49 protein-coding genes and 1 other annotated feature (2 of these 50 only partly in view) are annotated in these 57671 nt (G+C 44.5%); of the genes, 17 read left to right on the forward strand and 32 right to left on the reverse strand.

Annotation, left to right across the window (positions count from 1 at the left end; genetic code table 11):
- Nucleotides 1-1022 carry the 5' portion of a HAMP domain-containing sensor histidine kinase gene (locus ABMY42_RS08140; protein ID WP_009698434.1) on the reverse strand. 265 nt of this gene lie to the left of the window's left edge, so 1022 of the gene's 1287 nt are visible here — the first part of the coding sequence; the start codon lies at nucleotides 1020-1022; its stop codon lies beyond the left edge, outside the window.
- Nucleotides 1019-1696, reverse strand: a complete 678-nt coding sequence (locus ABMY42_RS08145) for a response regulator transcription factor (RefSeq protein ID WP_017817883.1) — start codon at nucleotides 1694-1696, stop codon at nucleotides 1019-1021. Before ABMY42_RS08145 ends, ABMY42_RS08140 begins: the two co-directional genes overlap by 4 nt.
- Before the next feature lie 152 nt (nucleotides 1697-1848).
- Between ABMY42_RS08145 and ABMY42_RS08150 the strand changes: the two genes are divergently transcribed.
- From ABMY42_RS08150 to ABMY42_RS08185, 8 genes are all read left to right on the forward strand, one after another.
- Complete coding sequence (locus tag ABMY42_RS08150) at nucleotides 1849-2889, forward strand: glycosyltransferase family 2 protein (RefSeq protein WP_005444975.1); 1041 nt, start codon at nucleotides 1849-1851, stop codon at nucleotides 2887-2889.
- 2 nt (nucleotides 2890-2891) lie between these two features.
- Entirely contained in the window at nucleotides 2892-4361 is a 1470-nt protein-coding gene (locus ABMY42_RS08155) for a glycosyltransferase family 39 protein (RefSeq protein WP_005444982.1), read from the forward strand.
- Between the two features lie 237 nt (nucleotides 4362-4598).
- Nucleotides 4599-4991 carry a GtrA family protein gene (locus ABMY42_RS08160; protein ID WP_349266183.1) on the forward strand — a complete coding sequence of 131 codons (393 nt, stop codon included), beginning with the start codon at nucleotides 4599-4601 and terminating at the stop codon, nucleotides 4989-4991.
- A 382-nt stretch (nucleotides 4992-5373) separates the two neighbouring features.
- Nucleotides 5374-7470 carry a methyl-accepting chemotaxis protein gene (locus tag ABMY42_RS08165; RefSeq protein WP_005444986.1) on the forward strand — a complete coding sequence of 699 codons (2097 nt, stop codon included), beginning with the start codon at nucleotides 5374-5376 and terminating at the stop codon, nucleotides 7468-7470.
- A 580-nt stretch (nucleotides 7471-8050) separates the two neighbouring features.
- Entirely contained in the window at nucleotides 8051-8716 is a 666-nt protein-coding gene (locus ABMY42_RS08170; protein WP_050907271.1) for a PAS domain-containing protein, read from the forward strand.
- Nucleotides 8717-8743: 27 nt separating this feature from the next.
- Nucleotides 8744-9127, forward strand: coding sequence for a RidA family protein (locus tag ABMY42_RS08175; RefSeq protein ID WP_005444990.1), 384 nt, complete (start codon nucleotides 8744-8746; stop codon nucleotides 9125-9127).
- Nucleotides 9128-9167: 40 nt separating this feature from the next.
- A complete protein-coding gene (locus tag ABMY42_RS08180) occupies nucleotides 9168-10574 on the forward strand; it encodes a cation:dicarboxylase symporter family transporter (RefSeq protein WP_005444993.1) in 1407 nt (468 codons plus the stop codon).
- A gap of 76 nt (nucleotides 10575-10650) precedes the next feature.
- Nucleotides 10651-11973, forward strand: a complete 1323-nt coding sequence (locus tag ABMY42_RS08185; protein WP_349266184.1) for a CoA-disulfide reductase — start codon at nucleotides 10651-10653, stop codon at nucleotides 11971-11973.
- Between the two features lie 74 nt (nucleotides 11974-12047).
- Here the strand turns inward: ABMY42_RS08185 and ABMY42_RS08190 are convergent, their stop codons facing one another.
- From ABMY42_RS08190 to ABMY42_RS08235, 10 genes are all read right to left on the reverse strand, one after another.
- Nucleotides 12048-13007 carry a hypothetical protein gene (locus tag ABMY42_RS08190; protein WP_349266185.1) on the reverse strand — a complete coding sequence of 320 codons (960 nt, stop codon included), beginning with the start codon at nucleotides 13005-13007 and terminating at the stop codon, nucleotides 12048-12050.
- Between the two features lie 3 nt (nucleotides 13008-13010).
- On the reverse strand, nucleotides 13011-13955 hold the full coding sequence (locus ABMY42_RS08195) for a hypothetical protein (RefSeq protein ID WP_349266186.1): 945 nt from the start codon (nucleotides 13953-13955) through the stop codon (nucleotides 13011-13013).
- Between the two features lie 3 nt (nucleotides 13956-13958).
- Nucleotides 13959-14858: a hypothetical protein gene (locus ABMY42_RS08200; protein ID WP_349266187.1), complete on the reverse strand. Its 900-nt coding sequence runs from the start codon at nucleotides 14856-14858 to the stop codon at nucleotides 13959-13961.
- Nucleotides 14859-14861: 3 nt separating this feature from the next.
- Nucleotides 14862-15809, reverse strand: coding sequence for a hypothetical protein (locus tag ABMY42_RS08205; RefSeq protein ID WP_349266188.1), 948 nt, complete (start codon nucleotides 15807-15809; stop codon nucleotides 14862-14864).
- Between the two features lie 3 nt (nucleotides 15810-15812).
- A complete protein-coding gene (locus ABMY42_RS08210) occupies nucleotides 15813-16763 on the reverse strand; it encodes a hypothetical protein (protein WP_349266189.1) in 951 nt (316 codons plus the stop codon).
- A gap of 3 nt (nucleotides 16764-16766) precedes the next feature.
- Entirely contained in the window at nucleotides 16767-17711 is a 945-nt protein-coding gene (locus ABMY42_RS08215; RefSeq protein WP_349266190.1) for a hypothetical protein, read from the reverse strand.
- A 3-nt stretch (nucleotides 17712-17714) separates the two neighbouring features.
- Nucleotides 17715-18659, reverse strand: coding sequence for a hypothetical protein (locus ABMY42_RS08220; RefSeq protein WP_349266191.1), 945 nt, complete (start codon nucleotides 18657-18659; stop codon nucleotides 17715-17717).
- Between the two features lie 3 nt (nucleotides 18660-18662).
- Entirely contained in the window at nucleotides 18663-19607 is a 945-nt protein-coding gene (locus ABMY42_RS08225) for a hypothetical protein (protein WP_017189421.1), read from the reverse strand.
- A gap of 3 nt (nucleotides 19608-19610) precedes the next feature.
- Nucleotides 19611-23120: a T6SS effector BTH_I2691 family protein gene (locus ABMY42_RS08230; protein WP_349266192.1), complete on the reverse strand. Its 3510-nt coding sequence runs from the start codon at nucleotides 23118-23120 to the stop codon at nucleotides 19611-19613.
- Nucleotides 23121-23396: 276 nt separating this feature from the next.
- Nucleotides 23397-25781 (reverse strand): YgiQ family radical SAM protein, encoded by a 2385-nt coding sequence (locus ABMY42_RS08235; RefSeq protein WP_349266193.1) that lies wholly within the window; start codon nucleotides 25779-25781, stop codon nucleotides 23397-23399.
- 408 nt (nucleotides 25782-26189) lie between these two features.
- Here ABMY42_RS08235 and ABMY42_RS08240 point away from each other — a divergent pair, with 408 nt between their 5' ends.
- The 3 genes from ABMY42_RS08240 (at nucleotide 26190) to ABMY42_RS08250 (ending at nucleotide 29829) form a co-directional block, all read left to right on the forward strand.
- A complete protein-coding gene (locus ABMY42_RS08240) occupies nucleotides 26190-28646 on the forward strand; it encodes an EAL domain-containing protein (protein ID WP_349266194.1) in 2457 nt (818 codons plus the stop codon).
- Between the two features lie 86 nt (nucleotides 28647-28732).
- Nucleotides 28733-29443, forward strand: a complete 711-nt coding sequence (locus ABMY42_RS08245) for a hypothetical protein (protein ID WP_017189428.1) — start codon at nucleotides 28733-28735, stop codon at nucleotides 29441-29443.
- A 185-nt stretch (nucleotides 29444-29628) separates the two neighbouring features.
- Entirely contained in the window at nucleotides 29629-29829 is a 201-nt protein-coding gene (locus ABMY42_RS08250; protein WP_005445023.1) for a DUF4250 domain-containing protein, read from the forward strand.
- A 22-nt stretch (nucleotides 29830-29851) separates the two neighbouring features.
- Here ABMY42_RS08250 and metR read toward each other — a convergent pair whose 3' ends face one another.
- Nucleotides 29852-30763, reverse strand: a complete 912-nt coding sequence (metR, locus tag ABMY42_RS08255; protein ID WP_005445024.1) for an HTH-type transcriptional regulator MetR — start codon at nucleotides 30761-30763, stop codon at nucleotides 29852-29854.
- 262 nt (nucleotides 30764-31025) lie between these two features.
- Between metR and metE the strand changes: the two genes are divergently transcribed.
- A complete protein-coding gene (metE, locus tag ABMY42_RS08260) occupies nucleotides 31026-33308 on the forward strand; it encodes a 5-methyltetrahydropteroyltriglutamate--homocysteine S-methyltransferase (protein ID WP_038898631.1) in 2283 nt (760 codons plus the stop codon).
- A gap of 89 nt (nucleotides 33309-33397) precedes the next feature.
- Here the strand turns inward: metE and ABMY42_RS08265 are convergent, their stop codons facing one another.
- The 15 genes from ABMY42_RS08265 to ABMY42_RS08335 form a co-directional block, all read right to left on the reverse strand.
- Entirely contained in the window at nucleotides 33398-33799 is a 402-nt protein-coding gene (locus ABMY42_RS08265) for a GspS/AspS pilotin family protein (RefSeq protein ID WP_005445026.1), read from the reverse strand.
- A gap of 3 nt (nucleotides 33800-33802) precedes the next feature.
- A complete protein-coding gene (locus ABMY42_RS08270; RefSeq protein WP_005445027.1) occupies nucleotides 33803-34099 on the reverse strand; it encodes a YciI family protein in 297 nt (98 codons plus the stop codon).
- A 120-nt stretch (nucleotides 34100-34219) separates the two neighbouring features.
- The gene (gene yciA / locus ABMY42_RS08275) at nucleotides 34220-34615 is read right to left on the reverse strand and encodes an acyl-CoA thioester hydrolase YciA (protein WP_005445028.1); all 396 of its coding nucleotides are present in this window, start codon (nucleotides 34613-34615) and stop codon (nucleotides 34220-34222) included.
- Nucleotides 34616-34725: 110 nt separating this feature from the next.
- Nucleotides 34726-35298: a septation protein A gene (locus ABMY42_RS08280; RefSeq protein WP_005445030.1), complete on the reverse strand. Its 573-nt coding sequence runs from the start codon at nucleotides 35296-35298 to the stop codon at nucleotides 34726-34728.
- 393 nt (nucleotides 35299-35691) lie between these two features.
- Nucleotides 35692-35934: a hypothetical protein gene (locus ABMY42_RS08285; protein ID WP_009698417.1), complete on the reverse strand. Its 243-nt coding sequence runs from the start codon at nucleotides 35932-35934 to the stop codon at nucleotides 35692-35694.
- Between the two features lie 94 nt (nucleotides 35935-36028).
- Nucleotides 36029-38578 (reverse strand): hybrid sensor histidine kinase/response regulator, encoded by a 2550-nt coding sequence (locus tag ABMY42_RS08290; protein ID WP_256892748.1) that lies wholly within the window; start codon nucleotides 38576-38578, stop codon nucleotides 36029-36031.
- On the reverse strand, nucleotides 38571-39770 hold the full coding sequence (locus tag ABMY42_RS08295) for an acyl-homoserine-lactone synthase (RefSeq protein WP_349266195.1): 1200 nt from the start codon (nucleotides 39768-39770) through the stop codon (nucleotides 38571-38573). The genes ABMY42_RS08290 and ABMY42_RS08295 overlap by 8 nt, the downstream gene beginning before the upstream one ends.
- Nucleotides 39771-39932: 162 nt before the next feature.
- The gene (locus ABMY42_RS08300) at nucleotides 39933-41192 is read right to left on the reverse strand and encodes a dicarboxylate/amino acid:cation symporter (RefSeq protein ID WP_005445037.1); all 1260 of its coding nucleotides are present in this window, start codon (nucleotides 41190-41192) and stop codon (nucleotides 39933-39935) included.
- Nucleotides 41193-41529: 337 nt separating this feature from the next.
- Entirely contained in the window at nucleotides 41530-42336 is an 807-nt protein-coding gene (trpA, locus tag ABMY42_RS08305; RefSeq protein WP_009698413.1) for a tryptophan synthase subunit alpha, read from the reverse strand.
- The gene (trpB, locus tag ABMY42_RS08310) at nucleotides 42336-43526 is read right to left on the reverse strand and encodes a tryptophan synthase subunit beta (RefSeq protein ID WP_005445041.1); all 1191 of its coding nucleotides are present in this window, start codon (nucleotides 43524-43526) and stop codon (nucleotides 42336-42338) included. Before trpB ends, trpA begins: the two co-directional genes overlap by 1 nt.
- A 64-nt stretch (nucleotides 43527-43590) precedes the next feature.
- Nucleotides 43591-45030 carry a bifunctional indole-3-glycerol-phosphate synthase TrpC/phosphoribosylanthranilate isomerase TrpF gene (gene trpCF, locus ABMY42_RS08315; RefSeq protein ID WP_005445043.1) on the reverse strand — a complete coding sequence of 480 codons (1440 nt, stop codon included), beginning with the start codon at nucleotides 45028-45030 and terminating at the stop codon, nucleotides 43591-43593.
- Nucleotides 45031-45043: 13 nt separating this feature from the next.
- Nucleotides 45044-46054, reverse strand: coding sequence for an anthranilate phosphoribosyltransferase (gene trpD / locus ABMY42_RS08320; protein WP_009700797.1), 1011 nt, complete (start codon nucleotides 46052-46054; stop codon nucleotides 45044-45046).
- Nucleotides 46055-46092: 38 nt separating this feature from the next.
- On the reverse strand, nucleotides 46093-46701 hold the full coding sequence (locus ABMY42_RS08325) for an aminodeoxychorismate/anthranilate synthase component II (RefSeq protein WP_009700798.1): 609 nt from the start codon (nucleotides 46699-46701) through the stop codon (nucleotides 46093-46095).
- A gap of 16 nt (nucleotides 46702-46717) precedes the next feature.
- On the reverse strand, nucleotides 46718-48283 hold the full coding sequence (locus ABMY42_RS08330) for an anthranilate synthase component 1 (RefSeq protein WP_050903281.1): 1566 nt from the start codon (nucleotides 48281-48283) through the stop codon (nucleotides 46718-46720).
- Nucleotides 48284-48409: 126 nt separating this feature from the next.
- Nucleotides 48410-48513, reverse strand: a sequence feature (Trp leader region).
- Nucleotides 48460-48585, reverse strand: coding sequence for a hypothetical protein (locus ABMY42_RS08335; protein WP_005445052.1), 126 nt, complete (start codon nucleotides 48583-48585; stop codon nucleotides 48460-48462). Its footprint overlaps the feature before it by 54 nt.
- 95 nt (nucleotides 48586-48680) lie before the next feature.
- Here ABMY42_RS08335 and ABMY42_RS08340 point away from each other — a divergent pair, with 95 nt between their 5' ends.
- Complete coding sequence (locus ABMY42_RS08340; protein WP_005445055.1) at nucleotides 48681-49538, forward strand: PHP domain-containing protein; 858 nt, start codon at nucleotides 48681-48683, stop codon at nucleotides 49536-49538.
- A 61-nt stretch (nucleotides 49539-49599) separates the two neighbouring features.
- On the forward strand, nucleotides 49600-50220 hold the full coding sequence (locus ABMY42_RS08345) for an L-threonylcarbamoyladenylate synthase (protein WP_005445057.1): 621 nt from the start codon (nucleotides 49600-49602) through the stop codon (nucleotides 50218-50220).
- An 86-nt stretch (nucleotides 50221-50306) separates the two neighbouring features.
- Here ABMY42_RS08345 and ABMY42_RS08350 read toward each other — a convergent pair whose 3' ends face one another.
- Entirely contained in the window at nucleotides 50307-51017 is a 711-nt protein-coding gene (locus ABMY42_RS08350; protein WP_009698409.1) for a calcium-binding protein, read from the reverse strand.
- A gap of 344 nt (nucleotides 51018-51361) precedes the next feature.
- On the opposite strand from ABMY42_RS08350, the gene rluB reads away from it, so the two are divergent.
- Nucleotides 51362-52300: a 23S rRNA pseudouridine(2605) synthase RluB gene (gene rluB / locus ABMY42_RS08355; protein ID WP_005445061.1), complete on the forward strand. Its 939-nt coding sequence runs from the start codon at nucleotides 51362-51364 to the stop codon at nucleotides 52298-52300.
- Nucleotides 52301-52463: 163 nt separating this feature from the next.
- On the opposite strand, the gene ABMY42_RS08360 is transcribed toward rluB, so the two are convergent.
- Complete coding sequence (locus tag ABMY42_RS08360; RefSeq protein ID WP_005431208.1) at nucleotides 52464-52784, reverse strand: HI1450 family dsDNA-mimic protein; 321 nt, start codon at nucleotides 52782-52784, stop codon at nucleotides 52464-52466.
- Between the two features lie 2 nt (nucleotides 52785-52786).
- Nucleotides 52787-53353: an elongation factor P-like protein YeiP gene (gene yeiP, locus ABMY42_RS08365; RefSeq protein ID WP_005445063.1), complete on the reverse strand. Its 567-nt coding sequence runs from the start codon at nucleotides 53351-53353 to the stop codon at nucleotides 52787-52789.
- 186 nt (nucleotides 53354-53539) lie between these two features.
- Between yeiP and ABMY42_RS08370 the strand changes: the two genes are divergently transcribed.
- Nucleotides 53540-54307, forward strand: coding sequence for a nucleotidyltransferase domain-containing protein (locus ABMY42_RS08370; protein ID WP_349266196.1), 768 nt, complete (start codon nucleotides 53540-53542; stop codon nucleotides 54305-54307).
- A 39-nt stretch (nucleotides 54308-54346) separates the two neighbouring features.
- Here ABMY42_RS08370 and ABMY42_RS08375 read toward each other — a convergent pair whose 3' ends face one another.
- On the reverse strand, nucleotides 54347-56710 hold the full coding sequence (locus ABMY42_RS08375; RefSeq protein WP_038898625.1) for a DNA polymerase II: 2364 nt from the start codon (nucleotides 56708-56710) through the stop codon (nucleotides 54347-54349).
- A 431-nt stretch (nucleotides 56711-57141) separates the two neighbouring features.
- On the opposite strand from ABMY42_RS08375, the gene uvrY reads away from it, so the two are divergent.
- Nucleotides 57142-57671, forward strand: partial view of a UvrY/SirA/GacA family response regulator transcription factor gene (uvrY, locus tag ABMY42_RS08380; RefSeq protein WP_005434947.1) — the 5' portion only. Its footprint extends 115 nt past the window's final position; the window shows 530 of its 645 coding nt (coding positions 1-530); its start codon is at nucleotides 57142-57144; its stop codon lies beyond the right edge, outside the window.

Genomic DNA, 57671 nt, shown 5'->3' on the forward strand with positions numbered 1-57671 from the left:
AAGACTGCATTGGTAGCGCGCGTTTTGGGGTTACCGTCTATCTGCACATCAAAACTGAGTGCTTTCTCATCCGCTTGCGCCTGACTTTGCGCAATAATTTGTGTGAGCTCTTCTTCGCTAATGCTTCGTACGGGTGAGTCGTCTGTATTACGTTCATATCGCACTAAGCCGAGTAGGGCGTCAACCATCGTCGACATTTGTTGCGTTGCATCTTGAATACGATGAACCTGTCGCGTTTGAAAATCCGTACTGGCGCTTCTCGCCAATAAACTGCTTGAGCCTTTCATTACCGTCAATGGTGTGCGTAGTTCATGGCTTGCATAACGTGCAAAAGCTTGCTCCCGCTTGATGACTTGATTGATCTTACGGCGATACTCATTAAGCTCATCCGCTAAGGTTTGAAACTCTTTTGCCGAACTTTCCGGCACACTAAAGGTTTGGGTTGGATCACCTTGGTGTTGGTCAAGTTGCGTTTTTAGGGCGTTAACAGGCTCGATCAAGCGTTGTGATAACCGCAGTAACAAGCTACCAAACAAGAACACCAAGATTGCGACGATAGACAGCACCATAGCAACCACCATGATGAACTCTTCGGTGGTAATTTCGATTTCATCAATCAGGGATACGAGGATTACTGGATGCTCTACACCTTTACTGGTGTAGGTGCTCATATAAATCATTCTTGAACTTGGCTCATCCCCGACTTCATCCAAAAAATGTTTTTTACCTATTAAATACTTCTGAAATGGGGCAGGTACTAAGGCAATGTCGTTGTAGGCGGTGGTCAATAGGTCTAATTGTATAACGCCTGCATTTGGATGAGATTGAAAGTGTTCGATCGCCTCTTTTTTATCGATCATGATCCGGCGCTCGCCGACACGATCTTCTGACCATAAAAGAGCACCAGTGATGAGTGCAAAGCAGAAAATACCGATAACGACAGAAACGAAAGAAAAAAACAGAGCGAGTCGCCCTGTCATACTTTGTGTGCTTTGCGTACTGGCAAGTAAGCGGTTGATCATGCTCCTGTCTCCAAGCGGAAGCCAACTTTTGGAACCGTAATGAGCACATGTTGTTCGAACGGCTTATCAACTTGGTTTCGCAGTTGGTAGATATGGCTGCGCAGTACGTCGTTGTTCGGCTCGTTCTCTTGCCATAGGCGAAATGCAATGTCTTCGCGAGTGACGACATCAGGTGCGTTCTTCACCAACATTTCCAAAATCGTATAAGTGGTCGGATTGAGGGCGAGAAGCTTATCTTGGCGATACGCTTTACGGGTTTTCTGATCGATTGAGACTTCACCATAGGTTAACTTGCAAGACGCGACCGTACCACGATAACGGCGAATCAAAGCGGTCATGCGTGCTTCCAATATGTCTAGATCGAAAGGTTTTGTCAGATAGTCATCCGCACCGTGGTTGAAACCTTTTAACATGTCGTCTCGACTGTCGAGTGCGGTGAGCATCAATACAGGCGTATTGTTGCCTGCTTCGCGTAATTTATTGCATACAGTCAAGCCATCCATGCGAGGTAGCATTAGATCAAGCAGAATAATATCGAAGGTATTTTCCATCGCTAATTTCAGACCTAGCTCGCCATTGTCAGCGTAATCGAGTTCCATACCCGCACACTCAAAATAGTCGAACAGCATGCCTGCAATTTCTCGATTGTCTTCGACCAAAAGTACGCGTTTCATGTATTTCTCTCCAATTTGGCAGGTTTTGGAAATTAGGGACTTTTCTTAACAGAACATTATGCACTAAGGGTGTGAAAAAGATGTCAACAACATCTCTTTCACATGGTGACTTGTAGACTGCATCCATTCATTGGATTTAGTGGAAGAGTAGCATGTCAACCTTCAACATTCACGCCGCAACCTTTTCAAAGGTGAGCCAACACGCTGAGCCTAAAACAGTCTTGTCTGTTGTGGTGCCATTCTTTAACGAGCAAGAAGTCTTGCCAGAATTCCATCGTCGTCTTACAGCAGTATTGGATGACATACCTGAGCGATGTGAAATCGTGTATGTCGATGACGGTAGCAAAGACGACAGTTTAATGATTGCGCAAAACTTTTCTCAATCTTCTAGCGACGTTCGCTGTCTAGCACTTAGCCGTAACTTTGGTAAGGAATCGGCGATGAGTGCCGGTCTTGAGCATTGTCATGGCGAAGCTGTGATCGTGATTGATGCCGACCTACAAGATCCACCAGAGCTTATTCCAAAGATGCTATCTAAGTGGCGTGAAGGTTACGACGTGGTCAACATGCAGCGCAGCGAACGCCATGGCGAGACATGGTTTAAGCGCTTTTCAGCGGCGTGCTTTTACAAAGTCCTAAACAGTATGGCGAAGCTTGATGTTCCGGAAAATGTTGGAGACTTTCGCTTATTAAGCGCCAACGTTGTCAAACACATCAATGCTCTGCCAGAACGTAATCGCTATATGAAGGGCATTTTTTCTTGGCCTGGATTTAAGCAAGTTACGGTGCCGTTTGAACGTGATGCTCGCTTTTGCGGTGAAACCAAATGGAATTACCTCAAGCTGATCGGACTCGCGATGGACGGTATTACTTCCTTTTCTATCCGTCCTTTACGCCTAGCAACGCTTGCAGGTGCGTTAGTTGCGTTCAGTGCATTTATCTACGGCGCATTCATTGTGATGAAAACGGTCGTATTTGGAGAGCCAGTTTCCGGCTATCCATCCATGATGGTGGTTCAACTCGCACTTGGTGGTGTCCAATTGCTCTCTATCGGATTGCTTGGTGAATACATCGGGCGCATTTTCATCGAAACCAAGCAACGACCTCTTTACCTTATCCAGTCTGTTTTCGAGCGACCAGCAAAACATCAAACCATCCAAGCTATGAAGTTTAAATTTGGAGAATCTGCGTAGTCATGAGTATTAATAAAACCCACCTATGGCTGTTGTTGGCGTTCGCGTTGTTACTTCGCCTTATTTCTTTGGCTACGTATCCACTTATGGATACGACAGAAGCTCGCTATGGCGAAATGGCGCGTTTGATGGTGGAGACAGGTAATTGGCTCACCCCACAATTTGATTACGGCGTGCCATTTTGGGGTAAGCCACCTCTGTTTACTTGGATGAGTGCGTATGGCATTGAGTTATTTGGGCTAAATGAGTTTGCGGTGCGTGCACCTCATTGGTTAGCGGGTGTCGCGACTATTATTTTTGTTGCAGCCATGGCGCACCGTGCTGGTTTTAGTGCGCTTGTCGCATCGTTAGTGTTGGCAACATGTGGCATTTTCTCGATTGCAGCGGGCGCGGTGATGACGGATATGGCACTCACGTTAGCTATGACAATGGCTATGTTTGGCTTTTATTATTGTTGGCTCGGAAAAGACAAACACAGCCAACTTTGGGGCTATCTGGGGTTCTTCGGTCTGGCGTGTGGGTTACTCGCAAAAGGTCCAGTTGCGATTGTTATCATGGGGATTGCTGTCTTTCCTTGGCTGGTTATTCAGCATGGCTTTTTTGGTGCTTTTAAAGCTTTGTGGCAGCGTTTTCCATTGATTTCAGGCTTAGCGTTGATGTTGGCGATCGCACTGCCTTGGTACATCATGGCGGAGATGGCGACGCCGGGGTTCATTGATTATTTCATTGTTGGTGAGCACTTTAAACGCTTTGTCGTAAGTGGATGGGAAGGGGACCTATATGGTTCTGCTCATGACCAACCACGTGGCATGATTTGGCTATTCTGGCTGCAATCGGCTGCGCCATGGTCGCTCGTGTTGCCTGTTCTGGTGTGGAAGCGCCGACACACAATCAAATCAATAGAAACGGATCATCAAGGCTTGTTTAGTTTCTTAATGTGTTGGCTGATCTCGCCAATGGTTTTGTTCACTATGGCAGGGAACATTTTGCCGGCCTACGTGCTACCAGGTGTTCCTGCATTGGGTATCCTGATTGCAATGTTAGTGGATAAATATGACTTTAAGTGGCTTACTGGCACGGCAGCAGTGTTACCTGTGCTGCTTATGATCGCTATGTTGGTCTTAAACATGGGCAAAGCAGACAGCCGAAGTGATCGTATTCTATTTGCAGAGATCACCGACAATGCACCTGTTTTTTACATTGGGAAACGTCCGTTCTCTGGTCAATTTTATAGCCAAGGACAAGCGAAAAAACTGGAAGATGTAACAGAGCTCAATCAACTAAATAAGTTCTACCTCATTGGTAAAGAACGACAAGTTGACAAGTTGATCCATGATAACGCCTTGAGCTGTACTAATGAGTTTACTGCTAAGTCAAAGCGCACGCTCTATACCTGCGTTATATACCCAAATAACCTCGAGATGCTAGGTTCAGCGAGAACGACTTGGTTTGTAGACGCGGCGGCGATTTAAAGGTCTAGTGGGTCGAAATCAAGAATCGGCAACAAAGTATACAAGCCAAGGCCCTTATATTTGCAAAGCGCGCCCTTTGGGAGCGTGTCTTTGACTCGCTTTTTTAGTCAAACAAATGGTCGCGTCAAACAACTTGGGAAGAGCTGGCTATTACACAGCGTTGTTTTCCTTGCTCTCGAATCAATGACAACGCTCTGAATTCTGCATCTTGAAGTCACTTGGGTATAGGGTAACGTGATGAGTAGATTATTGACATTTGCTATGGTGGGTGGTGTCGGCTTCATCGTCGATACCCTCATTTTTATGGTTTTATTTCAATGGGCTGGGGTCGAATTAATGATGGCTCGAGGGCTGGCATTTTGCGTTGCTGCGACCACAACATGGTTGGGCAATCGATGTTTGACGTTTTCGCAATCAACAAAGGATAGAGCATTTAACCAATGGCAAAAGTTTATGCTTAGCGCAAGCATCAGCGCATTACCAAACTTTGCCGTTTTCAAAGTCACTACACTCTTATTGGGTACACAAGGGACAACAGTTTACAATGCTTTAGTGATGGGAATTTTGGCGGGTATGGTGAGCAATTACTTGCTGAGTATGCACTGGGTGTTCCAACAATCGAGCGAATAATGGCTTGGTTATCCAGATAATAATTGCAGTGAAAACAAAAAGATGAGGAAAATTAAATGTGATCTAAATCACGAAATGATTAATCGACTCGTAAGCATACCTCTACTTTAATATTTGATTACTTTCATATAAAAGCCATCTTTTTTGTAAGGTTTAAGTTCCGTAAATACAAAGAGTTATACTATCAACTTAATCACTTTATTTATTGTGCAGCTCATTACCTTTAAATATAAAATCCCCTCGCCAGTTAATTCTGTTAATAAAATTGATCTTTCTGTTCTTTTTCTATTCATATCTTGGCGCCTCCTGTTCACTTCTGTTGTTTAAAATCCACGATATTTCAAAAACTAACGCCAACTTATTTTTAGTTACAGAGGTTTCTATGTTTAACAGTATACGAACGCGAATTGCGGTCAGCGCTGGTGGAGCGATGGCTTTCACTTTGCTTATTGCCATGGGAATGACCACAAACGCATTTACCGATGTAAACAAACAAGTGAACGAGAAGGTCAAAACGCAGTTAACAGATGCGACCAACACCGACTTGCAAAATACCGCAATTCAGCAAGGTTTGAATGTAGCCAACCAACTCGATCCTGTGTTGGCAAACCTTAAACAAGTACGTTCGATTATTGAGCTAAGTGCAGAGACAGATGCGAGCGCAGATCTTATTGTTAAACAGTTTACTGCCGCATTAGAAGCACAAAACAAAGCCGTATTTGCTGGTTATATGGTTTGGCAAGACAAAACATGGTCACAGCAAACGACTTTTAGTCCTGAAATCGGCTTTAACAGCCAAGGCTACCTCGCACCTTTCTTCTCTCCAAACGATAAGAATAGCTTTGACGCTGTCGCAATGGAGAGCTTTAGTAATACGGAGTTAAACAACAACGGTGAGCGTAAAGACGATTGGCACTTAATGCCTTACGAAACAGGCAAAACTTTCGTAATGGAGCCGTACTTTTATCCAGTTCGTGGTAAACAAGAGTTGATCACTACCATCAGTCAGCCAATTAAGCAGGATGGTAAAATCATTGGCTCACTCGGTTTTGATCTCTCGCTACACGAGCTGCAAAGTCAGAGTGAGTTGTTTGCACGAGACCTGTTTGAAGGACAAGGAAAAATCCTTATCACATCATGGAAAGGCATTACATTGGCAAACAGTCGTGATGCAGAAATGGTAGGCAAGAAGGTGTCTTCTGAGCTTGCAGCACAGTGGGCAAACATTCAGTCGATCGCGAAAGAAAAAGGCGCTGGTCTCGTTACTTTTGGTGGTGACGAATATGCGATTACGTCAATTGAAACGAGTGATGCTCCGTGGGTAGTCATGGTGTCAGTTCCCAGCAACTATCTTACAAAAAGCGTCGACACCTACCAACAATGGAGTGATGAGCAGAATACAAAAGCGCTTGAAAAAGGTGTGTGGGCGGGGATCATCGCTGCTCTTTTAGGTATTGCTGCTATGGCGTTTATTGCCAGCTCTTTAGGTAAAGTGCTCAATAACTTAGTCGAGCGCTTTAAAGATGCGGCACAAGGCGAAGGCGATCTGACCTACCGCATTGAAGTGAAAGGCAAAGATGAAACAGCGCAGCTTGCCCACTGGTTCAATACTTTCTTATCCCGTATGCAAGAAATGTTGTTGACGGTAATGAGCACGGCAGATCAGGTAGATAAGAACGCCACAGAAGGTCAAACGCGAGCAGCGGCATCTCGTGATCAACTCAACGCGCAGGTGAATGAAGTGAATTCACTGGCAACTGCAATCAATGAGATGAGTGCAACCGCGCAAGAAGTTGCAAACTCTGCGGTTCAAGCGGCTGCTGCAGCAAGCCAAGTGCAAAGCAACAGCCTAAATGGCATGACACGCATGGACAATGCGGCGAGTGCGGTCGATAACTTAGCGATGCAAGTCAACGATGCACAGCAGCAAACGCAAAACTTGGTCGATTCTAGTACCGCGATTCAGGGTATTTTGAGTGAGATTGGTGGCATTGCTGAACAAACCAACCTGTTGGCACTGAATGCAGCGATTGAGGCGGCACGTGCAGGTGAAGCGGGTCGAGGTTTTGCAGTAGTAGCGGATGAAGTTCGAAATCTAGCAAATCGTACTCAAGGTTCAACAGAAGAAATCCGCGCTATGTTGGCTCGCTTAGAACAAGAGACACAATCTATTGTCGTGTTGATGGAGCAAAGTCAGAAACAAGCCATTGATACCAAGGGCGAGACTCAAGCAGCGCATTTGGCTCTGTCTGAAATCAACCAAGCGATTGAAGTCATCAATGACATGAACAATCAGATTGCTTCTGCAGCTGAAGAGCAAAGCTCCGTTTCAGAAGAGATCAACCGCAATGTTGTGATCATCAACGATACGGCGGTAGAGGTGATGGACACCATGACATCATCGGTTGAAATCAGTAACGAGTTGACGGTCAAAGCTGGCGATCTTCACGGAGAACTCAGTAAATTCAAGCTTTCCTAGTTTGTTTTTACTACCCTATAGTTTTATCGAACCGAGCGCATCGAGCGCTCGGTTTTTTTATGTCCTAAATAACCTGTCCAATTTTTTCTTCTGTATCTGCGTCTTTTTAAATTCAGATTCGTCTTATAGGTATGGAATGGAAACAAGTCGATTGTACGCCCACATATCTCAAGGTGACTTAGATATACAAATTGGGTATGTGAGATGAAATTTTATTCATCTTGTGTCGTGGTTTTAGCGTTTTGATTGAAGTTGATTTTATAAATCAACTTGCATGTAGAATGAGAGTTTACCGTATGTGGTTTTTACTGAATTTTAGAACTTGTTCTAGATCATTAAAGTGTTCAAAAATGCAATCTTTGATTTTAAATATTTAAACTTTGACAAGGTTTAAGAAATTAAACCGAATTCATATGTTTTTGGTGATCTTGTTCAACTATTGTGCGTGATTTTGATCATTTATTCGATTTTTGCTGGTGTTTTGAGCGTGAATTTGCAGTTTACAGAAGTTTACTCTGTATTGCTGAACTTACCCGAAAGGAGTAGTTTTCAGTCATTGAGTTCAAAAATGTAAACCGAAATGATGAGCGTAAAGCAAGTTAGATTCACCGACGAAGACAGAGCATGTTTAAGCAACTATTTTCGCTTGGCAGATACAATCGCCGACTTGATCGGACCGTATTGCGAAGTCGTTATTCATTCATTTGAAAGCTTAGAAAATTCAGTCGTGAAGATTGTAAATGGTCATCATACTGGGCGTGAAATTGGCTCGCCAATCACTGATTTGGGCTTACGTATGTGGAGCACCTTCGAGAAAACGGGCGAGGTCTCTCCGAAGAGTTATTTCACCAATGCCGCCGATGGTTCGCTACTGAAATCGACCACGTGCATTTTGGCTGGTCCAGAGCAAAAGCCGATTGGCATGCTATGTATCAACATGAATTTATCTTTCCCATTCCCTGAGATCGTCAAGACGCTGATGCCACAGTGTCACGTATCACAAACCTTGGTCAGTGAGACCTTCAGTAACAACGCCAATGATGTCATCAAGCAAGCGTTAAGTGCTGCCACGCAAGAGGTTGACCAAGATGAGACGGTTTCAGCTAAAGGTCGTAACAAAGCCATTATTCGTTGTTTGTTTGATAACGGTGTATTTGAGCTAAAAGAGACGACGACACAAGTATCAGAGCAACTTGGGATTAGCCGCCAGGCGGTTTACAAGTTTATCCGAGAATTTAAATCATAATAAAATTAATCACTTAGGAGTTGTATCGTGAAAAAAATTATTGCCACTGAACAAGCACCAGCAGCTATCGGTCCTTACTCTCAAGGCACAGCTTACGGCGACATGGTTTACACATCAGGTCAGTTGCCACTGGTTCCAGAAACCATGCAATTTGTTGAAGGCGGCATCAAAGAACAAGCTCGTCAGTCACTAGAAAACTTAAAAGCAGTTCTAGAAGCAAGCGGTGCGGGTCTAGACACAGTATTGAAGACGACATGCTTCCTATCAGACATGGAAAACTTCGCCGCCTTTAACGAAGTGTACACAGAGGTATTTGGTACAGAAAACGCACCCGCTCGCTCTTGCGTTGAAGCAGCAAGACTACCAAAAGACGCATTGGTTGAAGTTGAAGCCATTGCATACAAAAAGTAACCGATTTTCGGACATAAATGGGTATCAATAGGAGATTCTCATGAGCGTTTCATTTATTGGATTGAGCATCTTGTTCTTTGGGTTCTACGCATTACTTGCGAACTTCAAAAAACAAAAGAAAAGCTTTAACTTCCGCGTACTGAGTGCGCTTGCTGCTGGCCTGTTATTCGGCGGTGCAATTCAGCTCGTATTCGGCGTAGGCAACGTTGCAACGGCAGGTTTTGCTGAACTGATTTCTGTGTTCGGTAAAGGCTACATCAAGCTTCTACAAATGATCGTAATCCCACTAGTATTTGTGGCGATGATCTCTTCGATCATGAACGTAGAAGGCGGCGGTGCACTATCGCGTATCGCACCAAAAATCATCGGTATTCTACTTTTCACTTGTGCTATTTCTGCTGCAGTGGGCATCGCAAGTATTTACCTGTTCGGTATCGATGCAAACGCACTAGTGAGCACTATCGGCACTAACAGCGCTATTGAAGCGCGTGGCGACTCTCTGATTGCAACGCAAGATGCGATGGCGAGCAGCGGCCTGTCAGGTATGGCTCTGTCTATCATCCCAACGAACATCTTTGACATGCTAACGGGCTCTCAACGTACTTCGACGCTATCGACCGTCCTGTTCGGTATGTTCCTTGGCTACTGTATCCTGCAAGTGAAAAACCGTAAGCCAGAGAAAGTGCAAAACTTTGTTGATTTCATCAACTCAGCAAAAGAAGTAGTGCTTTCAATGGTACGTGAAATTCTGAAGCTGACGCCTTACGGTGTATTTGCTCTGATGACTACGTTCATGATGACAAACGATTTGTTCGCACTAGCAGAAATGGGTCGATTCCTACTAGCAAGCTACGTGGCAATCGGTGTAATGTTCGCTATCCACTTCGTGATGGTGTCTTTGTTCGGTCTGTCTCCTGCTAAGTTCATGAAGAAAATCTGGCCAGTGCTCGTATTTGGCTTCGGTTCTCGCTCAAGCATGGCGGCAATCCCACTAAACGTTGAAACTCAAACTCAACGTCTAGGTGTGGACGAAGAAACAGCAAACATGTCAGCAACATTCGGTACCAGTATCGGTCAGAACGGTTGTGCGGGTATCTACCCAGCAATGCTAGCTATCATGGCGGCTCAAGTAATGGGCATGCCAGTTGACCTAGGCTTCATCCTACAACTGATTGCTGTAATCGCGATTGCTTCATTCGGTATCGCAGGTGTTGGTGGCGGTGCAACGTTCGCAGCAGTAGCGGTACTAACCATCATGGGTCTAGACATTACGGTTGTGGCGATTCTGGTTTCTATCGAAGCGCTTATCGATATGGCTCGTACCGCGCTTAACATCTCTGGCTCAATGTTGTCAGGCGTGCTAACCGCGAAGAAGAATGGCTCACTAAACACTGAGCAATACAACGCAGATGTGGCTGCAACAGTGTCAAAAGAAGCAGCAGTGTAATTTCCAAACTTAATAAAGAGCACCCAACGCGGGTGCTCTCCGTTTTTCCTGAGTTCAGGTTATTTAGGTAATAAATATGAAAGTTGTTGTCGTAGGCGGTAGCGCTGCAGGTATGAGTTTCGCAGCGAAATACAAACGTAATCAGCCATCAGATGAAGTGATTGTGCTGGATAAGCGCGATTACATCTCGTTTGGTGCGTGTGGTTTACCTTATTTTGCTGGTGGCATGTTTGATGACACTGAGCGCATGATTTCTCGTACGCCAGAACAAGCGATTAAATCTGGTTTAGACGTGCGCATTGAAACTGAAATGGTGGCACTAGACCGCACAAAAAAGCAGATTAAAGTTCGTCACCAAGGTGAAGAAAACATCATCGATTACGATATGTTGGTGATTGCCACGGGCGCGCGTCCAATCGTGCCATCGTTTGGCGAGTTCAACCCAGAGCACGTATACACGCTAACCAGCATGGAAGATGGTTTGGCAGTAAAAGAAGCGCTTAAGGACAGCAACAAACAACGCATTTGTGTGATTGGCGGTGGTTTTATCGGTCTTGAAGTGTTCGATGCTGCACACCTACTAGGTAAGCACGTCACCATCATTGAGCGTGAACAACACGTGATGAGTCGTCAGTTCAGCCCAGAAATGATTGAAGTGGTAGAAGGCGCGATTCGTGAATCTGGCGCTGAGCTTAAAACTGGTTGCAGCGTATCAGCCATTCGCGACGCAGAGCAGGGCGGTTACATCGTAGAAACCGACAACGGCAATGTTGAAGCAGACGTTGTGATCATGTCACTTGGTTTTAAACCAAACACAGAAGCATTCGAGTTACCAAAAGCAACGAACGGCGCATTGCTAGTGGATGAGTTTGGCGCAACAGAAGATGCACACATTTACGCTGTAGGCGACTGTGCAGTGGTTCACCATATGGCGCTAGGTAAATCAGTGTATGTTCCACTGGCAACCACAGCGAACAAGCAAGCGCGCATGATGGCTGACAAACTTGCTGGGAAAGACACTTACATGAGTGGCTTCTTGGGTTCATCTTGCTTGAAAGTGCTGGACTACGAACTGGCATGCACAGGCGTATCGGAACTTCTAGCTAAAGAACACGGTTTGGAAGTGAAGGTTTCAACCATTTCAGATAAGAACCAAACCGACTACTACCCAGGTCAAGAAGACATTAAAGTGAAGCTGGTTTACCACCCAGAAACCAATGTATTGCTTGGCGGTGAAATCGTTGGCAAGAAGGGCGCTGTAGGCCGAATCAATGCACTCGCTGTTGCCATCACTGCGAAGATGACCACACAGCAACTAGGCTATATGGACTTCTGCTACGCACCACCATTCGCACGTACATGGGATGCACTAAACGTTGCAGGTAACGTAGCGAAATAATTTAGTTATCCAAGTCAATTCAGATAAAACAAAAGGGCTCCAGAGTTATCTCTGGAGCCCTTTTTAATGCTGAACTATGAAGTGGGAGTGGCTCGCTGTTCACCTTCCGCTTTTAAGCGTTCGATTTCAGATTCCGTTTGCCACTTACCGTTGTATAGGTATTCACGCTCAGGAAGCGGGGCATTTGACGCCCTTAAATCAAATACCTCATCGGTTTGATATTCTCTACTACAAACTGGAATACTAAACAGTCTTGATTCTGGCTTCGATTCAAACAGTTTTTTGTGGTCATCTACCTCTGTACAATCCAGTTTGTAGACCTTTGACAGTTGCGCGACCATGGATTCTAAATCCGCTTCAGTTTTAAAGAAAACATAACAATCTGATCTATCCTGTGAGCGAAAGATAGTCTTATGAGCAGTATCTCGATATCTGCATATGTCCTGCTTAAAATAGAACTGAATCACTTTCCTTTTCTTGTTGTAGTCCGCAAAAAGCCTATCTTCTCGTTCGCCAACTTTAATTTCGGCTACTTCATCTGGTTGGCGTTTAAGCATTTTAAAGGAAACCAATATAAAGGCACCTGCGCCTGCTAGCGCCATTGGGCCAACAAGTAGTACCATTAATATACATACGATAGCACCAATCCAACCGACAGCTTGTGTAGCATTGTTCATCCAACGCGGTACAGTGCTTTGTGACTTAATGACAAAGCCTTTATCAGATAAGGTATAAGTATACCTTTTGACAAAGTTGAGCCTCAAAAGAAAATATATAACTGACGTGGATAAACAAAACCCGCTAGCTAGAGTTAGTGCGGATGATAAATTGTTTAAATCAGCAAGTACGAAAAAGAGAATAATGAAGATAGCTGCAGGAATCGAAGTCATCTTCAAATAAATGTATCTAGAAGCTTCTTCGACATTTTTTGTTTGCCAGTTTTTAAAGCCTTGACCAGAAGAAATCTCATGCTCTTGAGCCTCTTGATAAACCGCCAACTCTTCTGGGGTGATATAAAATGGTAAATAAGCCAAGGGTTACTCCTTGGCTGTTGTTAGTTCAGATTTAGATTTTTCAATCTCAGATTCGGTTCGCCACTTGCCGTTGTATATACGTCGCCATTCAGGAAGCGGGGCATTTTGAGCCCTAAGGTCAAAGGTATCGGCTACCGGAAATTCAAGACTACGAGAAGGGATATCTTCAATTCGAGGTTCAGGTCTTCCTTCAAAAAACGCTTTATGGTCTGGAAAATCAATACATTCAATGCCGTACTTGTATGAAAGGGTTTCTAGAATTGCGTCTAGGTCTTGAACAGTCTTAAAGAATAAGTAGCTATAACCACGAGTTTGAGCTCTGAAGACGGTGTGCTTCTCTAGATTCCATTTAGAACACTCGTCATACTTGTGGTAGAAGCGAATCACTTTACGCTTTTTGTTGTAGTAGGCGAACAGCCAATCTTCACGTTCGCCAACTTTAATTTCGGCTACTTCATCTGGTTGGCGTTTAAGCATTTTAAAGGAAACCAATATAAAGCCACCGGCTCCGACAAGAACCATCGGTACAGCAACTCCAACCATCAAGACACAAACTATTGCTCCAATCCAGCCCATGACTTGAGCCGCGGAGTTTACCCAATTCGGTAAATTACGTCGTTTTTTTATAACTAACCCGCGATCGGAGAAGGTGTAATCATACCGATTGTCCAAACCAAATGTCAGATAAGACACTCCAGACATGATTATCGTCAGCCCCGATAAAATGTAAGTTAAGATCATTTCACTACTATCATGTAGGAAATAGGTAAGGAAAAATAATGGGCTAACTGCGGCTATAGCAATCGATAAGTATAAGTATCGAAAAGGTTCCTCAATATCGTGCTTGTGCCAGACTGTCAGATTCATCCCATTAAGAATTTCTTGCTCTTGCGCTTCTTGATAAACCGCCAATTCTTCTGGGGTGATATAAAATGGTGAATATGCCAAGGGTTACTCCTTGGCTAAAATTGAAGATATATATTCTAAATCAGGTAATGGAGCGTTTGATGTTCGTAACGTTCCCACTGCTTCTAACGGGTAATGTGTCCCGCGGAATGGCGTTGTTTTGTATATTTCTGGAAGTTTCGAGAAATCGAATAAGTCTTTCGCTTTTTGGACTTCTTTACAATCCAGTTCAAACTCTTGATTAAGCATGTTTAAGGTTTCCTCTAATTGCTTTGGTGAAGAGACGAATAGATAGGAACTTCCAATAGAGTGGTATCTTGTTACCGTTGTTTTAGCAGTGTCTTGGTACGAGCAGTCATCGTGTTTATGATATAGTTCGATTACTTTTCTATTTTTGCAGTATTCACAACAAAGCCAATTTTCACGGAGAGCCACAAGTACTTCAGTCTCCTCATTTGGTTGTCGCTTTAGCATTCGAAACGAAACCAGTATAAACCCCCCGGCTCCGACAAGAACCACAGGTCCGGCAAACGCAACCATCAATATACATACAATAGCTCCAATCCAGCCCATGACTTGAGTTGCAGAGTTTACCCAATTCGGTAAATTACGTCGTTTTTTTATAACTAACCCGCGATCGGACAAGGTGTAATCATAACGATTGTCCAAACCAAATGTCAGATAAGATACACCAGACATGATTATCGTCAGCCCCGATAAAATGTAAGTTAAGATCATTTCACTACTATCATGTAGGAAATAGGTAAGGAAAAATAATGGGCTGACTGCGGCTATAGCAATTGATAAGTATAAGTATCGAAAAGGCTCTTCAATATCGTGCTTGTGCCAGGTTGTGAGCTCTTTCCCTTTTAGAATTTGTTGCTCTTGTTCTTCTTGATAAGCCGAAAACTCGTCTGGCGTGATGTAAAAAGGTAAATAAGCCAAAGGTTACTCCTTGGCTGTTGTTAGTTCAGATTCAGATTTTTCAATCTCAGATTCAGTTTGCCACTTACCGTTGTAAAGATACTTACACTCTGGGAGTGGGGCTTTCGAAGCCCTTAAATCAAACACCTCATCGGTTTTATATTCTCGACTACAAACAGGAATACTAAACAGTCTTGATTCTGGCTTTGCTTCAAACAGCTTTTTGTGGTCCTCGACCTCTGTACAATTCAGTTTGTAGACCTTTGACAGTTGCGCGACCATGGATTCTAAATCTGCTTCAGTTTTAAAGAAAACGTAACAATCGAATCGATCTTGTGAGCGAAAGATAGTCTTATGAGCAGTATCTTGGTATTCGCACCTATCATACTTAAAATAGAATTGGAGTACTTTTCTTTTCTTATTGTAATCAGCAAAGAGCCAATCTTCTCGCTCTCCAACTCTCACTTCTGTTGGGTCATCAGGCTGGCGTTTTAACATACCGAATGAGAATAAAATAAGAGCACCAGCTCCCGCTAATGCCATCGGACCTACCACCGCTACCATTACCACACATACCACTGCGCCTATCCAGCCAACAGCTTGCGTAGCGGTATTTATCCATTTAGGCATATTGCGACGCTTTTTCATCACAAAGCCTTTATCTGAAAAAATGTAGTCATAGCGATAGTCTCGTCCATACATGTAGTAGCTTAGCGAGTACACAAAAAATGTGACAAGTACCGATATGGCATCATTAACCCACCCTCTAGACCAAAAGCCAAGGAAGTAGAAAAATACAATTATCGGCAACATTGCCACAATCGAAATGAACAAATAAAGGTATCGATTTGGTTCTTCAATATCGTACTTACGCCACGTTGTTATATTGTCCCCTGTGAGAATTTCTTGCTCTTGCGCCTTTTGATAAACTGCCAACTCTTCTGGGGTGATATAAAATGGTGAATATGCCAAGGGTTACTCCTTGGCTGTCGTTAGTTCAGGTTTTGATTGTTCGATTTCAGATTCCGTTTGCCACTTGCCGTTGTAAAGGTATTCACGCTCAGGAAGCGGGGCATTTGACGCCCTTAAATCAAATACCTCATCGGTTTGATATTCTTTACTACAAACCGGAATACTAAAGAGCCTTGATTCTGGCTTTGCTTCAAACAACTTTTTATGATCATCGACCTCGGTACAATTCAGTTTGTAGACCTTTGACAGTTGCGCGACCATGGACTCTAAATCCGCTTCAGTTTTAAAGAAAACATAACAATCTGATCTATCTTGTGAGCGAAAGATAGTCTTATGAGCAGTATCTCGATATCTGCATATGTCCTGCTTAAAATAGAATTGGATAACTTTCCTTTTCTTGTTGTAGTCCGCAAAAAGCCAATCTTCTCGTTCGCCAACTTTAATTTCGGCTACTTCATCTGGTTGGCGTTTAAGCATTTTAAAGGAAACCAATATAAAGGCACCTGCGCCTGCTAGCGCCATTGGGCCAACAAGTACTATCATTAATATACATACGATAGCACCAATCCAACCGACAGCTTGTGTAGCATTGTTCATCCAACGCGGTACAGTGCTTTGTGACTTAATGACAAAGCCTTTATCAGATAAGGTATAAGTATACCTTTTGACAAAGTTGAGCCTCAAAAGAAAATATATAACTGACGTGGATAAACAAAACCCGCTAGCTAGAGTTAGTGCGGATGATAAATTGTTTAAATCAGCAAGTACGAAAAAGAGAATAATGAAGATAGCTGCAGGAATCGAAGTCATCTTCAAATAAATGTATCTAGAAGCTTCTTCGACATTTTTTGTTTGCCAGTTTTTAAAGCCTTGACCAGAAGAAATCTCATGCTCTTGAGCCTCTTGATAAACCGCCAACTCTTCTGGGGTGATATAAAATGGTAAATAAGCCAAGGGTTACTCCTTGGCTGTTGTTAGTTCAGATTTAGATTTTTCAATCTCAGATTCGGTTCGCCACTTGCCGTTGTAAAGGTATTCCCATTCAGGGATAGGAGCGTTTTGAGCTCTAAGTTCAAACGTATCATCCAAAGGGAACTCTAGGCTTCTTGCTGGTTCCGAGAGCAATTCGTCAGGTGAATAAGCATTGAACAAGGCTTTGATATCCTCGAATTCGGTACATTTAAGTTGATACTCTTCAGAGAGCTTTTCCAGTACTCTCTTTAAGTCATTGGTTGACTTAAAAAATAGAAAACTCCTACCGCGATTATGGCATCGATTAACGGTCGTTTTCGCTACATCTCTGTAATCGCAATCGTCATACTTATGATAGAGAGTAATAACCTTGCGTTGTTTGTTGTAATAAGCAAATAGCCAATCTTCACGCTCTCCGATTTTAATGTCTGTTGGTTCATCCGGTTGGCGTTTAAGCATGCGAAATGAAACCAATATAAAGCCACCGGCTCCGACAAGTGTCACCGGTCCAGCAGCCCCAACCATCAAAACACAAACTATTGCGCCAATCCAGCCCATGACTTGAGTTGCAGAGTTTACCCAATTCGGTAAATTACGTCGTTTTTTTATAACCAACCCGCGATCGGACAAGGTGTAATCATAACGATTGTCCAAACCAAATGTCAGATAAGACACACCAGACATAATTATCGTTAGACCCGACAAAATGTAAGTTAAGATCATTTCGCTACTATCATGTAGGAAATAGGTAAGAACAAATAATGGGCTGACTGCGGCTATAGCAATCGATAAGTATAAGTATCGAAAAGGTTCTTCAATATCGTACTTGTGCCAGACTGTCAGATTATTCCCATTAAGAATTTTTTGCTCCTGCTCTTCTTGGTATGCTGAAAATTCTTCTGGGGTAATATAGAAAGGTAAATAAGCCAAGGGTTACTCCTTGGCTGTTGTTAGTTCAGATTTAGATTTTTCAATCTCAGATTCCGTTTGCCACTTACCGTTGTAAAGGTATTCACGCTCAGGAAGCGGGGCATTTGACGCCCTTAAATCAAGTACCTCATCGGTTTTATATTCTCTATTACAAACAGGAATGTTAAACAGTCTAGCTTCTGGCTTCGATTCAAACAGCTTTTTGTGGTCATCTACTTCTGTACAATCCAGCTTATATTCCGTAGCTAACTGATTTACCATCGATTCTAAGTCCGTTTCTGTTTTGAAAAATACGTAGCAATCAGATCTACTATGTGAACGGACAATGGTGTTGTGTTCCATATCGATATATTCACACTTATCCTGCTTAAAGTAGAACTGGATCACTTTGCGCTTTTTGTTATAGTCGGCAAACAACCAATCTTCACGCTCTGCAACTCTCACTTCTGTTGGTTCATCGGGTTGGCGTTTAAGCATGCGAAATGAAACCAATATAAAGCCACCGGCTCCGACAAGTGTCACCGGTCCAGCAGCCCCAACCATCGAAACACAAACTATTGCGCCAATCCAGCCCATGACTTGAGTTGCAGAGTTTACCCAATTCGGTAAATTACGTCGTTTTTTTATAACCAACCCGCGATCGGACAAGGTGTAATCATAACGATTGTCCAAACCAAATGTCAGATAAGACACACCAGACATAATTATCGTTAGACCCGACAAAATGTAAGTTAAGATCATTTCGCTACTATCATGTAGGAAATAGGTAAGAACAAATAATGGGCTGACTGCGGCTATAGCAATCGATAAGTATAAGTATCGAAAAGGTTCTTCAATATCGTACTTGTGCCAGACTGTCAGATTATTCCCATTAAGAATTTTTTGCTCCTGCTCTTCTTGGTATGCTGAAAATTCTTCTGGGGTAATATAGAAAGGTAAATAAGCCAAAGGTTACTCCTTGGCTGTTGTTAGTTCAGGTTTTGATTGTTCGATTTCAGATTCCGTTTGCCACTTACCGTTGTATAGGTACTCTCGCTCTGGAAGCGGGGCATTTGACGCCCTTAAATCAAATACCTCATCGGTTTGATATTCTCTACTACAAACTGGAATACTAAACAGTCTTGATTCTGGCTTCGATTCAAACAGTTTTTTGTGGTCATCTACCTCTGTACAATCCAGTTTGTAGACCTTTGACAGTTGCGCGACCATGGATTCTAAATCCGCTTCAGTTTTAAAGAAAACATAACAATCTGATCTATCCTGTGAGCGAAAGATAGTCTTATGAGCAGTATCTCGATATCTGCATATGTCCTGCTTAAAATAGAACTGAATCACTTTCCTTTTCTTGTTGTAGTCCGCAAAAAGCCAATCTTCTCGTTCGCCTACTCTCACTTCTGTTGCTTCATCAGGCTGTCGTTTAAGCATACCAAATGAAACCAATATAAACCCACCAGCTCCGGCAAGAACCATGGGGCCAGCAACCCCAACCATCACGACACAAAATATTGCTCCAATCCAACCCATGGCTTGAGTCGCAGAGTTGACCCAATTCGGTAAATCACGTCGCTTTTTTATAACCAATCCGCGATCGGACAAGGTGTAATCATAACGATTGTCCAAACCAAATGTCAGATAAGATACACCAGACATGATTATCGTCAGACCCGATAAAATATAAGTTAAGATCATGTCACTGTTATCATGTAGGAAATAGGTAAGGAAAAATAATGGACTGACAGCGGCTATAGCAATCGATAGGTATAAGTATCGAAAAGGCTCTTCAATATCGTGCTTGTGCCAGGTTGTGAGATCTTTCCCCCTTAGAATTTGTTGCTCTTGTTCTTCTTGATAAGCCGAAAGCTCGTCTGGCGTGATGTAAAAAGGTAAATAAGCCAAGGGTTACTCCTGTAAGCTAAGTTCATTAGCATCTGAAGTTAATGAACTTCTGATCGTTGCTTGTTTAGTATTGTCTGAAATCGCCGTATAAGTTGCACGCTGTTTTGCATTATTTTGGAACCAGTACTTACGGCTTAATTCGTTTTTATCATCAAGGATGTATTCAATCTCAAATGCTAGATAGTTAGCTGAGTCTTTCATTGGTAGAGTCAATTTATAGACGCTTTGAGAATCTGAGGAATCCGTTGAACTATTCAACGTTTCTAGGTCTACTCCTGTGTACCAAGCTCCCGACCTCAGTCCCCCCTCTGTTACAGAAGTATTTGTCCGAAGTTTTATTCCTTCTCTTGCTGTATTGGTGGGAACTTGGATATGTAGCTCAATACCAAACAATTCTTGTTTTGCTGCTGGATACTGTGTTGTTGAATTCGGAACGGTACGCATCAATGGTATTTGGCAGATCAAAGGTTTATCCATTATGGTTTTTAACTCAAAAAGAGCCTCTTGCACTAAAGAAGAATTATGCTTTTCTCTCTCTACCAAGCTTGAGGATTGACTCCACTGGGCTTTATCTGGGTGATAGCCCCAAGGAAGTTTATCTAACCATTTTTGATAATCATCTTGTTTAAGTTTACTCATTATATGATTACTAAGAAGGTAAACTGCAGTAAGGCTCATAATGACAAACATTATTGGTCCTCCAAAGAGAATGTTTGCCGACCATATGCCTGTTATTCCGCCGATAGCTTGAAATCCACCAATAAGTGTCAATCCAACTAAAGATGCAAAGTTGAAGTATTCCACAACTCTCGCGTTGCCGTACAAGCCGTCAATTTTCTTCCATGAGCGATAGGCCTCTATCCCTGAAGCAAGAGCTCCAATAACTCCGGTTACAGCTAGCCATTTATTGAATACCTTTAAGTCATCAATAATCAGGTTTTCAAAGCCTTTTGTATTTCGAGCTACTAACTTTTTAAGAGTTTTCAGTGAGTGCTTTCTGAGTTCGTCACTCCCTTTAACCTTATCCCATAACTTCCCTGTACGAATCCCCGTCCACGCGTTTACTGTATAAAAAAGCTTTTGCTGAATATCTAAAAATTCATCTGAGGACATTAACCCTGTGTCTTGAATACTGCTCATGGCATCACCAAGCGCGATGCAGTTAAATACTAATGCCATAAAGCCTAGACCACCGGCATTCTCGAACAGTTTATTCAAATCATCGAGCTTATTCATAGCGATCCGAGTTCTAAGCTCGACGGTTCTTTGCGGTAGATCATCGGGTAATTCAATACGCTGTGGGTACTCCAATGTAGCCACAGCAAGTGCCTTCTTAATTCTCTTTTTATTTTTTAAAGCTGTTGTGTATTTAGAGTCGGCTTTGCGGTTGTTTTTCTGGAAGTCAGCAATGACCGCATCGTTTTTCTTGAGCTCACTTGGGTAATTATTTACGCGTGTTTTCCATTTTTTAAAATCGTGAGCGTAGCTTTCATTTAAAGTAATTGGCATATTGTGTGCCATATGCTCTGCTATAACAGCAAACAAATAATAGCTCTGACGGTTCAGAGGTTTAGCGAAAACAGGCATCAGTAAAATCGATGCTTGTGAAGTCATGCTAACGCCAAACTCTAAAACTCCTTTTGCAAGTGCACCTATTGCAGATTTAAAGATAATGTCCAGCTCTTGGAAACCTTTGGCGATATCCTTGAGAAAGTCCGTTTCCGCAGTGTTTGGGTTGGAAACAAAATCCATGATCTTAGAGTACATGCTCACACGGTTGCTTGTAGCCGAGATCTGGTCCATCAACTGATTATCAGCATCAGAATTTTCCGAGGCGATCGACTGTTCATTCTGCGCCTCAATAATATTCTTCTCTATTACTTTAAATAAGCTTCGGCTAAACCCAGAGGCATAGAGAGCAAGTAAACTGGTTGGTTTCTCCCATTGGCTTTCAGCCCATTGGCGGTCTTCTTCCTGCACCACCAAAGTAAATGACTCAACGGCTTGTTTATGGAGTTGATACAAGCTGTATTGTGTATCTTCACTGTATAGGTCGAAGGTTCTTTCGAGATGATGCGGTGTCAAAGACTCCATTACAGCGATAAAGTCGCTTTTTACTGAAACAACTTCGGCAAGCATGGTTTCTTTTTGTTCTGACAGCTCCTGCATTTCGCTCAGCATTTGTTTCCAGTTGAGTTGCTTACGCCAACGCTCAGTCGCTATCCATTGCTCGTATTTACCAAATCGGTTTGCTGAAATGCCATATTTCTTCTGTATGGCCTCTGCTATTTCTGAAGTGGATTTTTGGTAATCATCGATAGCTTGCTGGGAAAATGAAGATGGCATTCCTTTGATGATAGCTGCTTGAGATTCACTGGTAAGGTCAACCATTGCTGAGTTGTCATAGTAATCCGCCATGTCCATATAGAATTCAAGCTCTTGGTTTTTGCGCTTTACTCCTGTGGGCATGTCTATATTGTCGCTTGCCCCGAACATGCACAGCTGCATAGCGGTCTGCATTAAGTTCCACTGGTTTGAAAACTGGTCAGTGAAAAGGCGGTATGGGCTTGCGGCACCAACAAAATGCAGTGATATATCTTGAATGTCTGCGGCGTAATCTTTTATCGCGACGAAGTAGCCCGACTCTTCTTCTGGAATCGCAGAGGTCAAATCACTCTCGGCTGCGACAGGTTTAAAGGTAGAACCATCTTCGTTAGCTTTGGTGGCGATGCCAGAATCTGCAAAACGCCCATCATCAACGGCAGAAGGTTCAATATCAGCCACTTGAGTTAACTTATCGATTGGTGCAATGTTGTGCTGATTCTCGTTTGCAGACAGAACAACAGTCTGCATGCGATCGATATGATTACTCGGATTGTTAAGGACGCGCATGAACATGTTCCATGTCCAGCGGTGTTCAGAGTAACAAATCGACAGCACGCTCCCATCTTCGTAAGTAAGAAAAGGTTTTGCGCCTTCTGGGGTACCACGCTGTTCGGATTCTGGGCTTTCCGACTCTCCCAGCTTGTAGAGCGTGAATTGCGTTCCTTTGATTTCGTATTCGTCTAGGCTTTTGTTGATTGCATCATAGACATACAACCAACCATCGCGAAGCTGACGCAAGGTATAGCCAACGGTATTGAGTTTGGCTGGACCTTGGCCTTTCCATTCGTCAGGCAAACCAAAAGGTTGTGTTTCTTCTGTCTCTAGCTGATCGATGGCGTAGCGAACAGGGATGAAGTGTGCCGGTAAAGCCTCCGTTGGTTCTTTCTCGGTTTTTAAATTGAGAGGTTCTGGTTCAGACGGCGGTGGCGGATCGATTTTTTTGGTTTCTCCCTCCCAAAACATACTGCGCTCTGGAGGCGAGCCAGCCATATCATCGGATGCGGTGGTTGGAACGGTATTCAGAGATTTCAACGTGCCATCGCTTTCAAATGCCTGAACAGCTTCTTCGTGGGTATAGCTGTTGTCGTGCCAAAACATCGAAGTTTTTGGAGGAAGTGGATTACTCATCGTCAGCCTATGTTTAAGAGTTTTACTCCATTAGGCAAATATCGCACCAAAATATAACGACTATAAATCAGTATGTTAGGCGTTATGCAACTCTGCTTTAACCAAAAAGTTGTTTGTTTTTCCAAGAAGTTGGTTGGCGTATACCATTTTTTGTATCGAAAGAGACCAAGTGTGGTTTGAAAGAGCTTGTTCTAAAGAGCAATGATTATCCAGACAAAACAAAAGGGCTCCAGAGTAATCTCTGGAGCCCTTTTTTAGCATTCAAGTTCTATTGAATTAACGACGTTTTGGTTTGCGTTGATCTGCTGGTTTGCCTTGACCTTGAGGGCGACCTTGACCTTGCGAGCCCGTACCGTTTGAGCGCTTTTGGTTGTTGCTACCAGGGCGTGAGCCAGAATTTGGACGTTGACCATTAGCGCCGCCATTACCACGGTTTTGGTTTCCACGACCTTGTCCATTTGAGCCGCCTTGTGCTTTGCCTGAACCGTTGCGGTGACCAGATGGCTTGTCATCACGTGAGCCACCTTCAGAGCGCTTGTTCAAGTGACCACCGAAGCCTGGTTGGTTCTTAGTGTGTTTGGTTGCAAAACGATTTGCGCCGTGGCGACCAGACTTACGACGTTGCGCTGGTGTCTGTGCATCAATGTCTTCTGCAGGGACTAGACAGGTTGGCTTGTCACCAATCAAGTGCTTTTTACCCATGCTGATCAGTGCTTCACGGATCATCGGCCAGTTAGCTGGATCGTGGTAGCGAAGTAGGGCTTTATGTAGGCGACGTTGACGTTCACCTTTCGCCACTGGCACATCTTCACGTTGCTTGTATTTCACGCGTTTCAGAGGGTTTGTCTCTGAGTAGTACATCGACGTTGCGTTACACATTGGTGATGGGTAGAAGTTCTGTACTTGGTCACATTCGAAGTTGTTCTTCTTCAGCCATAGTGCCAAGTTCAGCATGTCTTCATCTTCAGTACCTGGGTGCGCCGAGATGAAGTAAGGGATCAGGTATTGTTTTTTACCCGCTTCCGCGCTGTACTTCTCAAACATCTCTTTAAAGCGGTCGTAAGTACCCATGCCCGGCTTCATCATCAGATCCAGTGGACCTTTCTCTGTGTGCTCTGGTGCAATTTTCAGGTAACCACCGACGTGATGAGTCACAAGCTCTTTGACGTATTCTGGTGATTCAATCGCAAGGTCGTAACGTACGCCAGATGCGATCATGACTTTCTTCACACCTTCTACTTTACGCGCGGCGCGGTAAAGATCGATGGTGTGTTTATGGTCTGTGTTTAGCTTGTTACAGATGCCCGGGAACACGCAAGAAGGACGACGACAGTTTGCTTCTGCTTTCGGATCGCTACAACCAAGACGGTACATGTTTGCTGTTGGGCCACCCAAGTCAGAGATTGTGCCCGTAAAGCCTGGAACTTTGTCGCGGATCTCTTCCAACTCATTAATGATGGACTCTTGCGAACGGTTTTGGATGATACGACCTTCGTGTTCGGTAATTGAACAGAAAGAACAGCCACCAAAACAGCCACGCATGATGTTAACCGAAGTTTTGATCATGTCGTAAGCCGGGATCTTTGCTTTGCCATACATAGGGTGAGGAACACGCGCGTACGATAGGCCGAATACGTAATCCATTTCTTCTGTCGTCAAAGGAATTGGCGCTTGGTTTACCCAAAGCTCACGGTCGCCATGACGTTGCAATAGAGCACGACCCGAATATGGGTTGGTCTCTAAGTGCAGAACACGGCTGGCATGGGCATAAAGAATGCGGTCGTTGTGCAATTTTTCGAAGGCTGGTAGGCGCACCGCTGTGTTCGCTGCATCATGACGTGATGGACGAATCGTGATTGGCTGTGCAACAGGCTCTTCTTTTTTGGTATCGCACTGAGTTTCCACTTCGTATGGGTTCTTTGGTACGAACGCTTCTTTACGAGGTTTCTCAATACGAGAAGAATCGATAACGGTGTAACCTTCTGGTTCAGCTGGTAGGTTAACTGCCGTACCGCGAATATTGGTCATGGTAGAAATATCTTCGCCATCAGCAAGACGGTGAGCCACTTCCACTAGGGCACGTTCTGCGTTACCAAAAAGAAGGATGTCAGCTTTTGCATCGAACAGAACAGAGCGGCGCACTTTATCTGACCAATAATCGTAGTGAGCTACGCGACGTAAGCTAGCTTCGATACCACCAAGAACGATAGGTGTGCCTTTATAGGCTTCACGACAACGTTGCGAGTACACCAACGTTGCACGATCTGGGCGTTTTCCGCCTTCGTTGTTTGGCGTGTAAGCATCATCATGACGAAGTTTTTTGTCCGCCGTGTAACGGTTGATCATGGAGTCCATGTTACCCGCGGTGATTCCGAAGAACAGATTTGGCTTACCAAGCTGCATGAAAGCATCTTTGTTGTTCCATTCTGGTTGAGCAATGATACCGACGCGGAAGCCTTGTGCCTCCAACAGACGACCGATGATTGCCATACCAAAGCTCGGGTGGTCCACATACGCGTCACCCGTGACAATGATAATGTCACAACTATCCCATCCTAGGGCATCCATTTCTTTGCGACTGGTCGGCAAGAAAGGTGCCGTACCAAAACACTCAGCCCAGTATTTTTTGTACTCATGAATAGGAGTAATGTCGTTGGTCATATTTTGCTCTCTGTTCCAAGGAGCGCGAATTATAGCGATTTGATGATCAGGTATCTATACCCAACTCTCTTAATCAAGCTTAGTTCAGCCACTTTTATTTCTAGATGAAAATGACTCGCAATTAGAGGTGGCTTTTCTTGTGTTATCTCCTTCTAGCCCTTGTGGTTATTGCCTTTGTCTAAGATTAAAAATTATCGTTACGCAATAGTGTGCTTATGTAAAACTCTTCCTATAATTTAACTAGTGCATACAAATGCATACGTCATTTTGACTCCAAATAATGACTGAATGCGTAGACATTCCAGATTGTGTTTTGACCACTTTGCAATCATAAAAAAACAGCAAAACGCGGCGACACGATGGGAAATCATTAGACAGAGTGAAAGGCTAAAAATAGGGGGCTAGGTAATGAGTGAAGTATTGTCTATTGCACAAGGAGAAGTGCACCCAGCGTCCGGTCAGCATCAAATCATCGAGTGGTCCTATGACATCTGCACTCGAGAGTTTGAATGTGACCAACGAGGGATGATGTCCATATTCGGCTTAAAAGAGCCATTAAAAGGGTTGGATGATTTGTTTGACCACATGCTGCTGGGTCAACAGGGGGCTGCGAGGGAGAAAGTCTCTCAAGTAGAGCTTAATGGCGGGCATGGCAGTTTGTCTTGCTGTTTAATGCCTAACGAATCCATGCTGGTTCACGTTGATTTGAGTTTTGAACGTCTTAATGATCATGTGGTTCAAGGTATGGTTATCCCCCAACTCAGTATTACAGGTTGTGAAGAGCTGGCAAAAATTCTCGAAACGATTTTTGATTTGCCAAACGTTGGCATCTTAGTCGCTGATCAGGAAACAAGAATTCTTGGCTGTAATCGAGCCTTTGAGCAGCAAATGGGGTATGAAAATCGTGATATTGTTGGTTTGAAAACCTACATTTTTAGCTCGGACCATCACAGCAAAGCTTTTTATGACGATATCTGGGAACAGATTGATCAAGAAGGTTTCTGGAATGGGAACCTATTGAGCCGCACTGCCAACGGTAGCAATCAAGCGCATCATTTATGTATTTATCGTTTGAACTTCACTTCGGGTCGAACGCTCTTTCTTGGTTTTTCGACGGACATTTCTGCATCGTTATTGTGGATGAAGAAAGCCGGAGAACAACCCCAACAATGGTCTGCTTTCCTGCCTCCACGTGAAGAGTTCGAATCTCGACTTGCCAAGCTAGTACAAGAAACTGGTAACAAAGAGCTTAATATCGTTATGACTCTGCGTCCTAATTTCTCACCAAAAACCATACTCGAACAACAACTCGGTCTTGCTGATTTTGTGATGCGCAGCCGACACGCGAGTATTGCCGGTCAATTGTCAAAAGATGTGTTTGTGGTGTGTTTGCAAACTCCGCACTGTCAGTGGTTAAGCCCTCTACGTTCGATCCAAATTGCACTAAGAGGCTTCTTTGTTGAACTAAGAAATGAATTAGGAACCAGTATGCATGATGTGATTGTAGAGGGACAAATGGGGGTGTCAGTCCTAGGCTACGATACTAATAATCCAAGACAGGCACTAGTACACGCTGCTCAAGCGATGGTTTCCTCATCTTCTGGGGAGAAGAGCTACTTCAATTTTTACAACAGTGAACTGCACGATGAGTTGGTTAAGCGTCATCATTTTGAGGCGTTTTTAAGAACGCAAATTGAGAGTCAGTTGGTTGATGTGTATTACCAACCGATCATTGAAACTCGTAGCGGAAAGGTGGTGAAGTTCGAAGCTTTGGCGCGCTTTTACCACCATAACAAAACCTATGACACGCAAGAAATGATTTCTGTAGTCGAAGACTTGGAGTTGGTCGCCGCTTTGGATGATGTGGTATGCCGAACGGCGCTGAAGCAATTGCCTCATATTCAAAAAGTGTATGGTGAGGATATTGGTTTAACTATTAATCGTTCATTAAATACCAAATTGGATTCGTTGCAAGTATTGCAAAGCTCGTTTGATTTGATTGCTGAAAGTGGAGTAGATCCAAGTCGAATCACTATTGAGCTCACTGAAACGGCTTACTTTGAACAAGACCAAGAACACACCACTGCCCTTGAAGAGCTACGAGGGCAGGGTATTAAGATCGCCATTGATGACTTTGGTACGGGGTACTCTTCGTTTTCTTATCTGGAAAAGGGGCAGTTTGATCTGCTTAAAATCGATCGTAAGTTTGTCAAAGATATCGAAGAGGGGAGCACTAAATACAACATCGTGAAGATGATTACGGAACTGGCACACAAACTTGGCGTTAAAGTCGTTGCCGAAGGCGTTGAATCGGAACAGGAATTACAAGTGCTTGCGAATGTGGGGGTGGATTACATGCAAGGCTTTTTGTTTTCTCAGGCGGTGCCATTGGTGTTACTAGATAAGCCGCAATGCCATCAGAAACGCTTTAAGGACGTCAAGGTTAAGCCAACTCACGACGCTCCTTTGTTGTCATTGAGTCATCGTGACGTTCGTCGCTTAGACCCGGGTGAGCCATTGTCGTTAGCGGTTGAATTTATGAACTTGAGCCCGGATGCGCCGCTCGTAGTCGTGAATGAAAAACGCTGTGTCGGACTGATCACCAAAGAGCAGGTGAACTTGCATTTGACGCCTGCAATGGGGACTGATTTGGAGTCAGAAAGAGAAAACCGCATTTGGAAACGTCCGGTAAACCAAATTATGAACACGGAATTTGAGCAAATAGATGCGAGTATTTCAGTTTCACAAGTTCGCGAGTTGGTCAAAACAGGCAAAAAATTTCCTTGGATTTTATGTAACTCGCAAAATGAATACCGCGGTTTATTGACCCAAGAAGATGTATTGACGTATCTAGCCACGCTCTAGTCGTGGCTTGGCCGTAATAAAGCACAGTAGCATGTTGGGTTTAGGTGGTTTGGCGATAGGCGATTTGCTATTATCGCCACCCCAAAATGACTTTTGAGTTTGTATTCAACATGATTCAACAACTGCTGTTAACTTTTCCTCCAATGCTGTTTGGCGCTCAAGCGCTGTTGACGTTGCTTTTGATCAAAGGTGATATTTGTCCTGGTCAACGTGGTCGTCTGCACAAGATGCTGCCATCTATAGGTATTCTTTGGTTGGCAGTAGCGTCGCTTCGTATTGAAGCATTCATGATCGTATTCGCGATTTTCTACTTCTACTCTCAAGTTCAAACTAAGAAGACACGTGAGAAAGGTCCGCTATGGGCGTTGCATCTAGCGAATGGCTTAGCGTTTGCGTATGTGAGTATCCAAGTATTCGAGCAAGCGCATTGGGCGGCTTCTGCGTCAATGGCTGTCATGATTTTCTTTTTGGGGGCAGTATTTGCTCAGTTGCTTCTCGTTATCGCGCGCAGTCGTTTGCAAGCTTTCCACCGCATTTTACCTGTGGCTGGTGTGGTATCGGGTATGTTGCTAGTCGTGCTGACCTTGTTTTCTGCATATCAACTTGATGAAGCAACACTGAACTCAGTCACACAGCATATCTTGGCGTCGCTAGCCATGTTGATCATAGCGATTGTGGTTTGGTGTTGGCACATCTTTACGCACAAAGCACCGAATAAGGCTCAGCTTGCTGCAGCGCTGCTGCTTGCTTTGGCATCCATGACAAGTCTCCAAGGCCTGTTTCTACTTGGCGCGTAAGCTGCTGGGTTATCCTTTCCCCATACAATTTCACAAATGAGCTCGGGATTTAGACCGAGCTCACTTTCAAATCATTCGATTAAGTCTACGCTTTAGTTATAGCCTCTATTTGTTTAGAGCGCGCCTAGACGCATGTGCTCAACAAAACCCTGAGGCTAAATACCTTGTCTTAGAGGAGTGTCGCTATGGACTTAAGCAATGTGAGTAACTGGGACAGCATTATTTTGCTGGGTATCGTCAATGAAAAGCTGCGCTTAGAATGCGACAGTTTCGAAGAGCTGGTTTCTATGTACGAGATGGATGTTGAATCGGTAGTGGGCAAGCTTGATATGCTCGGCTATCAATATGACCCACTTACCAATCAGTTCAAATCTTACGAACGCTAATCTTGTCTCTATATCTGAATCATTAAGCCATCTTGATGCCATCAAGGTGGCTTTTGCATTGTTGGCGTGCCGTGGCAAAGAATGCTTGTAGATAGCGCTTCTCCTTTTCTGAATTTCGTGTTGCGGCAAACAAACGACGCCATAACCCATTACCAAAAGGCTTACTGGTGATGAGCCCTTGGCGCGAAAACTCTGAAATCGCCCAATTAGGCAGTGCGGCAACACCTAATCCTGCTGACACCATTTGCACTAACATCAAAGTATTATCTGCTTGCTTCCACTTCGCAGGTTCAATCCCCGCTGGCTGCAAAAAGTGTTTCACGACATCTAATCTCTGTTTCTGAACCGGGTAGGAGAGCATGGTTTGATCGGCAAGATCTTCTGGTTCAATGATGTCTTTATTGGCAAGCGGATGGCTGGTGGACGTGATCAAACGCATTTCGAAATCAAACAGCGGCTCATAGTGTACTTCTGAGCGTGGTTGAATGTCGGATGTGATCACCAAGTCAAGCTCTCCGGCAAGCAACGCAGGGAGAGGTTCAAAACCAAAACCGGAAGAGAAGTCGAGCGTGACACTTGGCCAGGTAACTTGGTATTCCTTCAACGCAGGCATCAGCCATTGAAAGCAAGAATGGCACTCGATAGCCATATGTAAACGTCCATTGACATCTTCTTTCAAGCTCGCGAGTTCATTCTCTGCTCGGGCGAGTTTGGGTAAAACGTCATCGGCAAGACGAAGTAATATTTCACCTTCGGATGTGAACTTCACTGGGCGTGTTTTACGCAAAAACAACTGACCACCGATGCGAGATTCAAGATCTTTGATTTGGTGAGAAAGAGCGGATTGCGTCAGGTGCAGTGCTGTCGCTGTGGCCGTGAGTGACCCTGTGTCTCGTAACGAGGTCAGAGTGCGTAAGTGTTTCAACTCTATCATGAATCCCATTCATCCTTGTGTTTCTACCATGAGCTTTATTAACTTACCGATAAAAATTGGATATGTAAACGTCTAGACGTCTATTTGTTTTGGAAGATTACGAGTGAGCGCTCTCATTATGAATTTTCCTAATAAACAAGTTGAATAATTGGATGTTGTTCAATTTGCCCCTCAGAGAGATAGTTTTAGCCATCCAGACATCTTGGTGAAATTTAATCTCGATGTACTGACTCAAACATCAGACACTGAAAGGAATACGGACATGACAACGACAACGCATATTCTTGGATACCCACGCATTGGCGAAAAGCGCGAGCTGAAGTTTGCACAGGAGAAATACTGGCGAGGAGAAATTGAACAAACTGAGCTTAAACAAGTAGGGGCGACACTTCGTGAAAAGAACTGGGCTACTCAAGCTGAAGCGGGATTGAGCTTCGCGACGGCTGGCGATTTTGCTTGGTATGATCATGTATTGACCACCACTCTGCTGCTAGGGCACACACCAAAGCGCCACGCTAATGGCTTTCCGGATTTAGACACACTATTCAAAGTCGGGCGTGGGCAATCTCAAGCGGGTTGCGGTTGTTCTGGGGCGGCTGCGTCTGATATGACCAAGTGGTTTAATACCAACTATCACTACATTGTGCCGGAGTTCAGCAAAGACGATAGTTTTGAAGTCAGTTGGCCTCAATTGTTCGAAGAGGTGAACGATGCCATAAAACTGGGTCATAACGTGAAACCCGTTTTGTTGGGACCATTAAGCTACCTGTATTTAGGAAAAGAAATCGAAGAAGATTTTGATCGCCTCACCTTATTGCCAAGATTACTAACCGCTTATCAAGCGATTCTGTCCAAATTAGCAAATCAAGGCGTCGAATGGGTCCAAATCGATGAGCCGATTCTTTCTCTGGAGCTTGAAGAGAAGTGGGGCGACGCATTCAAATTGGCATATCAAGTCATTCGTAGCGATGTCAAAGTTCTACTTACTACCTATTTTGATTCGGTGAGTGACACGTTAGATAAGATTGTCGAATTGCCAGTTGATGGCCTTCATATCGATTTATCCGCGTCGCCTGAGCAGCTTGATGAGGTGGTGGAAAAACTGCCACAAGGCTGGGTACTTTCTGCGGGTGTGGTGAATGGTCGTAATGTATGGCGCTCTGACTTGAGTGCGCAGCGTGAACGTTTGCAACCCGTTAAGGATAAACTTGGTGACAATCTATGGGTAGCCAGCTCTTGCTCACTGTTACACAGCCCTGTGGATTTGGATCTTGAGCCAGCGCTCAGTGACGAAGTTAAAAGTTGGTTTGCGTTTGCCAAACAAAAAGTCACGGAAGTTGCGTTACTTGGTCGTGCGCTCGATGGTGACCACAACGCGATATTGGTGTGTGATACATATAGCCAACCAATTAAAGATCGCAAAACGGCTGCTCATGTCAACAAGCCACATGTACAAGCCCGCTTGAATAGCATCTCAGCATCCTTAACTGAGCGCAGCGCACCCTATGCAGAGCGAGCTGCGCATCAAGCGGAAGTGTTAGGGTTACCTCTACTACCGACGACGACGATTGGTTCCTTCCCTCAAACCAGTGAGATTCGTGTTCAGCGCAGTGCGTTTCGTAGTGGTCAACTTTCGACGGATGACTATCACCAAGCGCTAAAAGGGCACATTGCAGATGCGGTTAGACGTCAAGAAGCCCTCGATCTTGATGTATTAGTGCACGGTGAAGCAGAGCGTAACGATATGGTGGAGTACTTTGCAGAAAACTTAGCAGGGTTCCAGACGACGAAGTTTGGCTGGGTTCAAAGCTACGGTTCTCGCTGCGTTAAGCCTGCTATTGTTGTCGCAGATATTGAACGTGAAAAACCAATCACGGTTGAATGGTCAACTTATGCTCAGTCTTTAACGAATAAGCAAATGAAAGGGATGCTGACAGGACCAGTGACAATTCTATGTTGGACTTTCCCTCGTGAAGATATCACCCGTAAAGCAATTGCTGACCAACTTGCTTTGGCACTGCGCGATGAAGTGTCTGATTTACAACAGGCTGGCATCAATATCATTCAAATTGATGAACCTGCTATCCGTGAAGGTTTGCCACTGAAAAAACGTGACCATAAAGCGTATCTGCAATGGGCTGTCGATGCATTCAAGATCGCGGCGGCAAGCGCTAAACCAGAAACGCAAATTCATACGCACATGTGTTATAGCGAGTTTAATGAAATCATTGATTCTGTTGCCGCGTTAGATGCAGATGTGATTACCATTGAAACTTCGCGCTCGAACATGGAATTGCTCAAAGCGTTCGAAGACTTCAATTACCCTAACGAAATCGGTCCGGGCGTTTACGATATTCACTCGCCGAACATTCCATCGGAAGAATGGATCGAAGAGCTAATCAAGAAAGCGGCAGAGAAGATTCCGGCACAGCGTCTGTGGGTAAATCCTGATTGTGGATTAAAGACGCGTAACTGGTCAGAAACAGAAGCTGCGTTAGCGAATCTAGTCTCCGCGGCGAAAAAGCTACGAGCGGAGCTGGTTTAGTCGTGAAGATTGAGTAGAAACGAAAAAGCGAGGGGATAGCCCCTCGCTTTTGCTTGTTTGTGATTGGATTAAGCTAACCATTCCAACCTTTACTGTGGCTTTTGACTCGCCGTACAGGTTTGTTCTGAAACCAACTCGTCTGCCATCAACTGACCACGAGAATTTCTAATTTTAATGCGGTACATCAAGCCCATATCGATCTGTTCACGCACTGTTGGTGTGTTGCAGTAAGTATAGATACTGGTGTTCAGTACTTGATTTAGTGGTTTTGCACCGAGTGCATCGTCGTTATAGATCATCATCATCTCAACCACATTTTTGTTGGATGATACGCGTAGGATCTTGAGTGGACCGTATTCGAGCGGTAAACCCGCAGAGAGAACGCCTGCACGATTAGATGCCATCAATTCAAGTTGACGCTGTTTATCATCATTCGATGAACAACCCGCCAAGGCACCTAATGCGAGGAAGAGACACAGTAATTTCTTCATAACTTAAAACACTTTTTTGAACGGTTTTACGATCACGTTTTCGTAAACACCCGCCGCAATATAAGGATCCGCATCAGCCCAAGCTTGCGCATCTTCCAAAGATGCGAACTCGGCGATTACGGTCGAGCCAGTAAAGCCCGCTTCACCTGGATTGTCAGAATCGATAGCTGGCATTGGACCGGCGGTCAACAAGCGACCTTCGTCATGAAGCTGTTGCAAGCGCTCAAGATGTTGAGGGCGAACACTCAGACGCTTTTCCAATGAATTCTCGACGTCCTGAGAAAAGATGACGTACCACATAGCATAGTTCCTTAATCGGTGGGGTAAAGCCTTAATTTAACGCCTTTTTTGTGCCTCTCACAAGTCAACATAAGAAATTGTGAGCTTCTTCCTAGCATTTGGTCCCTTTCGGGTGCTTTGTTACTTCAGAATTGGGCGAGGCTTACCATCACTGTCGATAGCGACATAGTTAAAGGTGGCATCACAAACCATGAAGCGGTCTTCAACACCATCGACTTTGACTGGTTTTACCCAAACCTCTAGATCAACGCTCATCGAAGTGCGACCAATTTTACTGCATACGCCGTAGCAACATACAACGTCCCCAACGCTAACAGGCTTTTTAAAGGTAATGCTGGAAACTGACACAGTAACAACGCGACCTGAAGATATTTCTTTGGCCAAGATTGCGCCAGCTAAGTCCAACTGAGACATGATCCAACCGCCGAAGATATCGCCGTTGGCATTGGTGTCGGCCGGCATTGCCAAAGTACGAAGCAGTAATTGCCCTTTAGGTGAATGACCTTCTTCACTCATGATGACATCCTAATATTTCTAATATGCAAAAAATGGAGCAAACAACAAAACAGCGACCCTTGGGTCGCTGCGAATAATCAATGTGCGCGGATTATAGCAAAACTGAGTTTTTAATCATCAACCGATACATCGGATGAGTTTTCTTTCTGCTCTTTGTCGTCTTTTGGTAGATGTTTGTAGATATAAAAGCCTGTTGCAATCATATAAACCACTGTCGCAATCAATAAGCCAAACACCTTAAAGTTAACCCATACATCAAGCGGTAAGGTATACGCGATGTAGAGATTGAATACGGCGAAGAAGGAGAAAAAGCCAACCCAAGCCCAGTTTATTTTGTTCCAGACGGCGTCAGGTAGCGTTAATTCTTTGCCTAACATGCCTTTTATAGCTGATTTCCCCATGGCGTGACTTACCGTTAAGCCAACGGCAAACATGACGTAAACGATGGTTACTTTCCATTTAATAAAGTTGTCGTCATGCAGGAAGATGGTCATACCACCAAAGACCGCCACCATAATGAAAGTGACCAGTTGCATCTTTTCCACTTTTTTGTACAAGGCAAATGTTACAACCAACTGGATTGCCGTTGCGACAATCAATGCGCCTGTCGCCACATAAATGTCGTACATCTTGTATAGGGCAAAAAAGATAATCAGAGGGATAAAATCAAGGATTTGCTTCATATGGCAAATACTACCTAGTTGTTGAGTTGAGGACAGTCTAGCGAAATCTGAGGCAAAGTGAACATCTATATACCCAAGTGACTTCAAGATGCAGGATTCAGAGCGTTGTCATTGATTCGAGAACAAGGAAAACAACGCAGTGTAATAGCCACCTCTTTCCAAGTTGTTTGACGCAGTAATCGGGTCAATGACACGCTCCCAAAGGGCGAGTTGTCTTGGCTTGTATACTTTGTTGCCGATTCTTGATTTAGGCCCACTAAACCTTTAAATCGCCGCCGCGTCTACAAACCAAGTCATTCTCGCTGAACCTAGCATCTCGAGGTTACTTGGGTATAGGTCGAAAGGAAAATAAAATTGCCGCTCAAGAAGCGGCAATTTGAGGTAACAAGTAGGTTAGGCGACCTCTTGATATCGAGTAATGAGCGTTTTCACGTCCTCTAGATAACCTTCGCGTAGTAGGTTGTCGACGGTCGCTTCAAGCTCGTCATGACTCATGGTGAAACATGTTGATTTGCCGGTCATTAAATTCAGGTACTGGTGATACTCTTCTTCGGTGTAATGTCCAACACGGTCAAGCAATAAGGTTTTGATGCCGTGGTGTATCAAGCCGTAATATGTGTGTCTATGAAGCATCATGTTCACTCCTTATCAAGCGACTCTTCCTTGTTGTTGAGGGCTTGAATCAATGGATAATTCGATTTGTACTTCAGTAATGCATATCAGGTGCCAACTATTCGCTCTGTGTTTCAAAAGTGTGCGAAGCCGCGTCCTTATCTAGCCACTCTTTGAGAACATGACGTAGAGCAGCCAAGGTGGTGGGCTTCTCTAACCGTCCATCCATGAGCTTACTAATCATCTCCAGTTCACGTTCTCCGGACTCTCCAGATAAAGCGATGATAGGGGTATAAGCGGACATTGCTTTGATGTGCTTACTCGCTTCAAAGCCATTCATCACAGGCATCTGCACATCCATTAGAACCAAATCCACGGAGTGGTTTTTAAACATTTCAACGGCATTCTCACCGTTGTTGGCTTGCAGGCTATTCACGCCGAGTTGGTTTAAATACATCTTCACCAACGCACGTTGCACCTCTTTGTCATCAACAATGAGTACTGTTGGTGCATCTTTATCTATTGATACGTTGTCAACGACGTTTTGTTCAGTGCGTGGCTGGTTTTGTTTCCAGTCATTGAAATACGGAGTCCGCAGTGTTTCTGCTTTTGGTGCGTTGGGCACAACAGGGAAATACAGATGGAATTCAGTAAACTCACCGCGCTTCGATACACATTCAATTCGTCCACCAAACGATCGCATGACGCGTTGACAGTAGCCCAATCCTAAGCCACTGCCGCCACTCTTTTGATGTGAGAAAAAGTCATCAAAAATTTTATGAGAAATGGTTTCGTCTATGCCTGGACCTGTATCTCGAAAGATCAGTACGTTCTCGTAAGAACCGGCTTTGGTGCTGATCTCAATTTGACTGTCTGGATAAGAGTCAAAATAGTAAATTGCGTTGCGAATGAGATTGAAAATGACAAAGTTGAATAAGGTTTCATTAAGTTTTGCCACAAAGTCAGCGTGTTGCGGTAAGCGGATTCGTTCAATAATCTTCTCATTTTCAAAACCGTAGCGACTTACGGCTTGGTCTACAGCCTTATGGATAGAGGTCATGGCTATCGGCTCGTGCTCAGGTGAGCTATCACTGACCTCGCGCAAAATGATATCGATTAATTGGCGGCCGCGTTGGATCGCTGTTTGTCCATTCTCAATATCAACCAAGATCTGTTCGGTCGGTGCTTGAGATTCGATGTGCTGCTTTAAGGCTTCAAATTGCAACTGCACTTGGGCGAGTGGGTTGCGCATCTCGTGAGCAATCGAATTGGCAAGTGCTCGGCTTTGGCGAATACGGCGATCTGCTTCGATCGTGCTTTGTACTCGAGTAAGCAGCGTCTGCAAGGCGGAGATTTCCTCGTTAGAGAACATCTGATTGTTGATTTTATGCGGCGAGACCAATAGGTGCGTGACAGATTTACCCTGACCAAACAGCGGCATCACCAATGCTGTATTGTTCGAACTCATCTTATCGTAAAGCGCTTTCATTGAACGCTTAGCTGGAACTTTGTATTCAAGTTCTTCAGAAAGCTCATCAAAGACAAGCACTGAATTGTTTGATGAAAGGTAATCTTCGTAGAATGTTTCATTGTAGTTACTGGTGACCAGGCGCAGCTTGTCATTAGGAATCTGCAGCAGTGTTCCTAAGCGGCGCATTGCATCATCAATTGAGAGTTTAAAGTCCTCTTCTAGCGCCAATATTTGTTGGACAGGTGTCTTTTTATCACCGTAAATCAGGAAAGAGGCGTAACGGCTTACGCGTTTGTATAGCAAGCCCCAAGTGATCCCGATTAAAGCGCAGATCGGCGTGGCAATTAACCATTGGTTATTGTCGGTCATCGGGATAAAGATAGCCCCCAATGGAAGCACGAAAATAGCACATACCAATAAGGCACTTAACGTCATGTACGCTAGGTACTTCACGCTGTAGAAGCGCGAGGTCAGCAGTGCATATCCGACAAAGAGCATCTCACTGATCGACAGCGCGGGTGGCAACCATGTCAGAGAGAAATCACCCAAGAAGTAGGTCATACCAAGATGAATGGTCGCGGTAGAGAGCATGAATACTAAAATGCCCGCGATCATGTAGTTGGTTTTTGCTAGCGTAAGTTTGCTGCTGTTTGCTCGCATGGCGACGAGGTTGACCAAAGTGAGCACAACGAAACTGACCAAACCAATAAAGAAATAGGACGTGTGTGAGCCAAATTCGATAACAAACTGGCTAGGACCTTCAATATCGACGTGTTCGACTGTCAAATCTGGACGCAAATTGATAAACAGTGAATACACCGTCAAGGTGACAAAGATACCTTGCTGCCACAAATGCACTTTGCCTTTGCGTTGCTCTGCCGCAAGCTGGCAAGAAAAATAGTAAGCAAAGGCGAAAGCAAAAAAGGATGCTAAGTTAGCAAACTTCGCCATAAAGATACCCGCCGAAGCACCAAGCTCAGGCAAGAGATTAGTATGGAAGTAAGCGTTACTGCTGATCCACGCAATGATACACACTGAATACGCAATGTAGGGCGCATGGTGTGTACCAAAGATCACTTCGTTCTTTTGTTTGAGTCGATAGCAGTAATAGCTTAACCAGATCATCACCACCGCCACTGTCGCAAGTAACGTGATGGCTTTGGTGTAAACGATTGCCTCTAAGCTGAGATCAAACATGTTCGTCCCTTTCGACCGATTTGCCTTTTCTTATCGCACTTACGGTGCGTTTGTAGTGGCGAAAATCGATGTTATTGAAGGCTTTGACCATCATTTCAAAATTCCAAAATCCACGGTAAGTCTGTTTACCGTCATTGTTTAGGTCGCAATATCCCGAATGGAAATACGCTTTCTCATCAATTGCTTTATAAAAGTTGAGCATGAAAGGTTGCTCAATGATTGTGAAGCCGACTTTGTAACCTGCTTGGTGCAAAACACTCATTAATTCTTTTTGAGCAAGATAGAGATAGTAGAGCTTTTGTTGAGCATTTCCACTTACCGTCAGTCGCAATACTTCGCATACCGATTTTTTATCAGACAATTGTAACTTGAATTCGTTATCAAATTCTTGGAGAGAGTAACACTTTGACAGTGTTGGCGATGTAAACAGCTGTAAGCGAGCTAGGGTCTCTTCTGCGTGCTCTGGTAAGCAATAATGCCACTTTGCATTGCTAAACTGCGGCGCATAACTTAGCCATGTATTGTGTATCTGCCAATCCTGAATCAAAGCTGAAGCAACGAGCGTTGGACACGATTCCTTATCAGGGTGCTTGAGTAAGATGAAGTGCTTACCGACTTGAGATAGAAAGAGTAAAGGCAACATTTCGTACCACTTTTCACCTTGTATAAAAAGCTCAAGATTACTCAATGTAATTGCATCACTGATTGACATTGCATGCGGATGGCTGGGGATTTGTACCGCAAGTTGCGCATCTTCTATTCGCTCAATCAATGCGCCGTAGTACGCGCTGTCCTTAAATGGCAAGGAGGGCGAAGTAGGGGCAGACGTTGTGAATGGAGCTTTGGCTTTGATCGCGGCAATTTCGCACGCGCACCAAAAATCGAGCCAATGCATGTAACATTGACCGACGACCTCTTCTAGCAAAGCAATATCGGCTGAAAGTGTGCTTGGGTAACGTTGCACAAGATCTCGATAGTCCATCAATTCGAACAGCACAGAAAAGCTGTTGTCCTGATGTTCAGGGAAGATAGAGACTAATTGGTTTCTGCGATAATCAGTAATAGTCTGAAATAGAGCAGCGCGCTCATGCGGTTGATATGCGTTGATGACGAGTTCAAGCAATGCTTGCTGTTTTGTTTCGATAGGCAGACAGCTCGTCGACAGTGAGCCTAAAGACGACGTAAATTTCATGGTTCAACCTAGCCTAGGTTTATTGATTTTTTATGTTTATGGCTCCCTTATATCACTTGAGAAAAAATATGCCATTGGTTTCTATTTAAATGGTTACTTACTGCAATGTTAAGTACAAAAAAAGCCGCTCTTTTGAGCGGCTTGTTTAAAATGCGTTCAGGCTTATGCTTCTTGCTTTTGAAGCTCAACTTGTGCCGCTTCTTCTTCAACTAAAGCATCTACGATAACTGCACATGCAGCGTCACCGGTGATGTTTAGTGCGGTACGAATCATATCGAAGATACGGTCTAGAGCGAACAATAGTGGCAGACCTTCGATTGGAATACCTGCAGCAAGCAGTACTGCAACGACTAGGAATGACGGACCTGGAACACCAGCTTGACCTACGGCACCTAACGTTGAAGTCACGATGATAGCGATGTACGCGCCCATGCCTAAGTCGATGTTGAACAGTTGCGCGAAGAAAATTGCAACCAGACCATAGTAAATTGCGTTACCGGACATGTTGATGGTTGCGCCAAGAGGAAGAACAAAGGATGCTGTTGAGTTTTTAACGCCCAGCTCTTTCTCACACGTATCCATTGTAACTGGTAGTGTCGCCATCGATGAAGCTGTAGACAGGGCAACCGCTTGTGGCTTCTTCATTGCAGATACGAACTTTTTCGCCGATGTCTTAGTGAAGATGTGCACCATTGCTGGGTACACAACGAAACCGAAGACAAGGATTGCTGCAACGTAAACAACGAAAAGCTTGAACACTACCATTAGAGCGCCAAACCCGAACGTACCCACAGCTTCAGCCATAAGACCGAATACACCAATAGGGGCAATAATCATGACTTTGTTGATCATCCAAACCATTGCGTCAACGATGCAGTTTACGCCATTGATGATTGGTTCACGGCGTGCTTTTTCTTGTTTTGAAATCGCAATACCGAAGAACATACAGAACACAAGGATCTGAAGGATGTTCGCTTCGTTTAGTGATTGGAAAACGTTCGTTGGAATCATACCAGTGATGGTAGCCCAGAAAGTAGGTAGTTCACCTTTTGAAGCGTACTCAGCAGAAAACATGCCTTCAACGCCAGAAACGTCGATACCCATGCCCGGTTGGAATACTTCACCCATAAACAGCGCTAGTGCAACAGCGAGCGCTGACGTTAGACCGAAGTAACCTAGGGTTACTAACCCCACTTTACCTGCAGATTGGCTGTTACCTAGACCAGCCGCACCTGAGATCAGCGCCACTGCAACCAAAGGGATCACAAGCATTTTGATCAGGTTGATAAAGATAGCACCAAGCGGCGCGAATACAGTCGCACTTTGACCCATGAAGGCACCAACGGCAGTACCCACGATCATTGCAATGACGACTTGCACGCCAATGTTGTTTAGCAAACTCTTTTGTTTTAACACTTCCATAACCTCTGTGCTAATAATATGTAAAATCCTAAAATTACCCACCAATCTAAAGTTGTTATTTGGATAATTATATCGCCTTGCTTTTTACACTTATCATTCACAATTAGCAATACAATTTCCGTACAAACTGACCAACTAACTGGGAATTTATTGATGAATGATAGTTTTTTAATCAGAGGCAAACGATTGCTATCGATCGTAGTGATATTTTTACTGGGTGATGTTTATAAAATAGATGGTAAGGAAGAGGAGAATTTAGAGAATGGATGTTAAAAAAAAGATCGATTCCGAATGGTTAATAAGGAATCGATCTCATATTCCACAAATCAGTAATACGTTATTTTTGTGTTGCAGCTTTCATTGCTGAAACAAACTCGCCAAGCTTGTTGAGCATGGTTTGCGGTTGCTCTACGTTTGCTTCAATGATCTTCACAACAGCCGAACCAGAGATAGCACCTGCAGCACCTGATTCTAGTGCTTCTTTTACTTGAGCTGGCTCTGAGATACCAAAACCGAGTAACGCTGGTGGCGCATTGAATTGGTTCAGCTTATCTAGCATATGACCAACTGGCATGTTTGCTTTGGTTTCTGCACCAGTAACGCCGGCACGAGAGAGTAGATAAGTATACCCACCGCCAAGCTCTGATACTTGCTTAAGCGTTTCGTCACTGGCTGTAGGTGGCGCGATAAAGATTGGGTGAATACCAAACTTCTCAGCGGCTGCGACAAACTCTGCACTTTCGTTGGTTGGTACGTCTGCAATCAGAACAGAATCGATGCCCGCTTTTGCACAACGCTCATAGAAGTTCTCGATACCACGTGAGTAAACAAGGTTTGCGTACATCAGAAGACCAATTGGTAGCTCGGGGTATTTCGCTCGGATCTTACCAATTTGCTCGAAGCAGATATCAGGCGTAGCACCAGATTCTAGAGCACGAATGTTCGCCCCTTGAATTGTCGGACCATCTGCCAGTGGATCAGAGAATGGGATACCCAGCTCTAAAGCATCTGCACCGGACTCCACGAGCGTTTCCATGATTTGGTAGGACTGTTCAGCGTTTGGATCGCAAACCGTTACGAACGGTACAAACGCGCCTTGGTTTTTCTCGTTTAGGCGCTCAAACATCTTTGCATAACGGCTCATTAGATCGCTCCTTTTTCTTCTAGGATGGCGTGCACAGTGAAGATATCTTTATCACCACGACCTGATAGGTTTACAACTAACAATTGCTCTTTTTCTGGGTTCTCTCGAGCCATACGCAGGGCATGTGCCAGTGCATGAGAAGATTCGAGAGCAGGAATAATACCTTCATGACGCGCAATTTCTTGAAATGCTTCTAGTGCTTCATCATCGGTGACGTTGTCATATTCGGCACGACCAATAGCGTTAAGATGCGCATGCTGTGGACCTACAGATGGGAAGTCTAGACCCGCAGAAACAGAGTAAGACTCTTCTACCTGACCGTTTGGATCTTGCATCAAAGGTGCTTTCATACCAAAGAAGATGCCCGTTTTACCGTGCTTAAGTGGTGCACCATGTTGGTCTGTATCGATGCCTTTACCCGCAGGTTCTACACCAATTAGGCGAACGCTTTCTTCTTCGATAAAGTCAGCAAACATACCAATCGCGTTTGAGCCGCCACCGACACACGCGATAACGGCGTCAGGAAGACGACCTTCACGTGCCAAAATCTGATTCTTCGTTTCTTCACCAATCATTCTCTGGAAATCACGAACGATCGTTGGGAATGGGTGAGGACCTGCTGCTGTACCTAGTAGGTAGTGCGCGTCTTCATAAGTTGCAGACCAGTCGCGTAGTGCTTCGTTACATGCGTCTTTAAGTGTTGCTGAACCTGAGTGAACCGGAATTACTTCAGCACCCATGAGTTTCATACGGAATACGTTCGGGCTTTGACGTTCAACGTCTTTTGCACCCATGTAAACACGACATTTCAGACCAAGTAGCGCACACGCTAGTGCAGTTGCTACGCCGTGTTGACCTGCGCCGGTTTCTGCGATGATTTCGTTTTTACCCATGCGTTTCGCAAGCAGCGCTTGACCTAACACTTGGTTAGTTTTGTGTGCGCCACCATGAAGTAGATCTTCACGCTTGAGGTACAGTTTGGTTTTCGTACCTTTAGTTAGGTTACGAGTTAGAGTCAGAGCTGTTGGACGCCCCGCATACTCTTGAAGAAGCGTCATGAATTCACTGCGGAATTCTGGATCTTCTTGTGCGTCGATAAACGCTTGCTCTAGTTGCTCTAAGGCTGGAACTAGAATTTGCGGAACGTACTGACCGCCGTATTCGCCAAAGTAGGCATTCAGTTTTGCCATCGTGATATTCCTTCTCGTATTTTTTTCGCTACGAATAGCTTTAAATTTTTAGCTACAAACAGCTTTAGTAGTTGCGAATTGCATTGAATGCCGCGAGCAACTTCTGTGAATCTTTCTTACCTGGTGCGCTTTCTACACCAGAATTTAAATCTAGTCCCAAGCAGCCCAAATTTGCTGCTTGTCTTGCATTCTCTGGCGACAACCCGCCAGCCAGCATAATTTGACTTGGGTCGCCGATCAGTGACCAATCAAACACGTGACCTGTTCCGCCTGTTTGAGTGCCAACTTGAGCATCCAAAAGGTGGCGGTCTATGTTATCTACAAGCAGTTCTGGCTTGGCATCAGTAACGCCGTAAGCTTTCCAGATTTCAACACCTGATGGCAGCTCTGCTTTGAGTTGGTTGACGTAAGCTTGATCTTCTTGACCGTGCAGTTGGACTGCTTTTAACCCCAGAGAGGTCACCATTGAAGCAACAAAGTCGATGTCGTGGTTTTGGAACACACCTACATAATGAAGAGGTGCGCCACTCATCGTTAGACGAGCACTTTCCAGATCCACAGCACGCTTTGACTTTTCAACAAAAATTAGACCGCCAAACACTGAGCCAGCTTGGTATGCCTTTGCAGCATCATCAGGATGAGTTAAGCCACACACCTTGTTTTCACCCAACGTCACTTTACGAACCGCAAGCTCTAGGTTGTCTTCTGCCATCAGCGAGCTACCAATCAAGAACCCGTCTGCGTATTCCACTAAATCACGAACTTGTTGATGCGTATAAATGCCAGACTCTGAAATCACGGTTGCGTTTGGTGCTAATTCGCGAATTGTTGGTGCCAGTTCTTTAGTACGATTCAAATCAGTACTTAGGTCGCGCAAGTTACGATTATTGATTCCGATAACACGCGCTCCTAACTTAACCGCGCGATGAAGCTCTTCTTCGTTGCTAACTTCAGTCAGAATACCCATGTTTAAACTGTGTGCCGCTTCCTCTAGCGCTTTGTACTCTTCGTCATTCAGGACTGAAAGCATCAGCAATACGGCATCGGCGCTGTAATGACGCGCTAGGTAAACTTGGTAGGTATCTACCATAAAGTCTTTGCAGAGAACGGGTTGTTTGACTTGACCACGCACTTGAGGAAGAAAATCAAAGTTACCTTGGAAGTATTTTTCGTCTGTTAATACTGAAATGGCATCAGCATGGTTGTTATAAACCGATGCAATGTAATCCAAGTCGAAGTGATCACGAATCAAACCTTTAGAAGGAGATGCCTTCTTACATTCGGTGATGAATGCCGTCTTTTCGCCACTCAGAGCATCGTAGAAGCTGCGGTCCGATGGCAGCAAATCAGACTGAAATGTGCTTAGCGGTTGAGACACCTTACGGTCTGCTACCCATTGATATTTGTCGCGGACAATTTTCGCCAGTACTTCTGCCATTTCTGCTTCTTTTTTAGAAACGTGTTCAGACAGGTTGTCAGCTTGCTGAGTGTTGAAGTCAGTCATGTTCTTCAATTCCTTAAGCGTGTGCGGCAAGTTGTTGTACCAATTGGTATGCCTTGCCTGAATTCATTGCCTCAATCGCTTGTTGCGTGTTGGCTTTTAAATCTTCGTGACCGAATAGACGCATTAGCAGAGCAACGTTCACCGCCACTGCACCCAATTGTGCGTCTGTACCTTTACCCGTCAGGATATTGGTAATGATTGCCTTGTTTTCTTCAGGATCGCCACCTTTGATTGCTTCTAACGGGTGCGCTTCTAGACCGAAGTCTGCTGGTGTTAGCGTGTACTCAGTGATCTTGCCGTCTTTGATTTCTGCAACCGTTGTTTCGCCATGAATCGCGACTTCGTCCAAACCACTTCCGTGTACCACTGCGGCGCGCTTCATACCCATTTGTAGCATGGTTTCCGCGATAGGACGAACCAGTTCTTCACTGTAAACACCCATCAATTCGATGTTTGGACGAGCTGGGTTAATCAGCGGACCAAGAATGTTAAAGATGGTGCGTGTTTTCATAGTTTGACGCACAGGCATCGCATGGCGCACACCACCGTGGTATTGAGGTGCAAATAGGAAAGCAACACCGATATCGTCGACCGCTTTGCGCGTATCTTCTGCGCTCATGGCTAGGTTGATACCAAATGAATCAAGAAGGTCAGAAGAACCCGATTTGCTTGAAACGCTGCGGTTGCCGTGTTTTGCTACTTTTAGACCACATGCTGCAGCAACAAATGCCGCGGTGGTTGAAATATTGATGGTGTTGTGACCGTCTCCACCAGTACCTACGATATCTGCGAAATCGTAATCTGGGCGAGGAAATGGGTTTGCGTTTGCCAGCAGTGCTTTTGCCGCACCCGCAATTTCATCCGGTGTTTCGCCTTTGATTTTTAGTGCAGTCAGTGCTGATGCCATCAAAATCGGATCGAGTTCACCACGGATGATGATGTCGAACAGTTGTTGGCTCTCTTCCTGAGTCAGTGACTCTTGCTCGTACAACTTGGTAATAATAGGGTTGATGATTGCTTCCATATTTCCTCTCCTAAATTTCTTATGTGCCAAGCGCTTTTTTAAGCAGTGAGGGAATTCACTGAAGTTTGTGCTTCGAGTGCCCATTCAATGGCATTGGCCAACAGTGTCGCTCCGTAGGTCGTCATAATAGATTCCGGGTGGAACTGGAACCCGCAAACTTTATCTTTTTCATGTACAACAGACATGACCAAATCATCCACTTCTGCTGTGATGGTTAGGCTCTCAGGAACCTTGGTTGCAACTAACGAGTGGTAACGTGCAATTGCAAGTGGTGATGGTAGGTTTTGGTAAATCGCATGGTTTTGGTGCTCCATCATAGAGACCTTCCCGTGAATGATTTCGCCTGCACCAGCAACGGTACCGCCGTAAGCTTCAACAATTGCTTGGTGACCAAGACAAATACCAATCATAGGAACTTTGCCTTTCAGCAATTGAATTAGCTCTGGCATTGAGCCTGCTTCAGACGGCGCACCAGGACCTGGCGATAGCAGTACTACAGGGTTCTCAAGCTCATTCACTGCTTGTTCAATGGTTTTTGCTGGAATGTTGTTTCGGTAAATCTTGACTGAGTGACCTAGCGAGCGGAACTGATCCACAAGGTTGTAGGTGAACGAGTCAAAGTTATCGATAAAAATGATATTAGCCATCTCTGAACCCTATTCCTTATTGTGACTTATGTGCTGCTTGAATAGCAGAAATTACCGCTTGGGCTTTCCCGCGTGTTTCGTCTGCTTCTGCTTGTGGATCAGAATCAAACACCACACCTGCGCCTGCTTGAACTTGAGCAATGCCGTTCTCAACATAAGCTGAGCGGATAACGATACAAGTATCTAATGTACCTTCGCCGGTAAGGTAACCTACTGCGCCTCCGTAGCTACCGCGGCGTGCGCCCTCGACATCACGAATCAACTGCATTGCACGAATCTTTGGTGCGCCAGTTAGTGTGCCCATGTTCATACAAGCTTGGTAAGCGTGCAGGGCGTCTAGATCGTTACGAAGTTGCCCAACGACACGAGATACCAAGTGCATTACGTGGCTGTAGCGGTCGACTTTGAGTAAGTCTGCGACGTGGCGAGTTCCAGCTTGAGCAATACGTGCGACGTCATTTCGTGCTAAGTCGACTAGCATCATGTGCTCAGCGTTTTCTTTCATGTCAGTGCGCAATTCGAGTTCGATACGGCTATCCAAGTCAAAATCGATATCACCGTTTGGACGTTTGCCACGGCGGCGAGTCCCTGCGATTGGGTAGATTTCAATTTGGTTAGTGTCTGTTTCGTACTTGAGTGCACTCTCTGGTGATGCTCCGAATAGAGTGAACAGCTCGTCTTGCATGTAGAACATGTAAGGGCTTGGGTTGCTCTGTTTTAGCTCTTTATAAGCTGTCAATGGAGAAGGGCAAGGTAGCGTAAATCGGCGAGACGGTACGACTTGGAATACATCCCCTTTTACGACGAACTCTTTTAGGTCACGAACGATTTGGCAGAAGTCATCGTCAGACACGCTTGGTCTAACCGTCACATCCGCGATTTGCTCTGCACTCGGCAGTAGTTTTGGTGCTGCGCATTGTGCACTGATTTCTGAGATGCGAGTTTCTAGCGCTGTTTTTTCTGAATCATCAACAAATAAAGTTGCTTGCAGCTGACAAGATTCTGTTTGGTGGTCCACAACCAGCAGTGTTTCGGCGACGTAGAAAACGTAATCTGGGCATTGGTTTGTGGCTTCTGCATTGCCCAGTGGTTCGAAGTTAGCGACCAAGTCGTAGGCAAACAAACCACCAAGGAAAATCGCGTGTTTGTCTTGGTCCGAGATATCGAAGCTGTGCTGAACCAAACGCAGCGCATCAAATGAAGAGGCTTCACGCAGTCGAGAGTCTTCATCTAGCGTGTCGCACGGGTGGGTGAAATCTAAAGTCAGTGTTTCGCCATCGAGCTCACTCTCGACATCACCACGGATGTTTTGGTTTAAGTGAGTTAGTAGGTTCTTACCGTTATTGGTCAACGCTTGTATCTTGACAGTGTGACCGTAACAAACGATGCGTACGGCTGAATCAACAATCAACAGCGACTTCAAATCTTGCTTTGAATCGATCTCAGCAGATTCCAGCAACAGACTGTCAGTTTTGTTCTCACATAATGTGTGGAACAAGCGAGTCGGGTCTTGAGTATAAGGGACGGAAGCCGTCAGTACTTCAAGCTGTCCAAGTTTCTTAATTTCAATGGCCTTGTTCACAAGACCTCCTTATAGCTGTTTTATATCTTCCTGCCGTACATAGTCGCATAAAGCAAACGTTCACCCAATCTAGTTTTGGTCATATCCGATGAATGTTTGAGCAGTTAACTGTGAGGTAGACGGCAAAACAAAAAGCCCGCTGAAGTAGCGGGCTTTGTGACATTTCATTCGTTAAACTAGAAGTACACGTTCGCCCACCAAGAACTTGTCCAAGTGCGCCACCAAGCTAGATCAACAGAATTCATCTTATTAAGACGATCTGCAACTTTCGCTTCCTGGTTTTGGTTAAATTCTTGTAACATGGTGAGCCTTAAATTAGGTACTTCGTATTTATGTACTAGTTAACTAGTGCAGAGATAAAAAGTCAACCCCAAAACAGCATTAAAACGACAAAAAAATGAGAATTGATTTACACAGCCACACCACTGCATCAGATGGTCGCTTTGCACCACATGATCTAGTAGACAGGGCATTGAGTTTTGATATCGAGGTTTTGGCGATCACGGATCATGATACGGTTGACGGCTTAGCTCCGGCCAAGCAATACGTTGAAGAAAATAATCTTCCGATAAAAATCATCAACGGTATCGAGATTTCCACGGTTTGGCAGAATAAAGATATTCATATTGTTGGGTTAAACATTGACCCGGACAGCCCAGCGTTGGTTGAGTTAATCGAGCAACAAAAAAAGCATCGCGTTACACGTGCAGAGCTTATTGCGGAACGTTTACAGAAGGCGACCCGTGAAGGTGTGCTGGAAGAAGTGCAGCAAATAGCTGGTGATGCGCCTATTACCCGTGCGCACTTTGCTAAGTGGTTGGTCGACAACGGTTACGCCAAGACCATGCAGATGGTGTTTAAGAAGTTTCTGACGCGCACCAATCCGGGTTATGTCCCACCAAACTGGTGTTCAATGAAAGATGCGGTAGATGCTATTCATGCCGCGGGTGGTCAAGCGGTACTCGCGCATCCGGGGCGTTACCAACTGACGGCAAAGTGGGTAAAACGCTTATTAGCCGCGTTTGTTGATGCTGGTGGAGACGCTATGGAAGTGGCGCAACCCCAACAAGCGCAACAAGAAAGACGCAACTTGGCGGATTATGCTATACAATACAAACTATTAGCGTCTCAAGGCAGTGATTTTCACTATCCATCACCGTGGATGGAGTTGGGAAGAAACCTTTGGTTACCTTCGGGCGTAGAGCCAGTTTGGAAAGATTGGGGAATTGACCCTTCTCTAGAAAGCGCTGAATAAGACGGAGTCTAGACTCCATAAAAAAATATAGAGCCGAGAGGTTCGATAATGAGGAATTACAATGAGCCAGTTTTTTTACGTTCATCCAGAAAACCCACAGGCTCGCTTGATCAATCAAGCAGTAGCAATCATTCGTAACGGCGGTGTTGTGGTGTATCCGACCGATTCCGGTTATGCACTAGGCTGTCAATTGGAGAACAAGCAGGCGTTAGAACGCATCTGTCAGATTCGTCGTCTGGATGACAAGCATAACTTTACTTTGTTATGTCGTGATTTGTCGGAGTTATCTCTGTATGCGCGTGTTGATAACGCCGCATTCCGACTTCTGAAAAATAACACTCCTGGTCCTTACACTTTTATCTTCAAAGGCACAAAAGAAGTGCCGCGTCGTTTGATGAACGCGAAACGTAAGACCATTGGTATCCGTGTTCCAGATAACCGTATCGCACTTGATCTGCTTGAAGCGTTAGGCGAGCCAATGATGTCGACGTCGCTGATCTTACCGGGTAGTGATGTTACTGAGTCAGATCCTGAAGACATCCGCGATAAGCTTGAGCATGCGGTAGATGTGATCCTTAATGGCGGTTATCTTGGTGAGCAACCAACGACAGTGATTGATTTCAGTGAAGGCGATGCTGTTGTAGCACGTGTTGGTTCGGGCGATCCTGCACCATTTGAATAGTTCGTTCTATTGGTAATGAAATAAGAAAGGGAGGCACAGAAGCCTCCCTTTTTATTTTTAATAAAGCCTATCGCTGAGCATTTAGCTTATGCGAAATCGAAGATATCAATGCCGTGGTGTTCGACGTAGTTCATGTATCCCGCATCAATGCCTTTTAGCGTGACTTCAACATTGAACTGATCGCTTGAGAATACAGCCCAACCGAAATCATTGTAAGACAGAGTCAGATCGTCGGCGGAATCCAAGAATGTATCGCGAATGCCGTCGTCATTGGTGTCTAGACCCATATCAAAGACCAACTTGTCGTGGCAAATATTAAAGTCGAGAATTTCTGCTTTTACTTCAATGTCGTTTGATGAGACGGGTTGGTCTGGCACACCGATGGCAAGGCGATTGGTCATTACGAAAGTGTCATCACCGCAACCTCCAGCGATCACCGAATGACCGTCACCGACCACGACGGTATCATCGCCCCAACCAGCGTTGATGAAGTTGTTACCTGAGTAGTCAAAAATCGTATCGTCGCCACAACCACCAAACAACAGGTCGTTGCCTAGACCGCCAGACAGAAAATCATCACCAGAGCCACCTGAGATGAGATCATTACCTCGGCCACCTAACAGGTGATCGTCACCACGACCCCCATAGACATAGTCATTACCGCCGTAACCAACAAACTTATCATCGCCGCCGAAGCCAACAAAAATATCGGTCGTGTTCGAACCTAATGTGCCCGTTAGATCGTCATCTGCTGCCGTACCAAATATCCAATTCAGGTCAAGATTTGTATGAGACATTTATTATTCCTTTGTTTTGTTTGAGGGAGCTAGCAAGCTATTGGGTTTTCTTTGTTACCACTCTGATAATTTTATCAGGTAGGTCAGGTTTTTAGAGGTGAAAGGCGACCTATAATAGTGCGGTTCTCGATGGTCTTTGTCTGGTACTAAGTTGGACAAATTGATGAGGGAAGTGTGAGTTTATGACCGATATTTTGCTACGCCAATGTCGACGATTTCGCTTACATTAAGTCGTAGAATCTCGTATAATGTCCGACCGAAAAAATCCCAATAGGTTGGGTAACTTGCACAATGAAGACCAATTCTGGTCTCGACGTCTGTGAAGACGACACATAGGTAGATAAATGAGCGAAAAGTTACAAAAAGTATTAGCACGTGCTGGACACGGTTCTCGTCGTGAGATCGAATCGTTAATTAAATCTGGTCGCGTTAGCGTGAACGGAATCGTAGCTAAACTTGGTGAAAGACTAGAAGATGAGAACAGCGTAGTTCGTATCGATGGTCACATTGTGTCTGCAAAGGCACAAGAAGAAGTGATCTGTCGTGTATTGGCTTACTACAAGCCAGAAGGTGAACTATGTACTCGTCACGACCCTGAAGGTCGTCGCACTGTTTTCGATCGTCTGCCAAAAATTCGTGGCTCTCGTTGGATTTCAGTTGGTCGTCTTGATGCGAACACATCTGGCCTACTGCTTTTCACAACTGATGGTGAATTGGCAAACCGCCTAATGCACCCAAGCCGTCAGGTTGAGCGTGAATACCTAGTGCGTGTGTTTGGTGAAGTGAACGAGAAAAAAGTTCGTAACCTAGTAAGTGGTGTAGAACTTGAAGATGGTATGGCTCGTTTTGAAGACGTAGTACACGCGGGTGGTGAAGGTATGAACCACACGTTCTACGTAGTAATTAACGAAGGTCGTAACCGTGAGGTTCGTCGTTTGTGGGAATCTCAAGAATGTACGGTTAGCCGTCTAAAACGTGTTCGTTACGGTGATATCTTCCTAGACAAGAAACTACCTCGTGGTGGTTGGATGGAACTTGACCTGAAAGAAGTGAACTACCTGCGTGAGCTTGTAGAACTTCGTCCAGAGAAAGAAACCATGCTTGATCTGAACAAAGACAACACATCACGTAAGCGTGAACGTGCTCGTAGCCAAAAAATCCGTCGCGCAGTTAAGCGTCACGAAGAGCGTGTTAACACACCAAAAGGTCGCAGCAACAATCCTTCTCGTCGTAAGCCGAAGAAGACTGCAGGTGACCAAGGTGCACGTAACAAGCATCGTTAATCGATAGCAGAAAATCAGAAAGGCTTGCCAAATCGGCAAGCCTTTTTCTTTTCGAGCCTTTCGAGTTTACGAGCTTTCATGTCTTTCAATCATGCTTGTGCAATTAATAAACATAAAAAACACCAGCATGAGGCTGGTGTTTTTGATCATGATAGGGAAAGCGTTAGTCACGTTTCCAAAGCATATGACAGAACTTATGTTCTGGGTCTCGACTGATTAGCATACGAGCAAAAACGTCATCAAGCACGTCATTTTCCTCGTTTACTAAGCCGATTCGAACTTCTGCATACACTTCTTTGTCGATATCGAAGCCAACGTGTTCAACCCAGTCATCACCAGTTTCAACAAGTTCTGCGGCACCACGATCTTCAAATTGCGCAGTAAACAGAATGACATCAGCGGGCTCTAGGTTATCTGGAGCCATCTCAAGGAAGATGTCGTACGCAGCGTCGATAACGTCGTCGTAAGAAATCAAATCAGACATGCTTATGCTCGGCTCATGTATTTACGTTCAGTCGTGTTAATGATAACACGGTCACCAGTTGCGATGTATTCAGGAACTTGGATTACAAGACCTGAAGCAAAGCGTGCTGGTTTAGTACGTGCAGATGCAGAAGCACCTTTGATTGAAGGGTCAGTTTCTTCAATCACTAGCTCAACAGAAGATGGTAGTTCGATACCCACAGCAGCACCGTTCACAAGGATAATGTGGATACCTTGTGTGTCTTCGTTGATGAACAGCATGTCGTCTTCAACTTCATTGTGCTTGAATGTGTATTGTGAGTAGTCTTCGTTGTCCATGAAGATGTGCTCATCGCCGTCAGCGTATGAGTACACAACTGCACGTTTGTTCATTTCTACTGTTTCAACAACATCATCAGACTTGTAACGCTCGTCTACACGAGCACCAGTGTTCAGATCTGTACAACGCATTTTGTAGATTTTAGCGCCGCCACGACCGCCAGGAGTCGTTACTTCGATGTCTTTAACTAGAAGAGTTTTACCATTAGACTCGATTGCGAAGCCTTTTTTGATTTCACTTGCCTTTGGCATTGTATTTTCCTATTACACTTATTAAGCAAAACTTGGTGATTATAGCGCTAAGTTCTTTGTCTGGCATTAAAATTCCACTCAGTAATTTGAACATTAATAAGGGGATGAATAGGCTTGATCCAAACGTAATGCTGGTGGATCATATAGCCCTTCGTCCGTTAAAAGCTTGAGATCGCGTTTTCTTCAATGTCTCTCCCTATTATCGATCCAAAACATCCTTTCCAACCTGAATTCGAACCTCTGCTCAGAGAAGTTCTCGCATGCCTAAAAGGTGGGCTTGGCGTAAACTTGCACAGTGTTTACGTCTACGGTAGCGTGGCCCGTAAGTCTGCGGTCGCAGGTAGATCGAATCTTGATATGGTGGTTGTGACAAAGGCGGACTTTGAAAACAACCGCGCCACGTTACTAAACACCATCAAATGGCGAGCACAGCAAGGGTATCCTCATGTGAAAGGGGTGTCGATTCGCACGGCGTTGGTCAATGAAGTAGCCAATCTCGATAGCATTTTTACTTGGGGTTTTATGCTCAAGCATTGCTGTGTGTGTGTTTATGGTGATGATCTGGCAGATTGCTTTGGTGATTATGTACCAAGTTGGGAGATTGCTAAGCACTGGAACATGGATGTGGAAGATTGGCTATCGGTGTATCGTACCAAGATTGTACAAGCACAAAGTGTTGAAGAGCTGGTCAGTGCTCAAGTTATTATCGCCAAGAAACTGCTTCGCGCTTCGTATTCTTTAATCATGTATCGTGATAAACGTTGGTTTGACGACCCGCTTAAATGTGGCGAAGTGTTTTTGCAGTATCACCCAGAAAAGCAACTTGAGATAGAACGCCTTGGTATTCTGCTCTCTGGACGTCCTATCCCTAAACGCTCTGTGGTTGGGTTATTGGACGGTTTTGGCGATTGGTTAGTAAAGCAATATCAGAAAACCGAATTCCGCATTGGTTAACGCCAACAGCGTTAGCGCCCTTCCAATTTCGAATCTGATTTAGAACAGCCCCATCTGTGGTGCAGATAACTGCTCGAAGTCTGTGCCAATGAACGGCAAAATAGCGTCCGCGATCGGTTTTAGCTGTTTATCAATATAATGCTGATAGTCGATAGGGCTATTACGGTACTCATGCGGTTCTGGTCCGTTAACAGTGATCAAATATTCAATTCGACCACGGTTTTGATACTGCAGTGGTCTGCCTAATTTAGCATTGATGTCATCGGCTAAGCGCGCAGCGCGTACTTGTGGCGGAATGTTCTTTTGGTATTCGTGCAGCTTGCGACGTAAGCGTTTTTGATAAACCAATTGATCATCAAACTCGCCACTATTGGTTTTTTCAACCATCTCTCGTACGTAATCACTCGGATCTTCACCATGGAAAATCATTTGGTACAAGGTGTTTTGGAAACGCTGCGCCAGCGGTGTCCAGTCGGTGCGTGCGCTCTCTAACCCTTTAAAGATGATACGTTCTTTTTCACCTTCACCAATCAGACCAGCGTAGCGTTTCTTTGAGCCAGTTTCTGCGCCTCGAATAGTCGGCATCAAGAACTTGCGATAATGGGTTTCGTATTCTAGCTCAAGAATCGAATTGAGATTGTATTCATCACGAAGGTGATCACCCCACCATTGATTAATGTATTCGACCAGTTCAATACCAATCTTATCGGCATCTGCTTGGCTATACGGACCATTTAACGACACAAAAGTTGAATCGGTATCGCCATAAATCACTTGATAGCCTTTGGCTTCGATCAGCACCTTGGTTTGCTTCATAATTTCGTGCCCACGCATGGTGATGCTTGAAGCAAGGCGGGTATCAAAGAAACGACAACCGGAAGAACCAAGCACGCCATAGAAAGAGTTCATGATGATTTTGATAGCTTGCGAGAAGGCTTTCTCATTGTTCTTCTTTGCGACGTCGCGGGCTGCCCAGAGCTTTTCGATCATCTCGGGTAGAAAGTGTTTCGAGCGATGGAACTGACCACCACGAAATCCCGGTACCGCTTCATCTTCTGCTTTGCCGATTTCAAGCTGTAAGCCCTCGACCAAACCCATAGGGTCAATCAAGAATGAGCGAATAATAGAGGGGTAAAGACTCTTAAAATCGAGCACTAATACGGAATCGTAAAGGTTCGGGATAGAGTCCATCACATAGCCCCCTGGGCTGGCGATCCAGTTTTCTGGATGCAGGTTTGGGGCAACATAGCCTGCTCGGTGGATTTGAGGCAGATACAAATTGGTAAATGCGGCCACTGACCCCCCAACGCGGTCTAATTCCACACCTGTTAGGCGGGAGCGTTCTATCGCGAAGTCGAGTAGATGAGTGTGGTCAAAAATCTTGTTAACCAACACACAATCTTGCAAGTTGTATTTAGCGAGAGACGGCTTGTCTGAACGGTACATGCGATTGATTTCATCCATTCTGTCATGCACGTTATGAATTTCTTTACCTTCGCCAAGGAGTTCTTGTGAAACAGACTCAAGTGACCAAGAACGGAAATGGTAGGTCGCGGTTTTGAGCGTATCGATACCATCCAGCACAACACGACCAGGAATAGAGATAAAGCCCTGTTGGCTTTGTGCTGAGCTGCGGAAGAAACTTGGCTGGTCTGCACGACCTAATATCAGCTTCATGTTATGCCACTCTGCGCGCTTATGCAGCAGACGGAAATCGAAGTCGATAACGTTCCAACCAACAATCACATCTGGGTCAAATTGCTTAAACCACGCAATTAAAGCATCGAGCAAAGCCTTCTCATCTTTTACCCATTGAATTGGCGTCTCTGCTTGTTCCGGTTCGCCAATCATAATCACGCGTGAATCAACAGGGCTATCTAAACCAATCGAGTAGAGAATGCCTTTCTCTGAGCATTCCAAATCTAGAGAGACCACATGCAGCTTAGGTTGGTATTCACCTGTGCGACACTTTGCATTTTGAATGCGTTGGAAGCCGTTTAGTGATTGTTGGTTACCGGTAAACTCCATACTGCCTTTGATAAAGCGTTCCATCAGATAACGATCGGCAAGTCGTACATCGCCCTCGAAATGGACGATGTCGTTTTGCTTCAGTTCATCTTGTAGAGCGAATGCGTCTTTCGTGGTCTGGGTATAACACGCGGCTAAAGGAGTTAGTTGGAAGTTCTTTAACTCAAGCGAGCGTATGTCGACAGCAATTTGCTTAGAAGTGGCAAATCGCTTGGTTTGCTCTATTTGTGCTTGCTCGATAAAGAAGACAGGTCTTTCTCCTTGAATCAACAATTGGGTCGGACCATTCTCGGTCGAAAGCCAAAGCTCAATTTGAGTTTGACCTTTGATGTCTCGGGCTTGTCGAGTGAGAAGGAAGCCTTGTTGGATATTCAATAGAGAAACCTTGTAAATCAATGAAGCACGTATTCTATCATTAAGAACTGTAAAAATAACCAGTGAAATAGAGTGGTTGTATTTCGCAGGTTAAAAGGACGTGTTGCGGGAGTACAAAAGCAGAGATAACCCGCTTATGGAATAACCATTTATAGGTGATATTGCGTTTCGCTGAGCAAAGTGAAATCTAGTTGCTTGATTTATTGGAGTTTATGTTGTTAATTAGCTTGTCTTAAAATTCGGCTTTGCACAGAGCACACTCAAATAATAGAGTGGTTTATGAATAAGTTCTTGCCAAACTTTGCGTTTAAGCACATATTCATAGAAAGCAATTTTTTGTCTTATGCGTTAGTATATAGGCACTCATACTGATATCCACATTGACCAAAGTTATGTGGGTGCAGAGCCAATAAAAGTGTGGAGATACAAGTTTGATAAATGTTTTCCTTGTAGATGATCACGAGCTGGTTCGCACAGGGATACGACGTATTATTGAAGACGTCCGTGGAATGAACGTAGCAGGAGAAGCTGACAGCGGTGAAGAAGCAGTAAAATGGTGTCGCAGTAATCATGCAGACGTCGTTTTAATGGATATGAACATGCCAGGAATTGGCGGCTTGGAAGCCACTAAAAAGATTCTTCGCGTGAATCCTGATGTAAAAATCATCGTATTAACCGTTCATACGGAAAATCCGTTCCCAACTAAAGTGATGCAGGCGGGTGCTTCTGGTTACCTAACCAAAGGTGCAGGTCCTGATGAAATGGTTAACGCAATTCGTGTGGTTAACAGTGGGCAGCGCTACATCTCGCCTGAGATCGCGCAACAGATGGCATTGAGTCAATTCTCACCAGCCTCAGAAAACCCATTTAAAGACCTATCTGAACGCGAACTGCAGATCATGATGATGATCACCAAAGGGCAGAAAGTTACGGATATTTCTGAACAACTGAATTTAAGTCC

Origin of the sequence: Vibrio sp. SSH13-20, assembly GCF_040104475.1 — a bacterium.
Taxonomy (GTDB): Bacteria; Pseudomonadota; Gammaproteobacteria; order Enterobacterales; family Vibrionaceae; genus Vibrio; species Vibrio harveyi.

Excerpts from the sequence above, each read along its gene's own strand:
- ABMY42_RS08145 (WP_017817883.1), bottom strand. The coding sequence starts at position 1,696 with ATGAAACGCGTACTTTTGGTCGAAGACAATCGAGAAATTGCAGGCATG.
- ABMY42_RS08150 (WP_005444975.1), top strand. The coding sequence starts at position 1,849 with ATGTCAACCTTCAACATTCACGCCGCAACCTTTTCAAAGGTGAGCCAA.
- ABMY42_RS08155 (WP_005444982.1), top strand. The coding sequence starts at position 2,892 with ATGAGTATTAATAAAACCCACCTATGGCTGTTGTTGGCGTTCGCGTTG.
- ABMY42_RS08160 (WP_349266183.1), top strand. The coding sequence starts at position 4,599 with ATGAGTAGATTATTGACATTTGCTATGGTGGGTGGTGTCGGCTTCATC.
- ABMY42_RS08165 (WP_005444986.1), top strand. The coding sequence starts at position 5,374 with ATGTTTAACAGTATACGAACGCGAATTGCGGTCAGCGCTGGTGGAGCG.
- ABMY42_RS08170 (WP_050907271.1), top strand. The coding sequence starts at position 8,051 with ATGATGAGCGTAAAGCAAGTTAGATTCACCGACGAAGACAGAGCATGT.
- ABMY42_RS08180 (WP_005444993.1), top strand. The coding sequence starts at position 9,168 with ATGAGCGTTTCATTTATTGGATTGAGCATCTTGTTCTTTGGGTTCTAC.
- ABMY42_RS08185 (WP_349266184.1), top strand. The coding sequence starts at position 10,651 with ATGAAAGTTGTTGTCGTAGGCGGTAGCGCTGCAGGTATGAGTTTCGCA.
- ABMY42_RS08230 (WP_349266192.1), bottom strand. The coding sequence starts at position 23,120 with ATGAGTAATCCACTTCCTCCAAAAACTTCGATGTTTTGGCACGACAAC.
- ABMY42_RS08235 (WP_349266193.1), bottom strand. The coding sequence starts at position 25,781 with ATGACCAACGACATTACTCCTATTCATGAGTACAAAAAATACTGGGCT.
- ABMY42_RS08240 (WP_349266194.1), top strand. The coding sequence starts at position 26,190 with ATGAGTGAAGTATTGTCTATTGCACAAGGAGAAGTGCACCCAGCGTCC.
- ABMY42_RS08245 (WP_017189428.1), top strand. The coding sequence starts at position 28,733 with ATGACTTTTGAGTTTGTATTCAACATGATTCAACAACTGCTGTTAACT.
- ABMY42_RS08250 (WP_005445023.1), top strand. The coding sequence starts at position 29,629 with ATGGACTTAAGCAATGTGAGTAACTGGGACAGCATTATTTTGCTGGGT.
- metR (WP_005445024.1), bottom strand. The coding sequence starts at position 30,763 with ATGATAGAGTTGAAACACTTACGCACTCTGACCTCGTTACGAGACACA.
- metE (WP_038898631.1), top strand. The coding sequence starts at position 31,026 with ATGACAACGACAACGCATATTCTTGGATACCCACGCATTGGCGAAAAG.
- ABMY42_RS08265 (WP_005445026.1), bottom strand. The coding sequence starts at position 33,799 with ATGAAGAAATTACTGTGTCTCTTCCTCGCATTAGGTGCCTTGGCGGGT.
- ABMY42_RS08270 (WP_005445027.1), bottom strand. The coding sequence starts at position 34,099 with ATGTGGTACGTCATCTTTTCTCAGGACGTCGAGAATTCATTGGAAAAG.
- yciA (WP_005445028.1), bottom strand. The coding sequence starts at position 34,615 with ATGAGTGAAGAAGGTCATTCACCTAAAGGGCAATTACTGCTTCGTACT.
- ABMY42_RS08280 (WP_005445030.1), bottom strand. The coding sequence starts at position 35,298 with ATGAAGCAAATCCTTGATTTTATCCCTCTGATTATCTTTTTTGCCCTA.
- ABMY42_RS08285 (WP_009698417.1), bottom strand. The coding sequence starts at position 35,934 with ATGATGCTTCATAGACACACATATTACGGCTTGATACACCACGGCATC.
- ABMY42_RS08290 (WP_256892748.1), bottom strand. The coding sequence starts at position 38,578 with ATGTTTGATCTCAGCTTAGAGGCAATCGTTTACACCAAAGCCATCACG.
- ABMY42_RS08295 (WP_349266195.1), bottom strand. The coding sequence starts at position 39,770 with ATGAAATTTACGTCGTCTTTAGGCTCACTGTCGACGAGCTGTCTGCCT.
- ABMY42_RS08300 (WP_005445037.1), bottom strand. The coding sequence starts at position 41,192 with ATGGAAGTGTTAAAACAAAAGAGTTTGCTAAACAACATTGGCGTGCAA.
- trpA (WP_009698413.1), bottom strand. The coding sequence starts at position 42,336 with ATGAGCCGTTATGCAAAGATGTTTGAGCGCCTAAACGAGAAAAACCAA.
- trpB (WP_005445041.1), bottom strand. The coding sequence starts at position 43,526 with ATGGCAAAACTGAATGCCTACTTTGGCGAATACGGCGGTCAGTACGTT.
- trpCF (WP_005445043.1), bottom strand. The coding sequence starts at position 45,030 with ATGACTGACTTCAACACTCAGCAAGCTGACAACCTGTCTGAACACGTT.
- trpD (WP_009700797.1), bottom strand. The coding sequence starts at position 46,054 with ATGGAAGCAATCATCAACCCTATTATTACCAAGTTGTACGAGCAAGAG.
- ABMY42_RS08325 (WP_009700798.1), bottom strand. The coding sequence starts at position 46,701 with ATGGCTAATATCATTTTTATCGATAACTTTGACTCGTTCACCTACAAC.
- ABMY42_RS08335 (WP_005445052.1), bottom strand. The coding sequence starts at position 48,585 with ATGTTACAAGAATTTAACCAAAACCAGGAAGCGAAAGTTGCAGATCGT.
- ABMY42_RS08340 (WP_005445055.1), top strand. The coding sequence starts at position 48,681 with ATGAGAATTGATTTACACAGCCACACCACTGCATCAGATGGTCGCTTT.
- ABMY42_RS08345 (WP_005445057.1), top strand. The coding sequence starts at position 49,600 with ATGAGCCAGTTTTTTTACGTTCATCCAGAAAACCCACAGGCTCGCTTG.
- ABMY42_RS08350 (WP_009698409.1), bottom strand. The coding sequence starts at position 51,017 with ATGTCTCATACAAATCTTGACCTGAATTGGATATTTGGTACGGCAGCA.
- rluB (WP_005445061.1), top strand. The coding sequence starts at position 51,362 with ATGAGCGAAAAGTTACAAAAAGTATTAGCACGTGCTGGACACGGTTCT.
- ABMY42_RS08360 (WP_005431208.1), bottom strand. The coding sequence starts at position 52,784 with ATGTCTGATTTGATTTCTTACGACGACGTTATCGACGCTGCGTACGAC.
- yeiP (WP_005445063.1), bottom strand. The coding sequence starts at position 53,353 with ATGCCAAAGGCAAGTGAAATCAAAAAAGGCTTCGCAATCGAGTCTAAT.
- ABMY42_RS08370 (WP_349266196.1), top strand. The coding sequence starts at position 53,540 with ATGTCTCTCCCTATTATCGATCCAAAACATCCTTTCCAACCTGAATTC.